We start from the raw sequence: 57,398 nt of genomic DNA, 5'->3' as shown, positions 1-57,398 counted from the left end.
CGAGGCAGTGGACGTACGGACTTTCAGGGCGGCGATCCGCATCGCTCCTGGGACTCCATCGTCAACAAGCTGTTCACGTTGCCGGACGATACGCTCGTCTATCCTGCGCACGACTACAAAGGCATGACCGCGTCCTCGATCGGCGAGGAAAAGCACTGGAATCCGCGTCTGGCCGGTAAAACCGAGGCCGAGTATGTCGCCTTGATGCGCGGCTTGAACCTGCCCAATCCCGCTTTGATGGATATAGCCGTCCCGGCGAATCTCGCCTGCGGGCAAGCGACGCTCACGGCGCGCGATGACGTCGTTCGCCACGGCTGAACCCTGGCCACCATCATGTCGATCCTCCACGCCTTCCTCACGGTGCCCGCGGCAACGCAGGCACTCGCCGCGGCCATCTGCGGCGCTTTCGTCAGCTTCGCTCTCGGCCTGGTCGGCGGTGGCGGATCGATTCTGGCCGTACCGTTGATGCTGTATGTCGTCGGATTGCACAATCCGCATATCGCCATCGGCACGGCCGCGCTTGCCGTCGCGATCAACGCTTACCTGAATCTGATACCGCATGCGCGCAGCGGCAGCGTCCGGTGGGGTGCGGCATTTGCTTTCGCCGCGAGCGGCGTGGTGGGCGCGACCTTGGGATCGAGCGTTGGCAAACAGATCGATGGGCAGCGCCTGATCGTCTATTTCGCGATGTTGATGCTGTTCGTCGCCGCGCTGATGTTGCGCGGCCAGTTCCGCCCGGCATGTGCCGCCGATACGTCGCCGATGCGCTATGGCCGCGTATGTTGCACTGGCATCGGCGCAGGCGGCCTGTCCGGCTTTTTCGGGATTGGTGGCGGCTTTCTGGTCGTGCCCGGATTGATGCTGTCGGCGCGACTGCCGATCATCGAAGCGATCGGCACCTCCTTGTTTGCTGTCGGCTCCTTCGGTCTGACCACGGCCGCCAATTATGCGATGTCGGGTCAGGTCGATTGGGCGATTGCATGCGAGTTCGTCGCGGGCGGGGCGATCGGCGGTTGGCTGGGGGCCCGTTCAGCCGCCCGTCTCGCACAACTGCGCGGCGTCTTGAATAGCCTGTTTGCGGCGATGATCGTCGCGGCGGCAGCGTATATATTGTATCGCTCGCGGCAGGGCTGATATCCCGCAGCGGCATGGTGTCGTAGCATTCGTCAGCGCCGGCGCGCCGTCCTGCCCCGCCGCGGATTTAGGAGATTGCCGAAATGCCGATCCATGCCTGATAGCTGACGTATAAGCCTATCAGCACCATTACCGTGCTCGACAGGTAGGGCGCGCGCCGGGCCAGGGACGCCAGCCAAGGCCAGCGCATCGACGCTTTACGTAAGCTCACCGCCGCCGCAACGCCGACCGTCACCAGCGTCAGCGCCAAGCCCACGCTGAAGCACAGCACGAGCCCCGCACCCAGCGCCAACTGCTGCATTTGCAAGCAGAGCAACAAGACGGTGATGGCCGCAGGACAGGGCACCAATCCGCCCGTCAGACCGAACAAGACGATTTGCCCGGTGCCGACCGTCCGGTTGGCAAAGCGTGTTTCGATGTCGCGTGCGTGGGCGCGTTCGTGCGCATCCTGATATACCGACGGCGTGACCTCGGGCAACGCGTCGCCGGTCGTGCCGGATCCGGGGGGCGTACCGAAGGCGAGATCGTAGTCGTGGGTATGTCCGGTATGACCGAGGCTCAGGCGTACTTCGAAGCGGTACGGCTCCGGAACCGGCTCGATCGATTCGAGATAGTCCCCTTTGTCGAAAAAGCCGAAACGCTGCTTGCGGCCATCGGCGCGCGTCGTCACGATCGAGACCGAGCGCGCACGCCATGCCTGTCCCCCGATCGTCCGCACACGCCAGCGCCGCGTCGCGCCATCACCTTGCAAGAATAGGGAGACACTGCCGTGGCCCGTATCGATCGTGCGCGGCGCGTCGGTGTCGACCGTCGCCCGATCGTCGACACCTCGCCGCCATGTGCGCTCGTCGCGCCAGGTGCGCCACAACATCCAGAGTGCGATCAGCATCACGAGCAGCGCCGAGGCAAGCTGAAAATACGGCTCCGTCTTCGATGCATCAAGATGACGACCCAGCGCCATGCCGCCGATCGCGACGATCCACACGATCAATGTGTGCGAAAGGGTGGCCGACAGCCCCAGCAAGATCGACTGCTTAACCGTGCCCCTCACGGCGACGATAAACGCCGCCATCATCGTCTTGGAGTGCCCGGGCTCCAGGCCGTGCAAGGCACCCAGCACGATCGCTGCTGGAAAATAAAGCCAGGGATGCCCATTGCCGTGGACAAGTACATCGGACAGATTCATGACTTGCCTTTTTTTACAGGTACTTCGTGATCTGTTTGAACGTTTCCAAAGCGTCGCGCTGGCCGCTCGCGATCGCCTGCACGCTGTCTTCCAGGCAGTGATCGATATGGTCCTGGATCAAGATGCGCTTTGCCTGACAGACGGCCTTTTCCACGGCAAACAGTTGCTGCGCGATATCGACGCAAGGGCGCCCCGCTTCCAGCATTGCCGTGATGCTGCGCAGATGCCCTTCGGCACGCAGGCCTTTCGGGCGGTAATGCCCGCGACCCGACGCGCACTGGCGCGCATTTACCCGCAGAAAACAGGACGTTTTTCATGGATCGGTTGCAAGCGATGCAGGTGTTCGTGCATGTGGTGGAGCTCGGCACCTTCGCTGCCGCCGCAAACGCGACTGCCCCCGCAAACGGCGGCCTTCACTGCTTGGCTCGACGACCTGCTGGCAGGGCGACACGCGCCTGTCTGATCAGCCCTTATCCGACGCGATCGACGAAAAGGCGGTCGACGGCGCGCCTTCCACGTTCGACTGCGGGCGTGACGCGCCCGCTTCCCGGCGCCGCAACATCGACTGCACACGCGTGATGACCGATTCGAGCGAGAACGGCTTCGTCAGCATTTCCATGCCGTCCGCCAGGAAGCCATTCGCCGCGGCGACCTCGGCATACCCTGTGACGAAGAGAATCGGCAAGTCCGGGCGCACCACCCGGGCGATGTCGATCATCTGCCGACCGTTCATGCCCGGCAGACCCACGTCGGTCATGACGAGATCGATTGTCTCGTTCGACTCGAGAATCGCCAGGCCGGATGGACCATCGTGCGCCGACACGGTCCGATATCCGGACTGCTCGAATAGAACGCCCAGCAATTCGCGAATCGTCGCGTCGTCGTCGACAAGCAAAATGGTCTCGCCCGATCCGAGATTGTGATGCGCGCGTGCCTGCACCGGCGCCTGATCCAGCGCAGCGTCCGCCAGGACTTCCGGCAGCAACAGTTCCACTGTCGTGCCGTTGCCCACGCGGCTCTGGATTCGCATGAAGCCACCAGACTGTCCGACGAAGCCATGGACCATCGATAAACCGAGACCGGTTCCCCTGCCAAGCGGCTTGGTGGTGAAGAACGGCTCGAAGGCCTGATCGACGATATGAGGCGGCATGCCGGTGCCATTATCGGTAACCGCGATACAGATATAGCGTCCCGGTAATGCATCCCGATATTGCTCCGCCACCGCTTCACTAATCGTCTCGATCCGCGATTCGAGCGTCAGGACGCCGCCATCCGGCATGGCGTTGCAGGCATTGATCGAAAGATTCAGCAAGGCGCTTTCAAGCTGATGCGGATCACAGCGCACGGCGCCGGGCTGGCTATCGGGCCGCAGACGAATCTCGATTTTTTCGGCGGCGTACTGTCGCAAGAGATCGGTGAGTGTCGGAATCAATTGCGAGACATCGACCGCGCGCGGCGCCAGCGGTTGCCGGCGGGCGAACGCCAGCAAGCGATGCGTGAGGGCCGCCGCTTTATGCGCCGAACCCATAGCCATCTCGATAAAACGCTCGAGCTCCGTAAACCGTCCGCGCGCCAGCAACTGGCGAATCAATTCGAGCGGGCCCAGCACGCCTTGCAGCATATTGTTGAAATCGTGCGCCAGGCCGCCTGTGAGGTGGCCCACCGCCTCCATTTTCTGGCTCTGCCGCAACTGCTGCTCGAGCAGACGCTGGGAGGTCATATCCAGCCCGACACCGGTGCGCCGAACCGGGACCCCTTCTTCGTTGAAATACGTATGGCCGCGAGACAGCACCCAGCGCGTCGAGCCATCCGGATGGACAATACGATATTCAAGCTCTAGGTCACCGCTGCGTATCAAGCCGCCCGTCATCGTCTTGCGCAACGCAATCAGATCGTCAGGATGGACGTTCGCCAGGAAACGCGCACGCTTGATGCCGCTGGCCGCCTCCTCTGCATCGATCCCATAAAGGGCGGAAATGGCGGCGTCGCAAAAAAAGCAATCGCTGGCCACTTCGTATGTCCAAACGCCCACGCCATTCACCGCGGACAGCGCGAGACGCGCAAAATCGCGCGAATCTTCCAGCGCGATTTCTCGACGGCGCTGCTCGGTGATGTCGCGAATCGCGCAGTAGATTCGGCCACCCTCGCGCGTCGCGGACCAGGAGGCAAACCGGTATTCACCGCCCGCCGTTACGAGGCGGCCCTCGAAATCGTGCGTCGAACCCGATACGTCGAGCGGCAGCAAACCTTCGCTCAACGTATCGAGATCGTCAGGGTGTACCAAGGACAGCAACGGACGACCGACGATGTCCTCGACGGGCCAACCCAATGCAAGGCACCACGTCCGATTGGCATCCAGCACGACGCCATCGCGATCGATAATCGCGAGCATCTCGTGACTGACCCGCGAAAAGATATCGCTTTCCTTTCCTTCCGCCGCTAAAAGTGGCCGAAAGGAGGCGCCGTCGCCCGAGCGCTGCGTGCAGATTCCGCCGACGACGTCGCGATCGCGCGCCCGCGAACGCGTCGCGGATTGGTCTGCCTCGCTGCCTGCGGGATTGTCGATCGTCATGCCCAGTGAATAGCCAAAAAAAGCCGGTGAGTATCCGGCCAGGGCGATAGTGTACGACGGGGCGGCCGATTTGGCCGACTACCACCCTTTTTCCGTCTCATTTATACGGCAGTCGCCGCAGAAGGCGGTCCCGCGTCCCGCCGACGTGACCGACCCTTAATTTAACATAACAACCCGGCCTTCCGCGGCAGCGTCTCGCGCTTTTCCATGCGCGCCGATACCCCTTCGCCGATTCGTTTCTGCTTAGGGCCGACATCGATCGGCAAGCACCGTGCGTTTTCTCACGCACACCATCTATAAGCGTTCGCTATTTCGGCAGACGAAAACGGTCTTGGTCGTCATTTTATGGTCAACGTAATTTACAGCGGTCCGACTCGTTCAACCTCCTAAAAATGAGAAAACCGATGAAGCCGTCTGTTCGCACCGCGCTATCCGGCACCGTAATAGCCGCTACCGTCCTTCCTGCACTAGCGCATGCGCAATCCAGCGTGACCCTGTATGGGATCATCGATGAAGCGGTACGCTTCGATACCCATCAAACCACCACTGGCGGCAAGCTTTATACGATGGGCAGCGGCGGCCAACTATCGGGCAGCCGGTGGGGTCTGCAGGGCACGGAAGACCTCGGCAGCGGCATGAAGGCGTTCTTCCAATTGGAAGCGGGCTTCACGCCGAACACCGGCGTGCCGCAACAAGCCACCGCGTCGGGCGCGCAACGCTTGTTCGGTCGAACCGCGATCGTCGGACTTTCCAGCGATACGTATGGCTCGATCATCCTGGGGCGGCAGTACACGTTGGTGCATGAAATGGCCTACACGCATGATCTCTATGCGCTGTCCAACTACACCGGAACGTTGGGCTTCCAAGGTGCCGGAGAGACCGGCGGCGGTCGCCTGGACAATACGGTCCGCTACACGTCGCCCACGCTGTATGGCTTTACGCTGCGCGGCGCCTACACGTTCGGCAACACCGCCGGCGATACGCACCGAGCATCGTCCCCCGCCGTCAGCCTCTCTTATGACCACGGCCCGCTGAGCGTGGGCGCCGCGTATCAGGTGATCAACGACATCGGCGGCTTAACCCCGGCGACGAGCCCCTACGGCAGCACGTATTTCGGCATCACGATTCCGGACAGCCAGCAGAAGGTCTTCACCGTCGGCGCAACGTATAAATTCGCGCAAGCCACCGTCTACGCATCCTATATCTATAGCCACGTGTATCCGGCGGACTATCGCAACGATTCGTTCTCCGCAGGGGTCAATTATGCATTCACGCCGACGATTCACTTGCTGGCAGCGGCCTATGTCGACAGCGTCAAACATGCCAGCACGCAGGGCACCCGGATCACGGCGGGGCCGACGCTCGACTACGCGCTGAGCAAGCGAACCGATATCTACGCTGGCGTCGACTATAGCCACCTGACCGGCGCCTGGACGACACTAGCCGCCACGACGGGATCGAATCAACCGTTCTTCGGCTTCAACTCGCTATTCGAAGCGACGATCGGCCTGCGTCACAAGTTCTGACGCACGCCTTGGTCGCCGCTGGCAGGGTGCCCTTTCGCGGCGCCCTGCCAGCGTTTCTGCAGCACTTTGGTGTACCGGCATAAGATGAGCACGACGCATTCTCCCCATCCCTCCCCTTCCCCGCAGCCCGTATCGGCGCCGACGCTGAACTTCAAGGACGCCCTTTGCGCGATGCTCGGTATCGCGACCGTGCTGATGATGTCGGCGCTGGACCAGACCGTCATCGGCAATGCGTTACCGAGTATCGCGGCGGACCTGCACGGTTTCTCGCTCTATGCATGGGTCGCGACAAGCTATCTGCTCGCCTCCATCGTCACTATCCCGATATTCGGCAAGCTTGGAGACGCGTATGGCCGAAAGTCTTTTGTCCTCTCCGCTGCGATCCTATTCACCGTGGCATCGCTGCTGTGTGCCTTGGCGCCCAGCATGTCGATGCTGGTGCTGGCGCGCTTCCTTCAAGGCATAGGCGGCGGCATGATGATCGGCACCGCCTTCGCCTGTATCCCGGAATTGTTCCCGGATACCGCCCGTCGTCTCCGCTGGCAGATGCTGCTCAGTGCGCTGTTCAGCGTCGTCAATGCCTTCGGGCCGACCTTGGGCGGCGTGCTGACGCAGCACTATAGCTGGCGATCGGTGTTTTACTTGAATCTTCCGTTCGGCGTCATCGCCACCTTCTTGGTCTGGCGCTTTCTGCCTTCCGTGCCGCCCGCCGCGGGTGCGCCCAAGCGCATCGATTGGCTGGGTGCCGCGCTGTTGACCGTTCTGTTGAGCGCACTGCAGATTGCCGTGCAATGGCTGCCGACGGAGGGTTTCGATGGCAGAACCATCGGCTTGCTCCTCTTGACGCTTGTCGCGTTAATCGCGCTGATTGCATGGGAACGGCGTGCGTCGGATCCGCTGCTGCCAGCGGTCCTTTTCTCGGATCGGCAATTAAGAACGATCTTTCTGCTCGCGGCTTTGGCCGGCGGCATCATGTTCGTGATGTTGTTCTATATGCCGATGCTGCTGCAAGGCGTACTGTCCTACACCCCTCAAGATGCCGGTCTGTTGATCACGCCCCTGGTCCTGTGCATTACGCTGGGCGCCATCGTCAATGGTCGGATCGTGACGAAACTGCATAATCCGAACCGTCTGGTCGTGTTCGGCTTCACGATGTTATTGCTCGCCAGCGTCGGCCTGTTGACGTCGACGCGCCATGCGACCTTCTTGACGCTGCTGGTGCTGATGTTTGCCGCCGGCATCGGTTTCGGCTTCATCTATCTGAACCTGACCGTCTTCACGCAGACGCTCGCCCCACGCGTGCATCTCGGCATCGCAACGGCCATGACACAGTCGATCCGCCTCGTGGGCGGCATGCTCGGCACCGCACTGGTAGGCTCGATCGTCGACGCGTGCTATCGCAAGGGGGTGGTGGACGGCTTTGCGGCACACCACTGGTTGGCGCGAATCGCCCCCTATACCGACCCAAAGATACTTTTTCCGGGCGCCGATCGCTCCATGCTCACCGGGCAAAGCGCCGAGCTTTCAGCGATGGGGCAGATTGCACGTGAAGCACTGGCACACGCACTGTTGATCGGCTTTTCGCTGTCGAGCGTCCTGGCGCTTGCCGGCTTGATGCTGGTCATAAAGCTGAACCCCGTCGTCCTGCCTGGCAAGAAGTCGACGTCCTGATCGATACGAGGCCGGATCGCGCCGCCCGCGAGGGCAGCGCATCCCGGCATCCGCTTATCGAACGTCCCGGAAAGCCTCGGCCATCAGCGCGATCCCTTCCTCGATGACATCGAGCGAGGTCGCGATCGACATTCTGAAATAACCCGGCGTGCCATACGCGGTGCCGGCGATGACGGCCACCCCCTTTTCTTCGAGCAGGTACATGACGACCTCGTTGTCGTCGCCGAGTGTTCTGCCGCCTGCCGTCGTCTTGCCGATCAGCCCCTGGCAGTTCACGTAGAGATAGAAGGCCCCGCCCGGCGCGCGGCAACTCAGACCCGGTGTGGCGTTGATCAGCGCCGCGGCACGATCGCGACGTTGGCGATAGACCGCGACGGATTCCTTGACGAAGGACTGGTCGCCTTGCAAGGCCGCCAGTGCGGCCGCCTGACTCACCGAGCAGGCATTGCTGGTCGATTGCGACTGCAAGGTCTCCATCGCCGCGATGATATCGGCCGGACCGGCGGCATAGCCGATACGCCAGCCAGTCATCGCATAGGTTTTCGATACGCCGTTGACAATGACGATACGCGATAGCAAAGCCGGTTCGACCTTGCCCAGATGGACCAAGGGCGCATCGTTATAGGCAATGTGCTCGTAGATGTCGTCGGTCAATATCAAGACATCGGGATAGTCGAGCAACACGTCGGCAAGCGACCGCAAGTCCGCGGCGTTATAGGTTGCGCCGGTCGGATTGGTTGGTGAGTTCAACAACAACCAACGCGTGCGCGGCGTCAAAGCCGCACGCAAGGTAGTGGCATCCAGCTTGAAATCATTCTGCTCCAGGCACGGCAGCACCACAGGCACCCCTTCGCAGGCAAGCGCCATATCGGGATAGGATACCCAGTACGGCGCCGGAATCAATACTTCGTCACCCGGCTCGATCGTCACCGACAGTGCATTGAAAATGGCATGTTTCGCGCCGCACGTGACCAGTACATTTTTGGGATCGACCGTCAGACCGTTTTCGCTTTCCAGCTTGGTGGCAATGGCCGCGCGCAAGGCCGGCGTACCGGCGTTCTGCGTATAGCGCGTCTCGCCCCGCGCGATGGCATCGCAAGCGGCCTGCCGAATATGCGCGGGGGTATCGAAGTCCGGCTCTCCCACCACCAGGTTCACGATCTTTTTGCCGGCACGACGGAGCGCCGCTGCCCGGTCGGCGGCGGCGCTGCTCGGGGATGGCTTGACTCGGGAAATTCGAGCCGCGATGCGGTTTGGACCACGCGATGCAATCACTTCCAGCTCCTAAATCGGAATAAACGTCATTGCACGTTACAAAAACCGAAATAGTGCTGCAAAGACCGATTTCATCTGGCAAGAGAAGCTTTGCTTATGTCTGAGATAGATAGCAGCCACGGACGTGGCGCCATGCGGCGTACGCATCGCCATCAAGACCGACAAATACGGGCCGTTACTTGCTCGCGACAATTGTTTCGGCCTAGTATTAGCTACTCCCTCATCAACCACATACGGCTTTGAACCTCCGGCGCCTTAAATATTTCGTGAAGATCGTTGACGCCGGCAGTCTGACGCAGGCTGCCGAGATGCTTCATATCGCCCAGCCGGCACTGAGCCAGCAGTTGATCACGCTCGAGGAAGAATTCCAGCAGCAACTGCTCGTAAGAACCAAACGTGGTGTGATGGCAACGGATGCAGGACTGGCGCTGTATCGGCACGCCCAGGCCATTCTGAGACAGTTGGAGATGGCGCAGGCCGACGTCAAAAGCGCGGGCAAGAGCTTGACCGGACAGGTCTCCGTCGGTCTGGCGCCCGGCACCGGGGCGTCCGCATTGTCGCTGCCCTTGCTACGGGCGGTGCGCTCGCGTCATCCCGATATCCTGCTCTACATCAACGAGAATTTCGGCACGACGCTCAGCGAATTGATCATGAACGGCCGCATGGACATGGCCGTGTTGTATGGCGACAAGCCGGCCAATGGCCTGACGTTCCAATTGCTCGCCAATGAAGACCTGTACTTGCTGGCGCCGCGCAACATCCCGATCGAGGGACCGACCGTCGAAGTGGATGCACTCCGCGATGTGCCGCTGTTGCTGCCCCGCCCGTACAACTACTTGCGCAAATACGTCGATGAGGGATTCGCACGCATGCAGCAAGTGCCCAAAGTGATCGCCGAAATCGAATCGGCGGCGACATTGGCGGCCGCGGTGGGCGCAGGTCTCGGCGCGACGATCCTGCCGGACTCCACGGCGAAAGTGGTTGCCGCCAGTTGCGACGCCACCGTGCATCGCATCGTCTCGCCCGCCATCAACATTCCACTGTCGCTGTGTCTGTCCGACAGGTTACCGCTTTCCGAACCGGCCAACGCCGTCAAGGATATCCTGCTTGAAATTGCGGCTGCCCAGCCGCATGACACGCTTGGCGCCGCGACGGACGCTTGATCCCGATCGCTTCTGCCGCTGTCCTTTCCGTCGCGCATCATCATGGCCTCGACGCGCCTTAATCTAAGGCGCGACCGGCTGGCGGCCGTCCCCGCTTCAGGACATAAGCGGGGCTTATCTACCCACAGGTATTCCGTCTTGGTCTAATTTTTTTCAAGGGATACAGTCTGGTCAGTGTTTGCCAAATCTGACGGTCTGAGATGCATCTAGAGAAGATTGAAGCGTTGATCACCTTGCTGCATGCTTCCAGCGTGAGCGAGCTGTCATTACGTGAGGGCGATAGCACGCTCCGCCTTACGCGCAGCATGCCCCCCACCGGACAGGCGCGGTCGTCCGCCGCGCCTCTGCTTGACGACATGCAATGCGACAAGCAAGAGGATGTCGCGGCCGAGCCTGCGCCTGACGAGGCTGTCAGTAGCCCGCCGTCTCATAAATCGCCGATGCAAGCGGCCGACATTGCGATTCCCTCGCCGATGTTCGGGGTCGTCCATCTGACCCCATCGCCGAACGATCCCGCCTTCGTCACGCTCGGCGATACGGTCACTGTCGGCACGACGCTCTGCACCGTCGAAGCGATGAAGACCTTCAACGCGGTGGAAGCCGAAACTGCCGGCGTCGTCACGGCCATCCTGGTGAAAGCCGGGGATGAAGTCAAACCCGGCCAGATCCTGTTCCGTATCGCACCATGAGCTTTTCCAAGATACTGATCGCGAATCGCGGGGAGATTGCGCTGCGTATCATGCGTGCCTGCCGCGAATGCGATATCGCGACCGTCGCCGTGTATTCGGAAGCCGACGCGCACGCCGCCCATGTGCGATTTGCCGATGAGGCATGGTGTATCGGGCCGGCGGCAGCCTCGGCCAGCTATCTGAATCAAGCGGCGATCCTGTTCGCCGCCACCGTCAGCGGCGCGGAAGCGATCCATCCAGGATATGGCTTCCTTTCCGAAAACGCCACGTTCGCAGCACGTGTGGAAGCACAAGGCATGACATTCGTCGGCCCGACGCCTGATGCGATCCGGACGATGGGCGACAAGGTGGCGGCAAAGCGGGCGATGCGCGCGGCGGGCGTGCCCTGCGTGCCGGGCCCCGATACGTCGCTGCCCGATACGCCCGACGCGATCCTGGCAGTCGCACGGGAGATCGGCTTTCCGGTGATCGTGAAAGCCGCCGGTGGCGGTGGCGGCCGAGGCATGCGTGTCGTGGAAAGCGAGGCGTCCTTGCTGTCGGCGGTGGCGACCACGCGCGAGGAAGCGCGGCGCGCGTTCGGCCGGCCCGAACTGTATATCGAGAAATTTCTCGAATACCCGCGCCATGTCGAGATTCAAGTGTTATGCGACAGCCACGGCGGTGCCGTGTGGCTGGGATCCCGAGACTGTTCGATCCAGCGTCGTCACCAGAAGGTGCTCGAGGAGGCACCGGCACCCGGCATTCCGGCCGCGTCTTTGCAAGCGGTGGGCGAACGCTGCGTGGCGGCATGCCGTCAGATCGGGTACCGCGGCGTCGGTACCTTCGAATTCCTGTTCGAGAATGGCGAATTCTACTTTATCGAGATGAACACGCGGCTCCAGGTCGAGCATCCCGTCACCGAGGAAATCACCGGCATCGATCTGGTCAAGGAGCAGATTCGTGTTGCCCAGGGTCTGCCGCTGACGATCCGCCAAGAGGACATCCAGAGCGCCGGACACGCCTTCGAATGCCGAATCAATGCCGAGGATCCGTTCAGCTTTGCGCCCTGTCCCGGTGTGGTATCGGCATGGACCGTTCCGGGCGGCCATGGCGTGCGCGTCGACTCTCATATGTCCGCCGGCGCCGAGATTCCGCCCTACTACGATTCGATGATCGGCAAGCTGATCGTGCGCGGCAAGACGCGTGAGGAAGCGATATCGCGGATGCGCGTGGCACTCGACGGCATCGTCGCCGAGGGCGTGAAAACCAATATTCCCTTGCATCGCGCACTATTTCGAGATGCAGGACTGATCGCCGGCGGCGCGGATATTCACTATCTCGAACGCTGGCTGACGCAAAGGGCTGTGCCATGACGGTAATCGAGCAGCAAACGGCGACGCTTACACGCGCCGCAGAGCAGACGTCCGGTCAGAACGACCATCCGCTGCAGATCAGCTTGCTGGGAACGCGCGCCGTGCTGTTCGAAGCGCCAGGCGCGTTGGACCTCTCGACGCAGCGTCGCATCTGGTCGCTGGCACGGATGACGCAAGCCTGGGAGGACGTCGACGAGGCCGTCCCCGGCATGGCCAATTTGATGGTGACCTTCGTTCGGCCGCCGCGCGACATCGATGGCCTGTTTCATGCGCTGCGCGATGCGTGGGAGTCGTCGGACGCGCTGACGCTCGAAGGCAAGACGATGGTTCTGCCTGTGGTGTATGGCGGCGATGGCGGCCCGCATCTGGCCGATGTCGTGGCCCACACGGGACTGAGCATCGACGATATCGTGCAACGCCACGCCGCGCCACGCTACACGGTGTATGCATTGGGCAGCCATCCCGGCTATTGCTATCTGGGCGGCATGGATCCGACCATCGCCGCACCCCGGCGGAAAGTGCCGGTCGTACGCTTGCCGGGCGGATCGGTGTCGATCGGCGGCGTGCAAACCGGGGTTTCGGCCTCGGCCGGCCCTAGCGGCTGGAATACGATCGGCTCGACCACGGCGGCATTTTTCGATGTGGATCGGCAACCGGCGGCATTGCTCGCCCCGGGCGACATTGTTATTTTCGAGATCGCCCAGGTGATCCGTCCAAAAGGCACAGGCGCACCATCATGATCGAAATCCTGTCGAATGTCGCATTGGCGACAGTGCAAGATCTCGGGCGCTCCGGCTATCTGGCGGTGGGCGTGGGACATTCCGGCGCGATGGATCGCATCGCCCTGCGCGTGGCCAACATCATGCTCGGCAATGACGAGGATGCGGCGGCCATCGAGATTCCGCTCTTTCCCTTCCGCGTCCGATTCGACGCCGATATCGACTTTGTCGTCAGCGGCGCCGCCGGGCCGACGCAATTGGATGGCGCGCGCGTGCTTCCCACCTGGGTCACGCACGCACGCGCCGGCCAGACGTTGACGATCGGACATCCGCTGCACGGTGCGCGCAGCTATCTGCAAGTCACCGGCGGCATCGACGTTCCCGTCGTCCTGGGTTCCCGAAGCACCCAGATGCGCGGGGCGTTCGGCGGCTTCGAAGGTCGGGCGCTGCGAAAAGGCGATGTGCTGCCTTTTGCTCCGGCGACAACGCTCCGCGCGCAGGGCGAGCGCACGCCGTCTCCGGTCCCTTTCGGCATTCTCGATCCATCGCTTGCCATTACCGCGGCAATGCCGCCGGCGTCCGGCACCGCGGCGGGCGCGCCGATCATCCCCTTGCGGGTGCTGCCGGGCGCGGAGTACGACCTGTACACATCCGCGTCGCTCGCCGATTTTTGGGATAAAGGCTGGCGCGTGACACCGCAAAGCGATCGATACGGCTATCGACTCGATGGCCCGGGTCTGGTCGCGCGCGCGACGCTCGAAAAGCGCTCGCACGGCATTGTTCCCGGCGTGATTCAAGTGCCCCACAGCGGCCAGCCGATCATTCAGTTAAGCGATGCGCAGCCCTCGGGGGGGTATCCCAAGATCGGTACGGTCATCGAGGCCGATTTATGGCGACTCGCGCAAGCCCCTATCGGTTCGACCTTGCGTTTCGTGAAAACCGATTACGCCGAAGCGGTGGCCGCGGAAGCGGGCGTCGATGCCTACCTGGCGCAGGTTCGTCACGCCGCCAGCCTGATGCGCGGCGCCGTGTAGCACGTCTGTCGTAGGGCAAGCATCGGCCAGGGATTCGGACTCGTCCGCCCCCGCCGTTCATCTTGAAATCGTACTCAACGGCACTTTGCATGGAAGTCAAACAACTGGCGCGTTTGCTGGCAGCGCTCGAAAAAACCGATATTGCCGAGCTCCGATGGGAGGAACCCGATTGGGCCGTGTCGTTGACGCGCTTCCCTTTTTATCCCTCTCGCCCCGATCTCGGGCTGCCGATTCCCCCCGACAATGGGATATCGGCGCCGTCATCGTCGACCGCACTTGTCAAACAAGACAGGCGTGATCGAGCAAGCCTCGTAAAAGCCGAGATGCCTGGCCGCTTTATCGAATCGCATCCCGCTACGGCGGACATGATCGACGCGGCCGCGCTGCGCGCCGGCGGGATCGCCGTGCAAAAGGAAGCGTTGCTGGGGCTGTTGCAGATCGGCGTGTTAATGCTACCGGTAAGCGCACCGGAGGAAGGGGTCATCGATGCATGCCTCGTGACCCACGGTGACGCAGTGGAATATGGCACGTCGCTTTTCGCCATGACAGGCGCGCCGGATGGCGGTGTGTGAAACCAGGCCGAAGCGGCAAGGACAAGACAGATGAAAATTGACTTGAATGCAGACTTGGGCGAGGGTTTCGGCCCTTGGAAAATGGGCGATGACGAAGCATTGCTCGATGTCATCACGTCGGCGAATATCGCCTGCGGCTATCATGCGGGCGACCCGGTCATCATGGATCGGACGGTACGATCGGCGGCGCGACGTGGCATCGATATCGGCGCGCACGTCGGTTTCCCGGATTTGATGGGCTTTGGACGACGCCAGATTCACGCCGACCCGGAAGAGCTGTCACGGTATGTCCTGTATCAATTGGGCGCCTTGAGCGCGATTGCCAAGGTCGCCGGCGCCCGCGTCGCGCATCTCAGTTTTCATGGCGCACTTGGCAATATGTCCGCGGTGGATTACGCCTTGGCAGCCCCGATGGTCCAGGCCGTGGCCGCATTCGACCCCGACATCGTCATTTGTGCGACAACCGACACGCAAATCGAAGTCGCGGCAAAAGAGTGCGGTTTGCGGGTGGCCAACGCCTTTCTCGCGGACCGTGCTTATGAAGACGATGGCACGCTGGTATCGCGCAAAAAGCCGGGCGCCGTGATCAAGTCCGCCGAGGCCGTACTGGCACGCGTCGAACAGCTGATCATCGACGGCTCCGTCACGTCGATCGACGGAAAGCGTCTGACGATCGACGTGCAACAGATCCTGGTGCATGGCGACACCCCCGGTGCGGTCGATCTTGCAAAAGCCGTGCGCCAGACGATCGAAACGCATCGCGGCCAGGTCGCTCGCCTGTCATCGATCCTGACCAACTGAACGCGCTTATTGGTCTTTTCATTACCCTATCTCGGAGTTAGCATGCCTTTTTCAGATTACAAGACCGCGCTGGTCACCGGCGCGTCCACCGGCATCGGCGCCGCGATCGTTACGCGCCTGTGCCAAGAAGGGATCGAAGTGCACGCGGTTGCGCGGAACGCGGAACGGCTGCAGGCCCTTGCCGAACGCACCGGTTGCATCCCGCACGCGATCGATGTCGGCGATCTGCCGGCAATCACGGCGCTGACGGAGCAATTCGCGTTCGACATCGTCGTGAACAATGCCGGCGTGTCGACAAAGGGGTCGATTCTGGATGCGACCGCCGCCGACATCGACACGCAAGTCGAAGTAAATCTGCAAGCGGTCTTGCACATTGTCCGACTGACGATGCCCGGCATGGTCGCACGCGATTGCGGCCACATCGTCAATATCTCGTCGATCGCGGCCATCTACAATTTCGGCGGCAATTCCATCTATCACGCGACCAAAGCCGGCATTCACGCATTGTCGCGGCAATTACGCGTCGACGCGCTGGGCAAACGCGTACGCGTCACCGAAATCTGCCCAGGTCGCGTTGCCACCGACATCTTCGGTCATGTGAACGGTAACATCGAAGCGGCACGCAAAGAATTCATCGACGGCTTCGAACTGCCTCAGCCGGAGGACATCGCCAACGCCATCGCCTTCGCGATCGCCGCGCCGCTCGCGGTGAACATCAGCAATATGGAGATATTGCCGACGCTGCAAGTGCCCGGCGGTCTAACGACGATCAAGCGCGAAGACTAAGCGCGCGGGTCAAGACAAAACCGCATGAAAACCGCCTTCCGCGCGGTTTTTTTTCGTCTTTCGGCAGCGCATCGCGCCGTTTCCCGCTGGTCATTATTGAAACTTATTGCACCAGACGAAAGCCCTCTGCTTGGTCTTTTTTTCGCGGGCTAGCATTGACCTCATCGCTGCCACGTACCGAGCAGACCCGGCCCGATGGCAGCCGCCTTACAGGATTCGACTTATGACACTTCACTTCGATTTGGGCGCTGTGCTGCAAGGCAGTTATGGGGCGATGTTTGCCCATGGCCTGGTATTGACGCTGGAGATCGCCGTTGTGGCATGGTTGCTGGCCATGGTGCTGGGCATCGCATTGGCCACGCTGCGCATGACCAACCAACGCGTGGCGTTGATCGTCGTCGGCGTATTTGTCGCGTATCACCGGAACGTACCGATGCTGGTGCAGATCCTGTTCTGGTATTTCGGTATCTCGGCGATCCTGCCGATGGGGTTGCAGAACGTCCTGAACAACACCAATGGCCAAGCCATTTTCGCCGTGATCGCCATCGCTTGCTGTAGCGGCGCGTATCTGTGCGAAGACATTCGGAGCGGTCTGCGATCCATTCCCACCGGCCAATTCGAAGCAAGCCGTGCATTGGGCCTGGGCTTCGTTCGTGCCATGCGCTTCATCATTCTGCCGCAGGCGATGCGCAACGCCACGCCATCGATGGTCAACCATGCGGTCCTGTTGTTCAAGAACACCAGCCTGGCGATGGCCATCGGCGCGGCCGAGTTGACCTATGCCACGCGTGAAGTCGAAAACCAGACCTTCCTCTCTTTCGAAGCCTATTTCGTCGCAACGATCCTGTATCTCGCGATCTCTCTCGTCATCATGGGCGTGGGCGCGATGATCGAGCAACGCTTCCAATTGGCAGGTGCGCGATGACGATACTGCAAATCCTGCACGACAACTGGCCCTTGCTGTTGATCGGTCAGTACCCGCACGGGCCCATCGGCGGCATCGTCCTGACCATCCTGTTGGCATCGGCTGCGCTCGTCATCGCCTTTCCGTTCGGCATCCTCGTCGCAATGGCCCGCGTCAGTCCAATTCCGATGGTGCGAGCCGTCGTTACCGGCTATGTGTACACGGTACGCGGCATCCCTTTGCTGATGATCGTCTTCTGGGTCTACTTCCTGATGCCGGTCCTGACCGGTGTACCGGTATCGGGCTTTACAACGATGCTATGCGCGCTCGTCGTCTACGACGCCGCTTACTTGGGCGAGATCATTCGCTCCGGCATGAACGCATTGCCGAAAGGGCAAACCGAGGGTGCACGTGCGCTCGGGCTCAGCTATTTCAAGACGATGCGCTTGGTGATCCTGCCGCAATCGCTTTACAACGTGATTCCGAGCATGGTGACGCAATGGGTCTCCACGATCAAGGAGACCTCCCTGGGGTACATCATCAACGTCCAGGAAATCTCGTTCGCCGCCGACCAGATCAATAACCGACTGATGACGCAGCCCTTCCCGGTCTATCTGATTCTGGCACTCAGCTACTTCGCACTCTGCTATTTCTTGACGGAAGCGGCGCGTTTTATCGAGAAACGCATTGCGCGGAAACGGCAGGGGCGGCGCCTGGCGCCGGACACGACGACATCGCAACGCGTGCCGATGGACGCGACCGACATTGCCCAAGCGGCAAAACACTGAATACGCAGCGGTATCGCCCTGCTCTGTTTCGAGGAAAAGCGTGATTACATTCACCAGCGTCAACAAGTGGTACGGCGACTACCATGCCTTGGTCGACATCAACGCGACCGTGGCGAAGGGCGAGGTCGTCGTCGTATGCGGACCGTCCGGCTCGGGCAAATCGACGTTGATCCGCACCGTCAACCGCCTGGAAGAAATCAACCGCGGCAAGATCCAGTTCAATGGCCGGGACATTCACGACGCCAAGATCGAAATCAACGCCTATCGCAGCGAGGTGGGCTTTGTTTTCCAACAGTTCAATCTGTTTCCGCACTTGTCCGTCATGGAAAACATCACGCTGTCGCCCATGCAGGTGAAACGGCAAAAACGCGCCGCCGCGCGCGACAACGCGATGCGACTGCTCGAACGCGTGGGGCTCGGCAATAAGGCCGATGCGTTCCCGCTGCAACTGTCCGGCGGTCAGCAACAGCGCGTCGCCATTGCACGCGCATTGGCGATGGACCCGCCGGCGATGCTGTTCGACGAGCCCACCAGCGCGCTCGATCCCGAAATGGTCGGCGAAGTGCTGAGCGTGATGAAAGGTTTGGCGCATGAAGGCATGACGATGATGTGCGTCACGCACGAAATGCATTTCGCCCGCGAAGTGGCCGATCGCGTCTGGTTCATGGACGCCGGAAAGCTGCTGGAGAGCGCCTCGCCGGAAGCGTTCTTCTCGAATCCGCAGCACCCCCGCGCACAACGTTTCCTATCCGACCTCCGCAATCATTAACCTCGAAACCGTCACCTGGAGTGTATTGAATGAAGTCCGTAAAGTCGAAGTACACCGCCGTTATCGGGACGGTGCTGGCCCTCTCCGCGTCGATAACGGCCGAACTCGCGCACGCCGACCAGTTAGCCGACGTGAAGCAGCACGGTGCGGTCAGCTGTGGCGTGTATTCGAACGTGGAACCGTTCTCCTACCCCGATCCGCAGTCCCGTGAATTGGTCGGAATGGACGTGGATCTATGCAGGGCTGTCGCCAAACGCCTTGGCGTGAAGGCAACGCTCGAACCGTTGGCGGTGGAGGCACGTGTGCCGCAACTAAAGCTCGGCCGCGTCGATATGGTCATTGCAAATCTGGCGTACACGAAGGCTCGCGCAACGCAAATCGCATTCAGCGACGCCTATTACTCGACGAAGGAAGTGCTGCTCGTCAAAGAAGCCAATGCAAAGAAGACGCTGGCCGACCTCGGCGGGCAACGCTTCAGCGCGACCGACGGCTCGACGTCGGCCCAATCCATCCCCTTGTCGATCAAGGGCGGCCAGGCCGTGACCTTCCACGACACCAGCTCGGCATTCATGGCGCTGGAGCAGAACAAGGTGCAGGGCTTTGTCACGAATCAGATGACGGCGCGGCAGATCCAGAGCCAGGTCGCCAACACGGCCGGCGCGGTTGCGATCCTCCCGGAGCCGATGCTGATCGAACCAATTGCCATCGGTATGCAACAGGATCAAGCGGCCATGAAGGACGCCGTCAACAAAGCCTTGGTCGAAATGGATCAGGACGGTGAAATGCAGCAGATTTTCGACAAGTGGTTGGGACCGAAGACGAAGTACGGCCTCAGCCGTACCGACAAGGTCACACCGATCGAAAAGCTGAAGTTCACGCCGGTCTGACGGTCTGTCGAACCGGCGCGCATGAAAGGGCGAAGCAGCCCTTACACGGCGATCATCTCGCGCACGCCGTGTTCACCCATCTGCGCACCGGTGCCGCCGGCAACGATCTCGCCACGGCGCATAACCCAGTACTGGTCGGCCAGCGCTTGGGCAAACTCGTAATACTGCTCGACCAACAGCACCGTCATCCCGAATTCATCGACGAGGCGCCGCAAGGTGCGGCCGATATCGCTGATGATGGACGGTTGAATCCCCTCGGTGGGCTCATCGAGGATCAACAGCTCCGGTTCGCCCATCAACGCCCGACCGATGGCCAGTTGCTGTTGCTGACCGCCGGACAAATCGCCGCCGCGTCGATGCCGCATATCGTGCAGCACTGGAAACAAGGCATGAATCCGCTCCGGCACGTTTTTTGGGATCGTATGTGACGCGGCGCCGATCAGCAGATTCTCCTCCACCGTCAGGCGCGGGAAAATATCGCGCCCTTGCGGCACATAGCCTAAGCCACGTCCCACCCGCGCAGGCGTTCCCAGGCGCTCCAGCGCCTGTCCCTTCCAGTGGATGCTGCCGGTCTTCACCGGCGTCACGCCCATCAAGCAACGCAGCAGCGTGGACTTTCCCACGCCATTGCGCCCCAACAAGACTGTCAGCTTGCCCGTCGGCACTTGCAGCGCCACATCGCGCAGAATATGACTGCCGCCGTAGTATTGATTCAATCCCGCCACTTCCAGCATTGCCGCTCCTCGACGCCGCTACCGGCCCAGATAGGATTCGATCACGCGCTCGTCGCGCTTCACCTGATCCAAGGTTCCCTCGGCCAATACCGAGCCTTCGGCCATCACGGTCACCTTGCCGTGTTCGCCGGCCAATGCCGCGACGAAATCCATATCGTGTTCCACCACCATCATCGAGCACTGACCGCGCAGCGTTTCGAGCAACGCCGCCAGCGCCATCGTCTCGTCGTCGGTGATCCCGGCCGCCGGCTCGTCGAGCAACAGCAACTGAGGCTCCTGCATCAACAGCATGCCGATTTCGAGACGCTGCTTTTGTCCGTGCGACAGCAACCCGGCGAGCGTATAGGCCTGCGCCTCCAACTGAATCGTCGCCAGAACCCGTTCGATCCGCGCCTGTGCGGCCCGATCGAGCTTGGCGCGCAGTGCCGCCAACCAGCCTTTGTCGGACTTCATCGCCAGCTCGAGATTCTCCCAGACCGGATGCTGTTCGAACACGGTGGGCTTCTGGAACTTGCGGCCGATACCGGCCTGCGCGATGCTCGGCTCGTCCATCCGACGCAAATCGAGCGTCTGTCCTAGAAACACCTTGCCGGTCTGCGCGCGCGTTTTCCCGGTGATCACATCCATCATCGTCGTCTTGCCCGCGCCGTTCGGCCCGATGATACAGCGCAGCTCTCCGGCATCGATCGACAGCGAGAGATTCTTCAGCGCCTTGAAACCGTCGAAGCTGACGCACACATCTTCCAGGTACAAAATCGGACCGTGCGAGACATCGACGGCGCCCGGCTGAACCCGATGGCCCAGACCCGACGTCATGTTCGCGCCCGCACCGGAGACCTTTTCTTCCACGATATCGGTACTCATAGCTTGCCTCCTTGTGTCGAGCGCCCGGCATCCGCACCAGCGGGCGCTTGAACGCGCGGCTCGTCACGCGGCGTGCCGTCAGTGTGACGCGTTTTGCGAAGCATGCCGGCCAGACCGACGATGCCCTTCGGCAGCAGCAAAGGCACCAGCACGAAAATCGCACCAAGGAAAAACAGCCAATATTCCGGGAACGAATTGGTGAAGAAGGTCTTCGCCAGATTCACGGCGATCGCGCCGATGATCGGTCCGATCAACGTGCCCCGTCCGCCTACCGCCACCCAGATCGCCATCTCGATCGAATTACCGGGCGACATCTCGCTCGGATTGATGATGCCAACCTGCGGCACGTATAGTGCACCGGCAATGCCGCACAACACGGCGGACAAGGTCCAGATGAACAGCTTGTACGCAAGCGGGCTGTAGCCGAGGAACATCAGCCGCGATTCGCCGTCGCGGATCGCGGTCACGACGCGTCCCAATCTCGAATTGACGATCCAACGCAGCGCGAGAAACGCAAGGACGAGCACGGCAAAGGTGATGACGAACAGGCTGACGCGCGTGTGATCGTCGGTGATCGGGAATCCCGCAATGCGCTTGAAATCGGTAAAGCCGTTGTTCCCGCCGAAGCCGGTTTCATTGCGGAAGAACAGCAACATCGCCGCATACGTCAGCGCTTGCGTGATGATCGAGAGATACACGCCCTTCACGCGTGAGCGAAACGCGAAGAAGCCGAAGATCCAGGCGATCACCGCCGGCGCCAGCATGACGAGCAGCAATGCATATATCAGATGCTGCGTGCCCTGCCAGTACCAAGGGAGCGCATGCCAGTCGAGGAACACCATGAAGTCGGGCAGATCGCTGCCGTACTTGCCCTCATGGCCGATCGCCCGCATCAGGTACATGCCCATCGCATAGCCGCCCAAGGCGAAGAACAAGCCATGCCCGAGGCTCAGGATGCCGCAATAGCCCCATACCAGATCCAGCGCCAAGGCCGCGATCGCGTAACACATCAACTTGCCGCCGAGCGTGATCGCATACATCGACAGATGCCAGACGCTACCGTCCGGCACGGCCAATGCAGCCAAGGGCGCAGCAATGCCGACCAATAGAATCGCGATCATCATGCCGATCCAACCGGCACGCGACAACAGACGCGGACGCTCGGGCAGGCCCAGCACAAATCCACTTGCCGACGGTGCGGGCGGTGGAGAAACGGAGACAGGCACCATGGTCAGACCTCCGCGCTACGCCCTTTCAGGGCGAACAAGCCCTGCGGGCGTTTTTGAATGAACAGGACCACCAGCATCAGCACGCAGATCTTGGCCAGCACCGCACCCCAGAACGGCTCGATCGCCTTGCTGACCACGCCGAGCCCGAAGGCACCGATCACCGTGCCGGCCAATTGCCCCACGCCCCCCAGCACCACCGACATGAAGGAATCGATGATATAGGTCTGCCCGAGGTCCGGGCCGACATTGCCAATTTGGGATAGTGCGCATCCGCCCAAGCCGGCGATGCCAGCACCGAAGGCGAAGGCATAACAGTCCACCCGCGCGGTTCGAACGCCGACGCAGGCAGCCATCCGACGATTCTGCGTAACGGCGCGAATATACAAACCGAGGCGCGTGCGATTGAGCACGGTCCACGCCAGCACGATGACGGCCACGGAGAACGCCAGAATAACGAGACGGTTATACGGCAGCGTCAGGCCCGGCAGAATCGCGATGCCGCCACTCATCCAGCCGGGATTTGCCACCTGCACGTTCTGCGCGCCAAACAGCATCCGCGTGCCTTGCATCAACAGCAGACTCATGCCGAATGTCGTCAGCAAGGTCTCCAATGGGCGACCGTACAGATGACGAATAACCAATCTTTCGATGACCACGCCGACGATCGCCGCCGCCAGAAAGGACGCCGGCACGGCGAGCACCGGATACCAGCCGACCGCATTCGGCAAATACTTGATGAACAGGTTCTGCACGACATAGGTCGCATAGGCCCCGATCATCAGGAACTCGCCGTGTGCCATATTGATGACGCCGATCAGGCCATAGGTGATCGCCAGGCCCAAGGCCGCCAATAACAAGACGCTGCCGAGACTCAATCCGGCAAAGACGACGCCGGCGATATCGGCACGCTTCTGCATCGACGCCAAGCGATCGATGCCGTCCTGCGCCGCGGCACGAACACGGGTATCGCTTTCCGCATACACGCCCGCCGCAGACTTCACCGTCAACGGACGCAACATTTCGAGACCGCCGATTCGACCGTTCGCGACGATCAGCTGGACCGCCTTCAAACGACGATCCGCGCTCGGGTCGTGCAGCGCCGTCATGGCCCACAACGTTTCGAGCTTGGCATGCAGCGCCGGATCCTTTTCGGCCGCAAGCGCCGTATCCACCTGTGCCGCGGCAGCGGGGTCCGGGTTGCGCAACATCGCGTCGATGGCGGCATTGCGCAGAACAGGATCGGGCGACGTCAGACGGCTCGCGGAGGCCATGCCGTCGACGCGCGCCCGCAGCACGTTCGGCAGCGCGATCTGCTGCGCATTGCCGGCGTCGTCTGCGCTGACGGTGGCATCGGTCAGCGCGTCGCGATAGTTATCGCCATCGCCGATCAGAATGCGATTGCTGTCATTGGCAAAGACGTTGTCCTTCGCCAATGCTTGCAACAGTCGGCTTGCATGGCTGTCCTGAGCCGCGCGGCCAGCCAACGCCGACAAGGCCGCTGCCTTGGCGTCGAAGTCGTCGCCCGCCAGCGGCGCGATGTCGGCAGCGCTCAGACCGGCCTGGGCGTCGGCCTGCCCGGCCGGCGCGACAGGCGTCGTGGATGCCGCGGCCATCGCCGCGCCCTGCGATGCAGCCGATGCCGCCGATCCCTCCGAGGCGGCGTCGGCCGCGTGCACCAGCGGGCTCGCCACGGCGAGCGTCGCCGCAAGCAGGGCAACGGCGCGGGCAGCCCGGGCGAGACGAACGAGGGGGGAAGGCGTCAGCGCGGCGCGCGGACGCACGGCAGACATCCGATGGGATGCCTGCGGGTATAGGAATTCGAGCATGGGTTGAGCCAACGTCCACTGCTGGGATAAAGCGACCGGCAGCGCGCGTATCGCACGCTGCCGGTCTCGTACAACCAAGTGCTCAGCGGCAGCGATCAAGCAAAACGGCGCAGCAGATCGGCGATCGGCGTTGCCTGCGCGACCACATCCGGCTTCTTGTCGTTACCCGGGATATACGGGCTCCACGGTTGCGCGCGGATCGTTCCCTTCGTATGCCAGACCACATTGAACTGCCCGTCGGCCCGTACTTCGCCGATCATGACCGGCTTGTGCAAATGGTGATTGCCATCCATCTCCAGCGTATAGCCCGACGGCGCCGCAAACTTCTGGCCGATCATCGCCGTGCGTACCTTGTCGACATCGGTGCTCTTCGCCTTCTCGACTGCCTGGCGCCACATATGCATGCCGACGTAGGTCGCTTCCATCGGATCGTTCGTCACGCGCTTGGCGCCGCCCGGCAAGTTGTTCTTCGCGACCCAGTCGGCGAACTGCTTCTTGAATTTGGTATTGACCGGATTGCGCAGCGACATGAAGTAGTTCCATGCGGCGAGGTTGCCGACCAACGGCTTCGTATCGATACCGCGCAACTCTTCCTCACCAACGGAGAACGCCACCACCGGCACATCGGTCGCCTTCAGGCCCTGATTGCCGAGTTCCTTATAGAAGGGGACGTTCGAATCGCCGTTGATCGTCGAGATCACGCAGGTCTTGCCGCCCTGCGCAAAGGTCTTGATGTTCGCGACGATGGTCTGGTAATCGCTGTGGCCGAACGGCGTGTAGACCTCCTGGATGTCGCTGTCCTGAACGCCCTTCGAATGCAGGAACGCGCGCAGGATCTTGTTCGTCGTGCGCGGATAGACGTAGTCCGTGCCCAGCAGGAAGAAGCGCTTGGCGCTGCCGCCTTCCGCACTCATCAGATACTCGGTGGCGGGCAACGCCTGTTGATTCGGCGCCGCGCCGGTGTAGAACACATTGCGCGACATTTCCTCGCCTTCGTACTGCACCGGATAGAACAGCAGGCCGTTCAATTCCTCGAAGACCGGCAGTACCGACTTGCGCGACACCGACGTCCAGCAACCAAAGACCACCGCGCACTTGTCCTGCGTGATCAACTGGCGTGCCTTCTCCGCGAACAACGGCCAATTCGATGCCGGATCGACCACCACCGGTTCGATCTTGCGTCCCATCACACCGCCGCTCGCATTGATCTCGGCGATCGTCATCAAGGCCACGTCCTTCAGCGACGTCTCAGAAATCGCCATCGTGCCCGACAACGAATGCAGAATGCCAACCTTGATCGGCCCGCTGCCGCTCTGCGCGAACGCACTCGGCATCTGCGCGGCAACGCCCGTCATGCCTGCTGCAGAAGCCATCTTCAAAAACGCACGCTTGTCCATTGCTTTCCTTCGGTCAGGTGAATGCACGACGATCGTCGTGAGAGTAGTAAAGGCGGTGAAACGGGTGCGACCCATGCGCCACATCAGCGTGATTCGCCCGATTACGACCAGGCGCCCGCGGAGCATAACCGCTCGCGTGGATGCGTCACATATCCAGTTTTATATATTGCATAGTCATACTAACCAATAATGGACTTATGCAATCTCGACGCTTTCGACTTTGCCGACGCCTTGTCGTGATCCGCCATCGGTGTGCGGCGATATCGCCGTTGGCAAAGGGAATTCGCGCGTAACGTCGCAATGCATGTCCCCTCATGGTGCGTTATCGGCAATGCTGCGCATCGCCTTGTCTTTGCCTTATGCAATACAAGATATGTGCCAGCAAAATTGCACCACGACGGGGCGAAATCAGCGACTTTGTCGTCGCGAGGTCGGCGCGACCGTTGCTTTCAGCGAATCGCGAAATAGACGACGCAGGAAAGTGGGATGAAATGCACCAAAAAAGCGCATTTGTCGCTAGGCGGGATGGCCCGTCATCTGCTGCTTGGCAAATCGCATCGGCGGCAATCCGACAAATCGCGTGAATGCCACGCTGAAGGTACTGGCCGAGCTATAGCCCACGTGCTCGGCGACCTCGGCCACGCCGACACCTGCCTTACTCAGCATGTGCTTCGCCAATGCCATGCGCCAGGCAAGCAGATACTCCATGGGCGCCACCCCCATCGAGCGGCTGAAGCGCTCGAAAAACGCCGAGCGCGACAGCGCGGCCTCTTTCGCCAGCTCGGCGACCGTCCAGTTGCGCTTCGGGCTCGCGTGCATGTGCCGAATCGCCAGGGACAGGCGCGTGTCGGCAAGGCCACGCAATAGTCCTTGCGCGGTCTCGGCACCTGCCGTCGCGCGCAACGCCTCGATCAACAGCACTTCCAATAAGCGCGCCAGCACGACGTCACGCGCGGGCCGCTGTCCCTGTAATTCCTCGCGCATCAATTCCACCAGCGTCGTCAGCCGCCGCTCGCCCCGCACATGCAAGACCTTCGGCAATAAGGAGACCAGCAATGTCGCGTCGGGCGAACCAAATTCGACATGTCCTACCAGAAGGCGGGTATCCACCGCCATATCCTGCGGCCCCACGCGAAACATGCTTTCGCCGATGCGCTCCGGCGGTGTCTCGAAATCATCAGCGCGGGCCGGTTCGGCGCTCGACATCGCAAACGCATGCACCGACGGTATCAGGATGAAATCGCCCTGTTGCAGGCGCAACGGCGGCTGGTCGTCGATCGTCAGGCGCGTCTCGCCATCGAGCAATACGCAATAAAAGGGCGCATTGCTGTCCGCGCCACGGACACCCCATCTCCCGGAACCGAGCACCAATTTCGAGAAACGGGTGTTGGGTTGCAATAGCGTAACGACCTCGGCGAGCGGATCGGCCATGATTGGACTCTCGCAAACAATATCTGGACGGTGGATTGTAGCGAGTCCTGGGCCGCCCCGCTATGCTGTTCATTCATCAACAGGAGCCCGCAACCATGAAAACCGTACTGATCACTGGCTGTTCCTCCGGCTTCGGCCTCGAGACGGCCCGATATTTCCTGGAACGTGACTGGCGTGTGGTCGCCACGATGCGTACCCCGAATGCGGATGCGCTGCCGACATCGCCCAATTTGCGGGTGCTCGCGCTGGATGTCATGGATCCGGCGAGCATCCGGCAATGCCTGGAAGCGGCCGGTCCGATCGATGTCCTCGTGAACAATGCCGGAATAGGCATGCTGGGTGCGCTGGAAGGCACGCCGATCGAAACGGCACGCACTGTTTTTGAGACAAACACGCTCGGAACGATCGCGCTGACGCAGGCCGTGCTGCCGCAATTCCGCGAGCGCCGCGCCGGCATCGTCATCAATGTGACGTCCACCGTCACGCTGCGTCCGCTGCCGCTGTTATCGGTCTACACCGCCAGCAAGGCGGCCGTGAATGCCTTTACCGAATCGCTGGCGCTGGAACTCGAACCCTTTGGCGTGCAGGTGAAATTGGTGTTGCCGGGACGCGCACCGACCACGCGCTTCGGGCAAAATGCGCAGCCGCGGATGCAGGGCGCGATTCCCGAAGCGTACGCGGATCTCGCGAAGAAGGTCTTTGCGGGATGGGGAGAACCCGGGCCGGTCACCGACTCGGTCGATGTCGCCGAAGCCGTCTGGCGCGCTGCGACGGATCCCAGCTGCGCGATGCGGACACCGGCTGGCGAAGACGCCATCGCGTGGTTTAACGCTTAAGGTGGAAACGCGCGTCGGAACGCCCTCGCCTCCCGACGCGCGCCTGCGATGCCTTTTCGGGTCATGCCTTTACACGCGCGTTGGCGCCCTGCGTCGCCAACGGTTCCACGACGGTACACAGAATAATGAGACAGACCAAAGCCGTTCCGACCATATACAGAAAGACGCTGGTCCAACTATAGCTGTCGAGCAGGAAGCCAACCGCCAGCGGCGCACAGGCGCCGAAAATCTGGCCGACGCAGTTGACAATGCCAAACGCCGTCGGATAGGTCGCCTTGTTCGCCAAACCCATCGGATAGGCGGAATAGCCCGCGAAGCCAATACCCAACATCAGGCCCGACAGGATCAAGATCGCACCAAGATAGAACACATCGCTCGGCGCATCGATCAAGAGCAACAGCATCAATGCCGTTCCCAAGGCACCGAGCAACATCATCGGCTTGCGACGGCCATGCAACACCCTGTCGGAGATCACACCACCCAACAGATTCCCCGCGACCGCGCCAATAAAAGGCGCCGAGGCCAGGAAGCCCATCTTGACCGACGTGAATCCTTTCACCGTGATCAGATAGGTGGGAATCCAGGACATGAAGATATTGCTGATACCGATCATGCAGCCATAACCGATCGCCACGCCGACGATATTCCAGGAGCAAAAAACTTGGGGGACCGTCGTCAACTCCGACACGGAGCGGGTACGATTGATCGTGTCCAGGAGGGGGATCCGAGGAACCGACAACACAACGGGACCGGCACGGCTCGTCGTCGTTTCGATCCCCTCCGCGATGTAGCGACGCTCGGCCGGCGAACAAAATCGGTTTTCGCTCGGTGAATTGGTCACGAGAAAAAACCACAGCGCGGCAAACACCAGCCCCGGCACGGCAAATACGTAGAAGATCTCACGCCAGCCCCAGATTTGCAGGACGGCGACACAGACTGGAGGCACGATCAAGGGGCCGAGCTTGGATGCGGCAATCCACAGTCCGGTGGCGGTGCCTTTTTCCTTGGTCGGAAACCAGCGATTGATGACGTTCGTGCAGCCAATCCCGAGGGGCCCTTCCGACAAACCCAATCCGACTCGGTAAAATTGCAGCAAGAACACCGATGACGTGGTCCCCATCAGTCCCGTAAATACCGATACGAACACCATGAACACCGAAAACAGGATACCTGCGGTTTTCTCGCTGAGCTTTTTATAGACAAGGCCCACGGGAATCTGCACGAAGCCATACGCAAACGAGAATAAGCTGACGAGGACGCCAGCCTGCGCATTGCTGATGGCGTATTCCTTTTTCAGGTACGGCAAGGCGATGCCGAAATTAGCACGGTCGGCACAAGCAATCGCCCAGATGCAAAAGATCAATCCCATGACGATCCACCGATGGCTCGTCCGCCGTTCCGCCAGCGGTGTCGCGTTGACGTTCGCGACTGCACGTTCTGCGTTATGCATGTGAACTCCCGATTGTTTTGACCGGCTTCCGTTTCACGTCGGTGACGGACAAGCCAGTTGTCTCCTTTTTTCGAGAATGCGGCGGGTGAGCGATGCTCCCCGAATACGGCTCCTACCCCGTAAAAGAAATGGTAAATCTCTATTGACTTAAAGAAATAATGCTTAAAAAAGGCAATATTCGAGTGGACTAGACGCAAATCCGTCGATATTCATTCTGGTTAGCGCCCAGGCAAGCGTCCAATGTTTTCTTGCTATTACCTGATACCCAGATTGAATCAGTGGCAACGGCGATAACGCGGAGGGGAAGGGAAAGCGTGACGTGTTTGCCCCTATAATGCATCGCACCTGGTTTCGTGCCGATATCCAATGCTCGATCTTGCACAACTGCGTTGCTTCGTCGCGGCGGCGACCGAATTGAATTTTCGTCGGGCCGCGGCGTTATTGAATATGACGCAACCGCCGCTAAGCAGACAGATTCAATTGTTGGAAGACAATTTGGATGTGAAGCTTTTCGAGAGAATCGGCCGCACCGTCAAGCTGACGGCGGCAGGGAGTGCCTTTCTCGCGGATGCCCATCGCCTGCTCGATCTGGCGGAGCAGGCAGAAGACAATGTGAAGCGAGCCAATAAAGGGAAGACGGGCCGCGTGCGGATCGGGTTCACCGGCGCGGCAGGCTATGAGCTGGTGCCCGATCTGCTTGCCAGCGCGGCACGATCGCTTCCCGAGATCGACGTCATCTTGTTCGAGTTGGTATCTGCCGCGCAGATCGACGCGTTCGCGGCAAACACGATCGATATCGGATTCATGCGTCCGCTGCCATCCCGACTACGCTTGTCCGCGTTGCGAGTGGAAGAAGAGCCGATGATCGTGGCCTTGCCCTGGGGTCACGCGCTCTGTCGCCATCGGCAAATCGCGCTACACCAACTGAATCGACAAGCGTTTGTCATGCCCTCGCCAACGCATGGCAAATACTTTTACGATCGCATTTCCGAGATGTTTGCGCCACAGCGCATCACGCCCGAAATCGTGCAGTATATCGATCAGACGCCGACGATCATGTCCTTCGTGCGTGCGGGCCTGGGCGTAAGCATCGTACCGGCGTCGGCGCGCCGGTTTCAGTTCGACAAAGTGACATTTCGCGCCATCGCGGAGCCGACGCCCGCCGCGGAAATGAATATGGTGTGGCGCGAGGATCAGGAGCACCCCGCCGTGGCAGCATTTCGGGAGATGGCCAGCCGACATTTCGGGATAGATCCCGCTTAGCGCCACGCGGCAACGCGCAGACAGCGCTTTTTACAGCTCATAGCCCGGTTTGCGCACCAGCGTGTCCATCACCGCCTTGATACGCGGATCATAGACTTTTTCCTTCCACTCCTCGCGCGGCACCATATCGATCGCTACCGAGATCGCCGTGTCGGTCGATCCCAGATGCTTTTTCAAGACATCGGCCAGCGCTTCGGCGATTTCGTGTTTGGCTTCGGCGCTCAATTCGCGGGGATAGAGTTCGAGCGTGATATGCGGCATGGTGTACTCCAAAGAAGGCGATAATCGAAAGGATCTTGATGCGCGGGCAGGAAAGCGGCGTGCCTTACCGTATCCCGCGCGTCCATCGCCCGCCATTCTGGCACGACTGGCGAAACGCCGCGCTGCTCGCTTCCCGCCACCGCGCACGGTCGGGACGCGTGCAGGCGCAGACACCCACTGGCTTACTCGGCCTGTGGCCGTTCCGCGATTCGCAGCGAGCCCGCCATTTCCTCAATGATCGGCGCCCAGCTTGCCTGCTCCGATGCCGGGTAGGTGAACTCGACCGCGGCAATCGTATCGTCGCGGATGATCATCTTCTCGTAGACGATGTCCTTCTCCGATGTCTCGCAGGAAAACGCCACCAAGTCCTTTCGGCTCACCTCATAGCTGGGCGGCGTACCGGTGCACGTCCCGTCTTCCTCTTCATGCAACATGGCGGCCGGCGAGTCGTCGCCGGCGTTGAATCGACCCCATACGGCGACTTGCGCGGTGCCGGTCTTGGCCGTGAAAACTCTGCCATCGCCATCGTCGGCTTCCGCGCCGGGCGTCAACAGCGTTTCGGGATACGCGATCGTGTAGCCATAACGTGCGTTGGCATACGTTGCGGTGGTCGATGCGGCCGACGGAGTACTCGCACCGTCGGCCGCCAGATCGGCGGCGTGCCCCGCCTCGCTGAATAGAAAAAGGCACGTCGCGAGCACACACGTCGTCAATGCATTCCAGGTCGGCATAGGCCACAGGGAGGGAAAGCGTCTATCGAAGCGATCGATGATCGCACATGCCAAAAAGGAAGGGCCCACGCCGGCCCCGTGACGCGGCTGCACGGGGCCTATCTTGAAATGGATCCCGCGCCCTTTCAATCGGTCCAGGCATGGACATCCAGCACCGCACTAACGAATTCGACGGGGGCTTCCTGCGGCAGATTGTGACCGGCGCCCTTGACCACGTGGTGGACGTGGCGTCCCGAAAAGCCGCGCAAGCGAGACGTCGGATTCACGCCATCGTCACTGCCCTGTAAGGTGACTGTCGGCACCGTGATATCCGGCAGCCGGGACAGCGCCGCCTCGATCCGATCATAGCGCGGATCACCCTCGACGGTCCCGTAACGGTGCCGATAGGAATGAATGACGACATCGACAAAATCGGGGTTATCGAACGAAGCCGCCGTTTGCGCATAGCGCGCATCGTCGAAACGCCAGGTGGGCGACCATTGCGACCAGAGCAGACGACAGAAAGCCGCTCGATTCGCCGCAAGCCCCGCACGTCCGCGCTCGCTGTTGAAATAATACTGATACCAGAGACGATATTCCTTTTCCGGATCCGCCGGATGCGCCGCCGTGGCAATGTCCTGAATGTTATAGCCATTCACCGACACCAATCCACGAACGCGCTCCGGATGCAAGGCGGCCAGCACACACGCCGCACGACCGCCCCAGTCGTAGCCGCCGAGCACGGCCTTTTCGATACCCAGCGCATCGAGAAGATCGCGCAGATCGGCCCCCAGCGCACCCTGTTGTCCGGATCGCGGCGTTTGCGCGGAAAGGAAGCGGGTCGGACCATAGCCGCGCAGATAAGGCACGATCACCCGCGCGCCCTGATCGATCAGACTGGCAGCAACGCCATCGTAGGCATGCACGTCGTACGGGAAGCCGTGCAGCAGCACAACGGGCCAACCGCGTGGGTTGCCATAGTCGTGATACGCGATGTCGAGTACCGGCGTGGCGATGTGTCGGATCATGGGCGTGTTGGTCGGGGGTGTCGCTGCAAGGTGAGCCGATTCGTATTTATACTCATACAGACGCCTAAAAATAAGATACGGAAGCGAGGCCGCGCATGCGATTACCCTATAAAGACAACCTGCACGGCCATGGGCGTCCGCGGTCACGCATGCGATTATTTTATTATGCACTCGGCGTGGTCTGCGCGGCGTACGTCGCGACGGCGCTGACGCTGTTCTTTACCCAGGACCGCCTGCTCCTGCCGGCCACGCCCGCTGCGCCCGATCTTCGAACGGTGCCCCATCCCGGAGAATCCATCGACGAGTGGCAAGTCGGCGGGCAATATGCCGGCTATGTCGTCACGCCCTTGAACACGACGCCACGCGGGACGGTCATCGTATTTCACGGTAACGAAGAGTCGGCCGAAAACAAGCTGCCGCTCGCCGACACGTTCACGCATACCGGCTATCGCGTCGTCATCGTGGAATATCCGGGGCACGGCCGGCGGACAGGCGCGCGCAAGATGCAGGCGGCGCTTGCAACCTCCCGGGAAGCACTCACGGATACGCTCGCGCGCTGGCCGGGACCGGTGTATTTGGTAGGAGAATCACTCGGTGCGGGCATGGCCGCCCAGGTGGTCAGGGGACACGAGGCGGCGATTTCCGGAGTATTGCTGCTGACACCGTGGGACAGACTGGTCGATGTCGCCGAAGAACATTACCCTTTGTTTCCCGCACGCTGGATACTGCGCGCGCCGTACGATTCCGTTGCTGCCGTCGCGCACTATACGGGGCCGCTCGTTATCGTCGGCGCGCAGCAAGACGAGATGATTCCCGTCGGCCACGCCCGTTTGTTCGCGCGGGAACATCCCTCCGCGAGCCTGGTGATCTTGCCCGGCGCGAATCATGACAACTGGTTCGATGTGATGACCCAACAGCAATGGCAACGCGTACGCGATTTGCTATTCCAGCCGTCGAGCCGCGTTCAATAAGCGCCGCACGAAGCGGTGTCGGCGGCAGCTTGTGGCTGCAGATGCTGCGCGGTAACCCGACGCTGCGCCGCACGGAGTTCGTCCGGGTAATTCATCTCGTTATCGGCCGGGTTCCAACCGGCGGCTTCCAATGCGACGATTTCAGCGCGCACGTCCGCGCGCGTTTTTCCGCACGGTGCGGCATGGGCATTGGCCGATAGCAACGCGACGATCACAGGCAGCAAAAGACTCAGCGATTTTTTCATTTTAGGTCCCTCGTTCGTCGGTTCATATCGCGGCGTCACGCGCATCGATACCGTGAATCGCAGTGTATTCCCGCGCTTGACGCACGGTAAGCTTGCGCGCCGCATCGGTTTTTTGTCTGAAATATCGCTAATCGATCGACGCGCGGCACGCGCATCGCTGCCTGTCATCGTCGATAACGCGCGGCCACGCCGAACGGCGCCGTGCTCACGCCCCTCCCCTGAAACTGCGTCTTCCCTTCCCCCGGACGGTCTCGCCTTGCAGCCGCCTGGCAACGCGCTTTCAATGACTTTCCTACAAATAACAAAAATCTGTTGCAGGAAATTGCAACATCTTGGAACCGATTCCATTTAGAATCCGCCGTGTCAGATTGTCACAGGAAGAACAATAATCATGTCCGCACGTCATCGATCGGTTTCGGGGGAAGCCGGCGCCGACAGTCCATCCCGTCGACAGGCGCTCAAAACGATGGCCAGCGCTTTTGCGCAGATCGGCCTGTATTCGGTCGGTGCGGAATCGGCGCTCGCCTATGCGACACCGGCTCCGGGCGCGGGCGCGGCCATGGTGGCCGACACGCCAGAGGCAGGCAGCATCGGCGCTATCGATGCGACGCGCTTCCTCGCGCTGTCAGCGATATTGACCAATCGCGAGACCCTGAACGCGCGTGCGGCGGCCCGCATGCTGGACGCATTCAACGAGCAGGATGCCGCTTTTTCGGGACGGGCCGGCGCGCTTTTCCGCCTCGCACGATCGCAACGCAGCGCGGCGCCGGCGAACAGCGACACGGCGCAATGGCTGCTCGGCGTGGCCACGCCGGCCGGGCTGCACGACACCGCGTTACAGATCGTGCCCGCCTCTACCCGGCCATGCCTTATACGTCATACACGCAGATGACGGATGCAGACGTGCATGCGTTGTACACGTATTTCATGAAAGGCGTGGCCCCGGTGGATACGCCGGCACCCGTCACGGCGCTGCCCTTCCCGTTCAGCCTGCGCATATCGATGGCGTTCTGGAATGCGCTCTATCTGCATGACGTGCGTTTCAAGGATGATCCGAGTAAAAGCGCTGAATGGAATCGCGGCGCCTATCTGACCACGGTGCTGGGTCACTGCGATGCCTGCCATACGCCGCGCAATACCTTGATGGCCGAGGACAACGATCGCGCCTTCGGCGGCGCGCAGTTAGGTGCATGGTACGCGCCGAATATTTCGTCGGATCCGGTCAGCGGCATCGGCGGGTGGTCGGATACGGAGATCGTCCAATATTTAAAGACCGGGCATGTAGACGGCAAGAATCAGGCCGCTGGCGGCATGGCCGAAGCCGTTCAGAACAGCCTGCAATTCCTCTCGATCGACGATCTGCACGCCATCGCCACCTATCTCAAATCGACGCACCCGATACGGAGTGCCGGGGAAACCGTCGCGACGTTTAGCATGGGCTCCGTGGGCAGCAGTGCGGATGCCGAGTCCGGTTGGCGCGGCCTGCGGGGATCCGAGTCGAATCAACCGTTGCCAAGTGGCGCTGCACTATACAGTGGCAATTGCGCGAGTTGTCACGGTATTCACGGCGAGGGCAGCAAGGCGTTGCCGGGCATCAATGCAGGCGTGCAGGCTTATCCTTCGCTGATTCACAACACGGCCACCGGTGCCGGCAATCCGTCGAACCTGATCGCGACGATCCTGTACGGCGTGGATCGCAAGGTAGGCGACAACGCTGTGTTGATGCCGGCCTTCGGACGCGGCTCCTATGTGTCGCAGTTGAACGACCAGGAGGTTGCCGATGTCTCGAATTACGTCTTGACGACCTTCGGCAACGCCGCGGTGCATGTGAGCGCCCACGACGTCGCCGTGGCACGGGGCGGCGGCCCGCGCCCGCTGCTGGCGATCGTGCAGCCGTATATCCTGCCGCTGATCGGCGCGGCGGTGGCGCTGATCGTATTGCTGGCCGTTGCGTTCGGCATCGCGCGCCGACGCAAGGCGCGTTAAATACGCCCCGAGCGTGCGCGATCGCATCGCACACCGGGGTGGCAGCGCGTGATCAACGCACGCGCTTGCGACGCACCCCTATCGCGATCCCGAGCGCGAGCACGATCAACGCGCCCACCGCCATGCCGATACGGGAAAGCAGCAACAGCGGTGATGTCGGACCACCGGCGCGCAATGCCGCTACATGCGCTGCGGTCGTTTGCACATCGCTTGCACCGAATTGTCGGAACAGAAAGTTCGTCAAATCGGCAATTTGCGCGTCATTTAACTTGTCCGCGAACCCCGGCATGTCCTGCCCGTGTTCCGGCGTCAGGCCATGCAAAATCGCCATGATCGCGTTGTCCGGCACCGGACGGGAGAACGCGGCATTGCCGACCAAGGGCGGCAGATGGCGTACGCCTTTGCCGCTCGCTTGGTGACACGATGCGCAACTATCCGAATAAATCAATGCGCCTTTGTCGGCCGAACCATCGATCTCACGTAAGTCATTCGCGATCGGCGCAGGCGTCAGCGTAGTCTTGTCGATCGACCCTGACTTGATCGGCGGCACCGTGGTCACCCAGGCGGCGATGGCGTGCAGATCGCTATCGTCGAGCTTCGAAAAACTCTTGTCGATCGCTTCCAGCATCGGACCGCCTGCTTGCGAGATCCGACTCGAGTGACCTGTCTTCAAATACGTGAAGACATCGTCTTCGGTCCAGCTACCGATACCGGTCGCCTTGTCCGACGTGATATTCGGCGCGAACCAGGCTCCAAGGGACGCACCGGACAGCGCCTGGCTGTCGCGTTCGGCCATCAGGAAATTCCGCGGCGTATGGCACGTCTGGCAATGACCCAGCGCTTGTGCGAGATAGGCGCCGCGATTCCATTCGACGCTCTTGCCCGCAACCGGACGATACGATGTGCTGTCCAGAAATAACAGATTCCACGCCGCCATCGATCGACGAATGTCGAACGGGAACGGTAAGGCAGTCTGCCGCGCCGGTGCCGCGTCGACTGCCTCGACGCCCTTGCTGAAGTAGGCGTACAAGGCGGCGACGTCGTCGTCCGTCAGCTTCGCATAGGCGGTGTACGGCATCGCCGGATACAAATTGGCGCCATCGGCGCGGATGCCGCGTCGGATTGCCGCCGAGAACTGCGCCAAGGTGTACGCGCCGATGCCCGCGCTGCGGGACGGCGTGATGTTGGTCGAGACGATATGACCGATGGGCGTTTCGATATCGAGTCCGCCGGCAAACGGTCGGCCGCCGCCTGCCGTGTGGCACGCCGCGCAATCCGCGGCAACCGCGAGATATTTGCCGCGTGAAATCAGTGCATCGCCATCGATGGCCGCGGCGGACGACGCGGCGTCGGAAGCGGCCGCAAGCGGTGCATCGGCCGCGCGTGCCGGCAAGGCGAACAGCGATGTCGTGGCGAGTGCCAGTGGCAACACCGCGCTTGCCACGCTAAGAAGAACGTTTTGAATACGCATCGCGATCTCCTCAGGCGGCTTTGTGAATGGCATCCGCCGTACGCAGCGACAGCGCGATGGCCGTCAGCGTGGCGTTACAGGTGGCGACGGTCGGCATGACGCCGGTCGACACCATATACAGATTCTCGTGATCGTGTGCCCGCCCGAACGCATCGGTGACGCTGCTGGCCGGATCGGCGCCCATCGCCAAGGTCCCGGTGATATGTTGCCGATTTGAAAACGCGCCTTCCTTCGAATGCACGACATTCGTGCCGCCCATCTTGCTGGCGATCCGATCGTACATCTCGCGTGTTTTTTGCGTACCGCGTTTCACGTAGTCGTCGATATTCCAGAACAGGCGCGGCGTCGGCAGGCCGAGCGCATCTTTCTTATCGCTGAGCGTGACGCGATTGTTCGCATCGGGTAGCTGTTCGAGACAGTTTTTCAGCGACACCTGACGCGCGGCACGCTTGCGAATCGCTTGATCGAGCGCGGCACCGTAGACGCCTTTCTTGATCAGCGCGGCAGTCACGCCTGCAACCGCCGACGCATTCGACAAGTCGAGGCGGAAGCCACCATGCTCCCGACGAAAATCGCCGTCTCGGAAATCACCGATCGAGCACGGACTGACGGGGCCACGGCCCGGCCACACGTCTTCGTCGACTTCGAACGTGACGCCGACCGCGGGATGGTCCATCAGATTGCGCCCCATCGTGCCGGAACGATTCGCGAGACCATCCGGAAACTTATCCGATGCGGACATGAACAGCAGCTTTGGAATTTCGATCGCATTGGCGGCCAGGATGAACGTCTTGGCGACGACGCGATGCGAGCCTTTATCCCAGTCGTAGAAATGTGCGGCCACGATCCGGCCCTTCTCATCGTGTTCGAGACGGTAGACGACGGACTTCGTCATCAGCGTGACGCCGGCTTTGACGGCCGCGTCGGCTGACAGCCCACCGTGGTACTGCGCGTCGATGGGACATAACGGCATGCAATTGTTATTGCCGCAGCACGCCGGCCGCCCGTCGAACGGCCGGCTGTTACGCGCGGTCGAGTCGCTGACCAGCTTGAAGTCGGGCGCCAGGCGATCGCGGAAACGTTGCTGGAGCCAGGGCTCGGCCACGCGTTGCATCGGCCAGTCGTGCGCGCGCGGCGCCAGCGTTTCCTCGCCACCAACGCCCATGATGGTCTCGGCCTCGTAATACCAGGGTTCGAGATCGTCATAGGAGATCGGCCAGTCGCGACCCACGCCGTACGCACTTTGGATACGGAAGTCGTTCGGCAGGAAGCGCCATGTTTGCGCCGCCCAGTGCCAACTGGTGCCCCCGACCAGCTTCAGATATTGCGCGTCGAAGTGATGCGGCCCGACCTGTTCGAGATATCCGTTATTCGCGGGCGAATAGATCGGCTGCGGCGCCTGAGGCCAAAAGGGGTAAGGCGCGACAAAGTCGGCTTTATTGGTCCCCGTACGGTAATTGCGGACCAGTTCGGCCGTCGACAATTGCGGGCCGGCTTCGAGCATCAGCACCGAAGCACCGGCCTCGGCCAGCTTGCGCGCGGCCATGGCGCCGCAAATGCCTGCGCCGATCACCACCACATCCGCGGAGAGCGTGTTGTTCATTGTATTTTGAATAGGAGTAGGTGCTGCGATCAGCATCCCGAAAATCGACGCGCGCGATCGGTCGATTGGCGCGATCGACTGCGTGCAATCGATCAGCGCAAACCGACATGCCGTCGTACGTCGATCAAACCGGCTTTTGTGCCCAGCTATTGCAGGGTCCGTAGGCATAACTCGGCGGCGACAACACGTCCGCAACGGCGGCATTTGCCAGATCGTTTGCATACGTCACACATATCGCGTGCTTGCCAGAGCCGGCCACGCCCAGATACCAGCCGGCAAGAATCTCCTGCGGCAGCTTCACCAGATCCGGATTGCTCGTGCCGAGCGATTCGTGCAGATTGTCGGCAGTCACCGACCCGCTCCCGATCACGGCGCGCAATTTTGCGAGCTTGGCGGTGAACGATGGATCGAGTGCCGAAAACGCCTTGAGCAGGCTGGCTTGCACGGTGCCGTCGAGCGTGCCCTTTCCGGTCAGAAATTGCGATACGACGGCGAAGTCTTCGGCTGCCGTACCGGCGACCGAAGCGGGTGCCCCGGTGGCGGCGAACGGTACGCTCGACACCGCGACCGACGCGGCGGCCAATTTCAAGACACCACGGCGAGCCGGGGATGCTTGCGTACGGATCGACTGGGGAACGTCCGCATTCTTATTTGACACAGTCACGATGGACTCCTTTCTACGCTTCAAACCAGGGTCTATACGCCGTGCCGCCCGCAAAAACTGCTTGTTATCGTAGGCAGATCGTTCGCGAATCGATCACGACTCACCGTAGAAACGTTTGTCTCGTGCCCTGATCTGGCAGGGGTGCAGAACGGTCAGGTGCAGCCCTGAAAGGCCGCGATTCTACGTCAATTCGCGACAGATTGTCCCAGAGACCTTGTGTCCCATCGCCCTGTCGTCGGCGCGATGGCTTCGTTGTCGGCGCGACGCCACAGAAACGGCAGGAATGACCGCAAAAACGGTGAAAACGACCGCGTCGCGTGGACCACGCCCACAGCGTTCCCTTACCCGCGCTTCGTCAATTTCCGCGCTTCCGCCACCGTCTCCGCCAGCACCGTGCGGAGGATGCCGACAAATGCCAGCGTCAAGCGATCTTTCGGCAGCTTGGACGGATACAGCAGATAGAGCGGAAAGCGCACCTCCGGCTTGAAAGGCCGGATCACGACGCCGCGCCCGGCGAAATCCCGCGCCACGATCAGATGGGCGAGCGTGACGCCCATGCCCATGCGGACCATCTCACAACAAATGGCCGCGTACTGCGCCTCGGCGCCGAGGATGCGCGTCACCCCCTCTCGCGCGAAGAGGTCATCCATCAAGGTACGCGTGCCGTCACCGTTGCACAGCGAGACGAAGTGCTCCCCTTCGAAATCCTGCGCCGTGAGGGAGGCCTTGCGCGCCAGGCGATGCCCCTCCGGAAGCACCGCATAGGCGGCGTGGCTCGCGAGAAACTCCGTCTCGCACGTGGACGCCTCACTGGAATACACGGCGACGCCGACATCGCAGAATTGCGACGCGGTCCAATGGTTCACCGTCCCCGACGTGTTGACGTGCAAGCTGACCGTCACACCGGGATGGGCTTCCTGGAAGCGTTGGATCGCACGCGGCATCAACGTCATCCCTACCGAGGGGACCGCCGCGATGCGCAGTCGCCCGCTGCCGAGCGTCCGAATCTGCGCCGCGGAATGCGACAAACCCTCCAACCCCACATAGGCGCGTTCGACCTCACGGTAGAACGCATTGCCCTCGGTCGTCGGACTCAAGCGCACGCCGGCGCGTTCGAACAAGGTCAACCCGATATCGCCTTCCAATTGCGAGATAAGGCGGCTGATGTTCGGCTGCGACGTATGCAGATCCTTCGCGGCGGACGTCATCGATCCCGCCACCATGACCGCCCGGAACGCCTCGATTTGTTTCAAATTCATCGTCGCACACTCATATCATTTTGGTATAGGTCGGCAATTTATTGTTATTGGACGCTATGTATTGGTCACCCGACACTGTACCTCTATCTCGCGGTCCCGGCCTCTTCGAACCCATCAGGAGTTTCTCCATGCAGCAATCGCAGCACACCCGTCGCGCAGCATTGTCGAAGCCGGGCCTCACGTCCTTGATTTCCGCGCTGGTCTGCGCCGGCGCCCTCGGCTGCGCCCCGGCCCACGCGGAGACGACACTCTATCTGGCCAATGTCGGCGGCTCGAGCCAGGACCTGTTTCAGAAACAGATCATCCCGCCATTCGAGAAGGCGCATGACGTCAAGATCGTCTATGTCGCCGGCAACAGCAGCGACACGCTCGCGAAACTGCAGGCGCAGAAAGGCCATGAGCAGATCAACGTCGCCATCATGGACGACGGGCCGATGTACCAAGCGATGCAAATGGGCTTGTGCGGCCCATTGCAAGACGCGCCGGTGATGAAGGACCTGTATCCGATCGCCAAGCTCGGACCGCAAGCCGTGGGTATCGGCATGGTCGCCACCGGGATCGGTTATAACGCCGACGCCTTCAAGAAGGCCGGGCTGCCGGCGCCGGATTCCTGGGCATCGTTGGAAGATGCGCGTTACAAGGGCAAGCTCGGCGTTCCGCCGATCACGAATACCTACGGCCTGCATGCGCTCGTCATGCTGGCACGCATGAATGGCGGCGGCGAAAAGAACATCGACCCCGGCTTCAAGGCCATGACGACGAAGGTCGCGCCCAATGTCTTGTCCTGGGCGCCGACGCCGGGCGAGATGGACAGCCTGATGCAAAGCGGCGACGTCATCATCGCCCCTTACGGCAGCGGCCGTGCCGTGGCCTTGCAAAACACCGGCTTCCCGTTGAAGTTCTTCTATCCGAAGGAAGGCGGCGTTGCATTGCAGGTGGGCGCCTGTGCCGTCGCCGGTAGCGGTCAGGACGCCGTGGCGCAGCAATTCATTCAGTACCTGTTGAGCGCCGATGTTCAGGCTTTGCAAGCGAAAGCCGTTGGCTTCGGTCCGACCAACAAAACCGTCAAACTGACGCCGGATGTCGCGGCGAAGGTGCCTTACGGTCCGGAGCAGGTCTCGAAACTGGTGGCGATGGATTGGACGACGATCAACCAACATCGTACCGAATGGACGGCACGCTGGAATCGCAACGTCGAACGCTGATCATCGCATACGCGCCGCGGACGTCGCCTTGCGCGGCGTCGGGCGCGGCACATTGTCCCGACTCGGAAACGACATCGCACCCATGACCTTCCTGACCCTCAAGGGCATCTCGAAACGCTATGGCGACTATACCGCCATAGAACAGATAGATCTCAGCGTGGAGCGCGGGGAATTCCTGTCGCTGCTGGGCCCCTCCGGTTGCGGGAAGACCACGACGCTGCAAATGATCGCCGGCTTCGTCACGCCGACGACGGGCACCGTGCACCTCGATGGACGCGATATCACGCAGTTGCCGCCGGAGAAGCGCGGCATGGGCATCGTGTTCCAAAGCTATGCGCTGTTTCCGCACATGACGGTGGCCGGCAATGTCGGCTTCGGTCTCGAAATGCAGAAGGTCCCTAAGTCCGAGCGCGTCACGCGCATCGACGAGGCGCTCGAGCTGGTCCGCCTGACCGGGCTGAACGCGCGCTATCCGAAGGAACTGTCGGGCGGCCAGCGGCAGCGCGTCGCCATTGCTCGCGCGCTCGCGATGCGGCCGGCGCTGCTGCTGCTCGACGAACCGATGTCCAACCTCGACGCCAAACTGCGCGAGGAAATGCATATCGAGCTGCGCAGCATTCAACGTCGCCTCGGCATCACGACGATTCTGGTCACGCACGATCAGGTGGAAGCGATGACGATGAGCGACCGCATCGCCGTCATGCATCGCGGCGGCATCGCGCAGATCAGCACGCCATTCGAGGCGTATGAGCGGCCGAAGACACCGTTCGCCTCGTCCTTCCTCGGCAAGACCAATACCTTCTCCGGCGCCGTCCAGGCGCGCAATCCGCGCTGCGCCGAAGTCGACGTGGCCGGCACGCTGATGACGGTCCCGCATGAAGGGCGTCACGTGCAGGGCGCCGTCCATGTGTATCTCAGGCCGGAGAAAGTCCGCTTGCTTGACGTCGCATCCGCGCGCCTGCGCGGCGTCATCGTTACCCGCGTGTTCGTCGGCAACCAATGGCTGCTGCAGGTGGATACGCCACTCGGCCGGATCAGCGTCAGCCGCCCGAATAACGGGATGATGCCGCCGGACGAAGGCGACGCCGTCGGCCTGGATTGGACCGACGACGATTTACGGGTATTGGATCAGGATCGCGCCCATGTCTGACCGCGAGCAAATGCACGCCGGCAGCGCGCCGTGGTTACTGTCGTCGCCCTCGCTGCTGCTGTTCTGCGGCCTATTGCTGGTGCCGTTGTTGCTGATCGTGATTCTCTCGTTTCACGCGTTCAGCGATACGCAAGGCACATTGCACAGCTATACGATCAAGAACTACATCGAAGTCGTCACCGACCCGTATTACGGCGAAATCTTCCTGCGCACCGCCCTTCTTTCCGTCGGCGTCACGGTCCTGTCCGTGTTGCTCGGCGTGCCCGAGACGATCGTACTGGCGCGGATGCGCAAGCCCTGGCAATCGCTTTGCCTGCTGGTCGTGCTCGGACCGCTGCTGATCTCGGTGGTCGTGCGCACCCTGGGCTGGCAGATCCTGCTGGGCAATAACGGCGTGGTCAACGATGTATTGCAAGCGCTGCATATCACCTCGGCACCGGTACGCATGGTCTTCACGATGTTCGGGGTGACGATCGCGCTGACACACGTCCTGGTCCCCTTCATGGTGATGTCGGTCTGGGCCAATCTGCAGAAGCTGGACGGGCAGGTGGAATGGGCGGGAATGTCGATGGGCGCAAAACCGTTCACGGTGCTGCGACGCGTCGTCCTGCCGCAATTGATGCCCGGCATCCTGTCCGGCTCGATCATCGTGTTCGCGCTGTCGGCATCGGCTTTTGCGACACCCGCGCTGATTGGTGGGCGCCGCCTGAAGGTGGTGGCCACCGCCGCATACGACGAATTCCTCGGCACCTTGAACTGGCCGCTGGGCGCGAGTATCGCGGTGCTGCTGCTGATCGCCAATGTCGCGATCGTGATGGGGTGCAGCCGCTTGGCGGAACGCCGCTACAAGCATATTTTCGAGTAAGGCATCGGGACGCTATCGGATACGCCATGAAACGCAACGGATTCCTCGGACTGGCCTTCAATGCGCTGTTTCTCCTGTTCATCGCCGCGCCCTTGCTCGCCGTCATCGCCGTCTCGTTCACTGCAAAGGGCTATATCTCGATGCCTTTCGACGGCGCATCGCTTCGATGGTTCAGGGCGATCGCGCAGAACCAGGACATCATCGATGCGTTCTGGCTGTCGATCCGACTCGCCCTGGGCTCGGCGACGCTGGGCGTGATTCTGGCGACGCCGGCCGCCTTGGCCATCGCGCGCTATCGCTTTCCCGGCCGCGGCGCGCTCACCGGTTTCCTGCTGTCGCCGATGATGATTCCGGCGGTCGTGCTGGGCATCGCCTTTCTGCGCTTTCTGTCATTGCTTGGACTAAACGGTTCGATGTGGTCGCTGACGGCAGCGCACGTGATCGTCGTGTTCCCGTATGCGCTGCGATTGATCTTGTCGTCGGCCATCGGCATCGACCGCGATGCGCAGAACGCCGCGTTGTCCTGCGGCGCCAGTCGCTTTACCGTCTTCCGCCGCATCGTATTGCCGATGATCCGGACCGGTATCGCCGGGGGCTGGCTGCTGGCCTTCATCCAAAGCTTCGATGAATTGACGATGACGATCTTCGTCGCGACGCCGGGGACCACGACACTGCCGGTGGCGATGTACAACCAAATCGCCCAGACAATCGATCCGCTCGTCGCATCGGTGTCCACCGTCATCATTTTCGGCACGCTGATCCTGATGGTGGCGATGGACCGCCTGGTCGGCCTCGATCGGATCCTGATCGGAGAATCGCGATAATGCGCGACCCGCAACGGAAGCGCCACGATGGCGCGGTCGAAGACAAAGGATGTGCCGATGGGCGCGTCATGAAGGGATCCAGAACATGAATGCATCGCCGCTTTTCAAGATACTTCCGTCGGCGACGCCATCGGCGGCAGCGGAACCGATCACGATCTGGTTCAACGACGCGCCGCTATCGGTCGCGCCCGGAAGGTCGATCGCCGCGGCGCTCCTCGCGGCCGGGATCCGACGCTTTCGCGCGACGCCTGTGTCGGGGGCCGCGCGCGCACCGTTTTGCATGATGGGCACGTGCTTCGAATGCCTCGTCGAAGTGAATGGCGTGCCGAGCCGGCAAAGTTGTCTCATCGATGTAGAGGACGGCATGCGTATCCGATCGCAGGAAGGCGCGCGTGACCTGTCGCCCGATGCGTTCCACCAGGAAGCTCAGTCATGAAGCATGAGGATGTCGATGTCGCGGTGATCGGCGCAGGCCCGGCAGGCTTGGCCTGCGCGACGCGCGCGGCGATTGCCGGCTTGCGGGTGGTCGTGCTGGACGAGCAGAACGCGGTGGGCGGCCAGATCTATCGCGCGATCGAACAAAACGACGCGGAACACCGGGAGATACTCGGTCCCGATTATGCGGTGGGTGCGCTGCTGGCAGACGCGTTCGTCAAATCCGGCGCGCGGCACGAGCCTTATGCATCGGTGTGGCAGGTGACGCGCGAAAGGACGGTCCATTACCTCAAAGCCGGGAAAGTGGCGAGTTTTTCGGCCAAACGCGTGGTCTTGGCGACAGGCGCGATGGAGCGACCCTTTCCTATTCCAGGATGGACGCTGCCCGGCGTCATGACCGCCGGTGCCGCGCAAATCCTGCTTAAAGGTGCTGCCAGCGTGCCAACCGAGCCTCCCGTATTGATCGGCTGTGGGCCGCTGCTCTATCTTTTGGGATGGCAATACGTCCGCGCCGGTGTGCCGATCCGCGCCCTGGTCGATACGACCCGGCATGAAGACCGATGGCGCGCGAAGCGGCATATGCTTGCGGCATTACGCTCCTGGCCGGCACTGAGCAAGGGCTTGCAGATGATGCGGTCGCTGCGTCAAGCAGGCGTCCCGATATACGAAGCAGCCGACGATCTCCGCATCGAAGGGCGTCGTGACGCGGCGGGGGACCAACAGGCCGCGGCGGTACATTTCACCGTCGACGGCGCATCCCAGCGGATCGAAGCCGATCTCTTCCTGCTGCATCAAGGCGTCGTGCCGAATACGCAATTCACCCAGGCATTGCGGGTCAAACATCGGTGGGACGATGCGCAACTCTGCTTCACGCCGGACAGCAACGAATGGGGTGAAACCGACGTCGCCGGAATATTCGTCGCAGGGGATGGCGCCGGCATCGGCGGCGCGCAGGCAGCCATGCTGCGCGGCGAATTGGCGGCGTGGGAGATCGCGTCGCAATTGGGCGTCGCGCCCTCGTCCGCGCGTGATGCGCGCATCGCGGAAATCCGTCGCTTGTTGGCAGACGCAATGCGTATTCGCCCTTTCCTGGACAGCTTGTATCGGCCGCGCAAGGCGAACCGCATCCCGGCCGACGATGTCATCGTGTGCCGCTGCGAAGAAGTCAGCGCGGGTCAATTGCGCGCCTTCGTCGCCCTCGGCTGCCTCGGACCGAATCAGGCAAAGTCCTACGGACGGTGCGGAATGGGGCCGTGCCAGGGACGTCAATGCGGCCTCACCGTCACGGAACTCATCGCCGATGCGCGCCAAGTGTCGCCGGAATCGGTTGGCTATTATCGCCTTCGTCCGCCTATCAAGCCCCTGACCTTAGGGGAATTGGCAAGTGAATAAACGCCTTTCGACCGCTCCAATGCCCGATACCGCCCCGCTCGCGCCCCACGATACGCGCGCATCCCGGCATGCCGATGTGTTGATCATCGGCGGCGGCATCCATGGTGCCAGCAGCGCTTTTCATCTCGCGCGGCAAGGGGTGCGGGTGACGGTACTGGAGGCGGACTATGTCGGCCGGCATTCCTCCGGCGTCAATGCGGGCGGTGTGCGATCGCTGGGGCGCCTGCTTCCCGAGATACCGCTATCGCTGATGTCGCGCGAGATCTGGCATCGCTTGCCGGAGCTGGTCGACGACGATGCCGGTTTCGTGCCTTCGGGTCAGATGAAGATCGCGGAAACCGAAGCCGAACTGGCGGAATGCCGTGAACGGGTTCGCCTGTTGGAATCACACGGCTTCACGCACGAAACTATCATCGATCGCGACACCGTATTACGCCTCGAACCGCATCTTGCGCCGCACGTCACCGGCGGCATCTGGGTGGCCGACGATGGCTATGCGCTGCCCTTTCGCGCCACCACGGCGTTTCGACTCGCGGCGCAAAAACGGGGGGCCGTCTTTCACGAAGGGACTGCCGTCACGCGCGTTACGCAACAGGGCGCGGGGTGGACGGTGCAAACCGCCCAAGGGGCCTTCGCCGCCGACCATCTGGTCGTCACGGCCGGCGCCTGGGCAGGCGCGCTGGCCGAGCAAGTGGGTGAGCCGGTTCCGGTCCATGCGGAAGGGTTGATGCTGATGGTCACGCATCGCGTCGCCCCGTTTTGCCGCGCCACATTGGGCGCGACGGGTCGGCCGCTTTCATTCAAGCAATATGACAATGGCACCGTCGTCATCGGCGGCAAGTTGATCGGCATTGCCGACCTGCCCGGCCGGCATGGCGAGGTCGACTTCGCGCGGCTGGTGAAGAGCGCGCAAACCGTCGTCGATCTGTTTCCGCATCTCCGCGATCTCGGCATCAATCGGGCCTGGGCCGGCGTCGAAGCGTTCACGGAAGATTCGCTTCCGGTGCTGTCGAACAGCAAGCAAGCGTCGAATCTAACCTATTCCTTTGGTTATTGCGGGAGTGGCTTTCAAATGGGGCCCGGCTGCGGAAAGCTTGTCTCGGAGCTGGTGCTGAATGGCAGCGCCTCGCTGAATCTGGACGCCTTTGCAATCGACCGCTTTACCTGAATCGTCGGAGCCTCGCCGCATGATGGTCGGCGAGGACGCACGTATCGAAAGACCGGTAAGCCGGTCACCTATCACGGAGGAGTAAGGCTATGTCACAGGACAGGAAAATGAGGCTCGGCCTCTCGATGCGCTATTTGGGATATCACATTGCCGCGTGGCGGCACCCCGACGTGCCGTCGGGTGGCGCGATCGATTTTAACTATTTTCTAAGTAGTGCGAAAAAAGCGGAAGCGGCTAAACTGGATATGATCTTCTTTGCCGATGGCATCGGCATTCGCGCCGATGACAATCCAAAGGGGTCGTTGGCGCGCGATATGAAGAATGCGGAATTGGAACCGCTGACGCTGCTGGCCGCGCTCGGCGCCTGCACCTCGCACATCGGCCTGGTCGCCACGGCATCGACGACGTATAACGAGCCCTTTCACATCGCCCGGAAGTTTTCGTCGATCGACCATATCAGCGGCGGTCGCGCGGGCTGGAATGTCGTCACGTCCTGGTCGCAGCAGGAGGCGTGGAATTTCTCGCGCGACGAACACCTCGGCTATGACGAACGTTACGAGCGCGCCGACGAGTTCGTCGATGTCGTGAAGGCCTTATGGAGCAGTTGGGAGGAAGACGCTTTCGTCCGCGACAAGGAGAGCGGGATTTTCTACGACGAAGCAAAGCTCCATACCCCGCATCACAAGGGCAAGCACTTCCGCGTGCGCGGTCCGCTGAATTCGGCGCGGACGCCGCAGGGACGACCGTTGATCGTGCAGGCCGGCGCATCGGAGCCCGGACGGGAAATCGCCGCCAAGAGCGCGGACGTGGTCTATAGCAGCACGCTGGATCTCCAATCGGCGCAGAAATATTATGCCGACGTTAAAAGTCGTCTGGCGAAATACGGTCGCGCGCCGCACGAACTGTTGATCATGCCGGGCCTGACGCCATATATCGGCAAGTCGCGGCAGGAAGCGCAGGAAAAATTCGAGCAATTGCAGGAGCTGATCCATCCGTTGACGGGCCTGGCCATTCTGTATAACGTGCTCGGCGACTTGTCGTCTTATGATCTGGATGCGCCGGTACCCGATGTCGCGGGCAGCGAAGTACACAGCATCGCGCGCAATCTGATGGACGTCGCCAAGCGCGATAATCTGACACTGCGCCAGTTGTACCAGCACGTTGCGGCGGCGAACGCGGGTCGTGCGCTGGTCGGCACGGCCGAGGACGTTGCCGACGACATGGAGTCCTGGTTCCGCAACGGCGCCGCCGATGGCTTCAATATCTGTCCCGCCACCTTGCCGCAAGGCATCGACGACATGACCGATCTGCTGTTGCCGGAGTTGCGGCGCCGCGGGCTGTTCCGTACCGAGTACGAAGGCACGACGCTGCGCGCCAATTTGGGATTGGCACCGGCGGCATTCGGCAAATAAGCGCGCAGCGGCGGCGGTATCTAGGATGCGCCGGCCGCCGCGTGGCACGCCACGGGCTTATTGCGTCCGCATCTCGTCGCGAATCCAATCGACGACCGATGTTCTTTGCGGCTGCCAGCCCAGTCGCCTATGCGTGAATCGGCTGCGAACGCGGCTGTTCGAGCCAAGCGCATAGGAGGCCATCTCATAACCCCACTCCGCCTTCGCCTCGTCGAGCGGCCAGTCCTGGGCCGGTCCCAGATGCAGGGCCTGTGCGATCGCGGCGGTCATGTCGCGGAAAGCGGCCTCGCCGCTCTCGACAAAAAAGAAACTGCCGCCCGGTGCCAGGTCGGCGTTTTCCAACACCAATGCATAGAGCGCGGCGACGTCGTCGATATGCACGTTCGACCAGCGATTCAATCCCGGGCCCACGTGGCGCACGATGCCGCTCTTCTCCGCTTGTGCGATCAGCCTCGGCAGTTGAACGCTTTTCGCGCCCGGCACGGCGCCATGGCCATAGATCAGCGTGTTGCATAGCACGACGGCGCGCACGCCTTGTCTCGCGGCATCTTGTACCTTCGTGTCGATGGCGACACGGGCCGCCTTGTCGGGCGTGGGCGCGGGCATCGATGTTTCGTCATAGACGATATCGGACGCCAAACCGCCCGATGCATCGCCGACGATGCTCGACCCGCTGGTATGCAAAAACGCCTTGCCGCTTCCCGACAGTGCATGCAACAAGGCATCGATCGCGCCCTGATGGTCGCTGTCGGCGGCGTTGACGACGGCATCCGCTGCCCGCGCCTCGGCAGCCAACACCGCCGTATCGTCGAGGCTGCCGATCACCGGCGTGATGCCGAGCGCCTGAAGGTCTTTGGCCTGTTCTGCCCGGCGGATCAGGCCCGTGACCTGATGCCCGCGTTTAACGAGATGCGCCGCGATGCTGCCGCCGATGAAGCCACCGGCTCCCGTCACAAAAATCTGCATGATTCGATCCTCCTCTGTTAATTCGATGCCTTGGCCTTTTCAGCGTTTGCATCCGATAACGTCACTATCCGCTCAATCGACTTTGGCATAAATAGGAGCATTGGGAAATCACTATTGATTTTCAGTCAAATATTCGGCTGATCCACTTAATAGACGCTGCCGTGGGCATTGCCTTATCGCGGATCGGATCAAGCACCGCGCTTCAAGCGATAATGAGTTCGTATCCAAGGACCGCCATACTCGGAGCAAGCCGATGAAGTTCGACCTGATCGTACGCAACGCCACCCTTCCCGATGGTCGTAGCGGCATCGATATCGCCGTGCAAGACGGTAAGATCGCGGATATCGCCGCGTCGATCGCCGCGCTTGGCGTCGAAGAAATCGACGCCACGGACCGCCTGGTATCGCCGCCATTTGTCGACCCGCACTTTCATATGGACGCGACGCTGTCGATGGGCCTGCCCCGTATGAACCTCTCGGGCACGCTGCTCGAAGGCATCGCGCTCTGGGGCGAGCTTCGCGCCACCGTGACGCGCGAAGCGATCGTCGAACGCGCGCTGCGATACTGCGACCTCGCCATTTCGCAGGGCTTGCTGCATATTCGCAGCCACGTGGATGTCAGCGATCCCCGGCTGATCACCGTCGAAGGCTTGCTCGAAGTACGCGAAAAAGTCGCGCCGTATATCGACCTCCAGCTCGTCGCCTTCCCGCAGGACGGCTATTACCGCGCGCCCGGCGCGGTGGACGCGCTGAATCGCGCACTGGACATGGGCGTCGATATCGTCGGCGGTATCCCGCATTTCGAGAGAACGATGGCACAGGGCGCGGCGTCGGTCGAGGCATTGTGCCGCATCGCTGCGGACCGTGGCCTGCAGGTCGATATGCATTGCGACGAAACCGACGACCCGTTGTCACGCCACATTGAAACGCTGTCGAGCGAAACCATTCGATTCGGTCTTCAAGGACGCGTGGCCGGCTCGCATCTGACCTCGATGCATTCGATGGACAACTACTACGTTTCCAAACTCATCCCCTTAATGGCGGAAGCCAATATTCAAGTCATCTCGAATCCCTTGATCAACATCATGTTGCAGGGACGGCACGACAGCTATCCGAAGCGTCGCGGCCTGACGCGAGTACGGGAGTTGATGGATGCGGGCTTGAACGTTTCGTTCGGCCATGATTGCGTGATGGACCCGTGGTATTCGATGGGTTCCGCCGATATGCTGGAAGTGGGCCATATGGCCGTCCATGTGGCGCAGATGGCCGGCGTCGAGGATAAGAAGCGAGTATTCGATGCCCTTACCGTCAATTCCGCAAAGGCCATGGGATTGCAAGGTTACGGCCTCGAAAAAGGCAAGCATGCGGACTTCGTCGTACTGCAAGCCAAGGATCCACTGGAGGCGTTACGTCTCAAGCCGACACGTCTCTACGTCGTGCGTCGCGGCAAGATCATCGCGCGTACAGCGCCACGCATAAGCGAACTGACAACGCATGGGACCACGCGCACGTTCGACTTTGCAAGCTGAGTGCAAGCTCCACGGCACCCGTTTTGCATGAAACGGGGTCACGCTAAAGATTTCTCTACAGTGGCATTGGTTTTCTTGACTTACCCCATGAAATACAGCGCCATAGTATTTCCTCTCTGAGCACGCACGCGTCATGACGACGCGCTCATCACGAGGAATACGATGCGCTATACGAAGAGAAATACCTCACACTTTTCAAGCCTGAAGCACTACTGTCTATTTGCAGGCGGACTCGTCGTCAGCCTGACGGCATCCGCGCAGTCGAGTGTCACCTTGTATGGCCGAATCGACACCTCGGTCGAATACGCGAACTTCGGCCCAAGCCACACTTTGCATATGGGGTCGAGCGATATCGGCGCCACGAACTGGGGCATCAAGGGCGTTGAGGACCTGGGCGGAAATCTAAAGGCCATCTTCAAGTTGGAGAGCGGCTTCAACTCGGCCGATGGCACGATGGCCCAAAGCGGCAAGATGTTCGGGCGCGAGGCATGGGTTGGTTTGAGCGGTAATTTCGGGACGTTTCAGCTGGGTGAAAACTACACGCCGATTCATACGATCCTGGTGACCTACTCGTTACCGGCCAAGGGCGCCGGCCTGGGATGGGGCAATGCAACCGATAACTTCCTGTACGGCCCCCTGGTACGCACCAGCAATTCGGTGCGATACGTCTCTCCCCGTGTCGCCGGCTTTCTCGTGCGCGGCCTCGTCGCGCGCGGCAATAATGGCGCGTCCAGCAGCGCACCGGCGTCGCTGGGCGACACGTACGCGCTCGGCATCAACTACGCGCAAGGGCCCTTGCAAGTCGACGTCGGCTACGAGGTGCAACGCTTCAGCCCGGTGACCACGCTGACCAGCACGAGTCCCGTCGATGCCGGCAATTACGCCGCCGCCGGTGTGTCATACGACTTCGGCTTCATCAAGCCGGCCTTCCTATATTTGAGACATCGCGGTGGTCAGAATGTCGCGGCGCAGGGCGCGACGAATTATGCGAATCCGCAGTCCGACATTTATGAGTTAAGTGCTCAGATCCCGATCGGCAATGGCGCGTTGTTAGTCGATTACGGTCATTACCGTCTGGTTGCCAACAGCAATGGCGATGCCAACTCCGCCGCGCTCCGCTACGACTACCCGCTGTCGAAGCGCACGATCGTCTATACCGGCGTGCAGCAGGTATGGAACGGATCGGCCGCCGCGTTTACGATGAATACGGCGGGCGGTGTCTCGACGTTGACGGCACCGGCCAAGGGACAGAATTCCAATGCGGTGATTGTCGGCATCACTCACTCGTTTTAATTTGCAACACCCCCAAATACACATGACCGTCACCGCAAATCAGCGGATGACGGTCAGAATGCGACGGAAATCATGTCGGGCGTGCGCTGACGCCGCTTGCTAACGTTTCGCCGCGTTCAATACCGGTGCATGGCCCAGGTGATCCAACATCGCGGAAAAGGCGCCCATGCGTTGATCGACATAGGCCTGCACATCACGGTTCGCGTAGTCGAAGAAACCCTGGCCCGTGCGCAGGCCATCCTGGCCATCGCGCATATGCGCCTGCACGATATCGGCGGCGGTGAAGCGCTCGCCCAGCTGCTCGGACAGATACTTCGACGCATAAAACAGGATATCGCAGCCTCCCCAGTCGATAAATTCGAGCAAGCCTAGCACTGAAAAGCGCAGGCCGAATCCCGTGCGAATCGCCAGATCGATATCCTCGGCACTGGCCACGCCTTCCTCGACCATGCGCGCCGCTTCGTTCATTGCCTGCGCCTGAATGCGGGGAACGATAAAGCCGGGAGATGGCGCGCAGACAACGGGCACCTTGCCGATCGCGCGCAGTAGCGACAATACGCGCTCGACATGGGAGGGCGCGTTTCGCGCGCTACGGCTGACCTCGATCAGCGGCATCAGGTGCGCCGGGTTCAGCCAATGCGTGTTGATAACACGCGCGGCATCGGCGTCGGACGGCATCAAGTCCTGCAGCGCGGTCACCAGAAACGTCGAGGTCGTCGACGCCAGAATCGTCGATGCATGACAATGCGCGACCACCCATTTCAGTGCGGCTTCCTTTGCGTCGATACGCTCCGGCACGGCCTCGAAAACGATCGCGCTGCTGCCCAAATTCGATACGGCCGTGTGACGGTTATGGACCGCGACGCGTGCGAGCACCGTCTGCGCATCCGCGGCACTGATACGTTGCAATCGTTCGAGTGTGGCGAGCTGGCCTGCTATGGCTGCCAGCGCCTGCGACGCGCTTCTGTCGTAGTCGGCGGCCTCACGCTCCTTGAAGTCGATGAGCGTCACGCCCAGCCCGGCGAACGCAAACGCCAGCGCAATCCCTTGCCCCATCCGGCCCAGGCCCAGAACGTGGACATGCTCGATGGCGGACTGCGGGTCCGACGTTGCATCGATGACGTCGGCGCCGTTCATGCCGACAGTCCGGCATGAAGCAGCGTGTGCATGGCATCACGCGACAGCGAGGCAATGCCGAGCGACTCGAGGGTTCGGCCTTCCGCGTAGAGGTCACGACCGCAAATCGCGCTGGCGATGCTTAATAAACCTTCCGCCACCGGCGTGCGGACGCCCGCCCAGCGGCCCACGGACACGATCAAGGACAGCGCGAGGCGTGTGTCTTCCACCATGTACCGATGCGTGTGCAAATCGATCTTTTCGCGCCAGTCGCCGCTGTCGGTCAATTTACCGTGCGCGCCTCGGCCATACATCCACTCGTCGCCGTCCAATGCATAGTGATCGGCGAGCGGAAAATGCGGTGCCGCATAGCCGATTGCCTCGCGCACGGCAATCCGCTCCGCATCAAGCGCATTGGTGACGCTACGCACCGACGGCTGCGTCCCCTCGTTATGGATGTCCCACGCCTCGAAATGTTCCAACGGCGCCGCGTTCATCATGATCAGCGGCGGGTGAATCACCGGCCCGGCATTCATCAGGGCGCCACTCAAGGCATCTTCGATCGGTTCGACCGACGGATAGGCGCGTTGCAGTATCGGGAACGCCTTACTCGACAAGGCTGCCGGGAAAACCCCCGTCGGCAGCCGCGTGGCATAGACGCTGACCGTTACCCGCGCCGCGCCGTGTTTGCGCGCCAGGTACGGCAGCGTCCCCGTCTCGGCGAATGCCACTTGCGTCTTGTTGCCGACCTCACGCATCGCCGTTGCAAAGAGAAAGCTGCCGAACGTGCCCGGCGGAAGGAACACCACCTGATCATCTCGTAATAATACCGCCAGTTGCTGCGCCAACGCCGCGTGGGACGTCGAAGGCAGCGGTATGACGATCAGTTGCGCATCCTCGATGGCTTGGGCGAGATCGGAAACCATCACGACCCGCCGCTCGTCGGTCGTGCCGAGCGGGCCCTTCGCGGCATCGGATTGGCCCGCGGCGACAAGCGGAATGTGCCGCTCGCCCTGAAAATCCCGAACGGTGAGCTGCCCCTGTTCCGCCAAGGCATCGAGGGCATCGCGATCGCGGCGCCACCACCGTACCTCGAGCCCTTTCTCGAAAAGATCCGCCACCGCGGCAAAACAGCCGTGACCGCCACCCAATACCGTTACCTTCATTGCATCCTCCACTAGATTGCCATTTCGCGTCTAGCGTAGCGGGACCGTCCTTTTGCCACACGTCAAAGCGCGCAAACAGCGTTCCGTTCCGGCAACGACTTGCATTGGCAATTTCGGCGGGCAATGATGATTCGGCTTGGTTCCCTGGGGCCCGAAATGGATAGCCAAAATCTGGAAGTCTCGCTCTCGCAACGTCTGCCGAATTGCTTGGGGACGTTTCACGCACGATCGGACGTCGAACGAGAGGTATCCCGGTTCCTGCGTCCCCATCGCATGGACATCGATGCGACGCGACCGATGCGCGCCGAACTCTATAACGTCGCGCTGCACGATGCGAGTCTGTCGGAGATCTATTACGGCACCGAAACACGAATCGACGCCGGACACATCGACGATCATTATCTGTTTCGCGTAACGCTGTCCGGCCATGCCGAGCTGGACACGGAAAGGCAGCGCGTCGACCTGACGACCGGCAGCATCAGTGTGTCGTCGCCGGAGCACCGCATTCGCCTGGCGAGCAGCAGCGACTGTCGTAGCCTGTTGTTGCGGCTCAACCGGCAACTGCTCGAAACGCGACTGAGCGATATGCTCGGCGATCGCGTGGTGCGACCATTGGCGTTCGACGTGTCCTTCGACGCCGGCTCCCCGCCGGCGCAGATGATTCGGGAAACGATCGTCTATCTGCGTCAGCTGTGCAGCGTCGCGCCCGCGGCGCCGTCGCGCGCGCTCGGCAAGGATCTCACCCAATGGCTGGCCACGATGATGCTGGACCAGGTGCCGCATAACTACAGCGCCGCGCTCGCGACCGAATCCACCGGCCCGCTACCGCATCATGTGCGCCGCGCGCGTGATTACATCGACGCGCATCTCGGCGAAGCGTTGAACGTCGACGTTCTCGCGCGCGTGACAGGCGTGTCGCCCCGCACGCTGCAAAACGGCTTCAACCACTTTCTGGGGACGTCACCGGGCAACTATGTGCGCGACCGCCGCATGGCGGCCGTCCATCAAGCATTGACTGCCATGCCCGAGCGCTCGGTCACGGACATCCTGATCGAACACGGCGTGCACAGCTTCGGCCACTTCGCGAAAGCCTACCGCGAACGGTATGGCGAGTTGCCGTCGGCGACGAGTCGCGGGACTGCCCGGCACTGAGTCCGCCGCACAGGCACATCGACGCAACCGCGCCGTCGTCGCATCGCGGCTCGCCGTGCGACGCTTGTGTGCGCCGCAGCCGGCGTTTACTTGCGCGATTTGGCTATTGCACTGCCGAAAACGACGAGGCGTGCCGATTTTCTCCTCCTATCCTGCTGGCACGGGGTGCGGTTTCGCGCGCCCCCTCCGTCAGGCATTCGATCAGGAGAGTCACGATGGCCGTCTCCACGCACCGCGAGATGACACGAAGCAAACGCTATATCTATGAATGGTATGTGGTTGGCGTCAGCATGCTGGCCTACATCTTTTCCTTCGTGGATCGCCAGATGCTTGCGTTGATGATCGAACCGATCAAACGGGATCTGCATCTCAGCGACACGCAGTTCAGCCTGCTTCAAGGATTTGCCTTCTCCCTTTTTTATGCGGTCATGGGGCTGCCGCTGGCTTATCTCGCCGATCGCTTCGCACGTCCCAGAATCATTGCGGTCGGCATTGCGTTGTGGAGCATTGCCACTGCCGTATGCGGCTTGAGCCAGCACTACGTGTCTTTGTTTCTGGCGCGAATGGGCGTCGGCGTCGGCGAAGCGGCACTGTCGCCGGGCGCCTATTCGATGCTGAGCGACCTGTTTCCGCGCGACAAACTGGGTCGCGCGGTAGGCGTCTACTCGAT

Annotated in this window: 54 protein-coding genes and 1 pseudogene (2 of these 55 only partly in view); 33 read left to right on the top strand and 22 right to left on the bottom strand. The window is 61.4% G+C overall.

Annotated features, from left to right (window positions below; all coding sequences use genetic code 11):
* Positions 1-318: the final stretch of an MBL fold metallo-hydrolase gene (locus ABEG21_RS18675; RefSeq protein WP_347556919.1), read on the top strand. Its footprint begins 414 nt before the window's first position; only the last 318 of its 732 coding nucleotides appear in the window; the start codon falls outside the window, past its left edge; its stop codon occupies positions 316-318.
* A gap of 15 nt (positions 319-333) precedes the next feature.
* Positions 334-1,134: a sulfite exporter TauE/SafE family protein gene (locus ABEG21_RS18670; RefSeq protein ID WP_347556918.1), complete on the top strand. Its 801-nt coding sequence runs from the start codon at positions 334-336 to the stop codon at positions 1,132-1,134.
* Between the two features lie 67 nt (positions 1,135-1,201).
* Here ABEG21_RS18670 and ABEG21_RS18665 read toward each other — a convergent pair whose 3' ends face one another.
* The 3 genes from ABEG21_RS18665 to ABEG21_RS18655 form a co-directional block, all read right to left on the bottom strand.
* Positions 1,202-2,320: a nickel/cobalt efflux transporter gene (locus ABEG21_RS18665; protein WP_347556917.1), complete on the bottom strand. Its 1,119-nt coding sequence runs from the start codon at positions 2,318-2,320 to the stop codon at positions 1,202-1,204.
* Positions 2,321-2,333: 13 nt separating this feature from the next.
* Positions 2,334-2,618 (bottom strand): metal-sensing transcriptional repressor, encoded by a 285-nt coding sequence (locus tag ABEG21_RS18660; protein WP_347558084.1) that lies wholly within the window; start codon positions 2,616-2,618, stop codon positions 2,334-2,336.
* Positions 2,619-2,783: 165 nt separating this feature from the next.
* Positions 2,784-4,892 carry a PAS domain-containing protein gene (locus ABEG21_RS18655; protein ID WP_347556916.1) on the bottom strand — a complete coding sequence of 703 codons (2,109 nt, stop codon included), beginning with the start codon at positions 4,890-4,892 and terminating at the stop codon, positions 2,784-2,786.
* 404 nt (positions 4,893-5,296) lie between these two features.
* Here ABEG21_RS18655 and ABEG21_RS18650 point away from each other — a divergent pair, with 404 nt between their 5' ends.
* Together ABEG21_RS18650 and ABEG21_RS18645 are read left to right on the top strand one after the other, a co-directional pair.
* On the top strand, positions 5,297-6,418 hold the full coding sequence (locus ABEG21_RS18650) for a porin (RefSeq protein ID WP_347556915.1): 1,122 nt from the start codon (positions 5,297-5,299) through the stop codon (positions 6,416-6,418).
* A gap of 84 nt (positions 6,419-6,502) precedes the next feature.
* On the top strand, positions 6,503-8,089 hold the full coding sequence (locus ABEG21_RS18645; protein WP_347556914.1) for a DHA2 family efflux MFS transporter permease subunit: 1,587 nt from the start codon (positions 6,503-6,505) through the stop codon (positions 8,087-8,089).
* Positions 8,090-8,143: 54 nt separating this feature from the next.
* Here the strand turns inward: ABEG21_RS18645 and ABEG21_RS18640 are convergent, their stop codons facing one another.
* The gene (locus tag ABEG21_RS18640; RefSeq protein ID WP_347558083.1) at positions 8,144-9,361 is read right to left on the bottom strand and encodes an aspartate transaminase; all 1,218 of its coding nucleotides are present in this window, start codon (positions 9,359-9,361) and stop codon (positions 8,144-8,146) included.
* Between the two features lie 242 nt (positions 9,362-9,603).
* Between ABEG21_RS18640 and nac the strand changes: the two genes are divergently transcribed.
* The 12 genes from nac (at position 9,604) to ABEG21_RS18580 (ending at position 19,828) form a co-directional block, all read left to right on the top strand.
* On the top strand, positions 9,604-10,527 hold the full coding sequence (gene nac, locus ABEG21_RS18635) for a nitrogen assimilation transcriptional regulator NAC (RefSeq protein ID WP_347556913.1): 924 nt from the start codon (positions 9,604-9,606) through the stop codon (positions 10,525-10,527).
* A gap of 200 nt (positions 10,528-10,727) precedes the next feature.
* On the top strand, positions 10,728-11,216 hold the full coding sequence (locus ABEG21_RS18630) for a biotin/lipoyl-containing protein (RefSeq protein WP_347556912.1): 489 nt from the start codon (positions 10,728-10,730) through the stop codon (positions 11,214-11,216).
* Positions 11,213-12,568 (top strand): acetyl-CoA carboxylase biotin carboxylase subunit, encoded by a 1,356-nt coding sequence (gene accC, locus ABEG21_RS18625; RefSeq protein ID WP_347556911.1) that lies wholly within the window; start codon positions 11,213-11,215, stop codon positions 12,566-12,568. Before ABEG21_RS18630 ends, accC begins: the two co-directional genes overlap by 4 nt.
* On the top strand, positions 12,565-13,308 hold the full coding sequence (gene pxpB, locus ABEG21_RS18620) for a 5-oxoprolinase subunit PxpB (protein WP_347556910.1): 744 nt from the start codon (positions 12,565-12,567) through the stop codon (positions 13,306-13,308). The genes accC and pxpB overlap by 4 nt, the downstream gene beginning before the upstream one ends.
* Positions 13,305-14,321, top strand: coding sequence for a biotin-dependent carboxyltransferase family protein (locus ABEG21_RS18615; RefSeq protein ID WP_347556909.1), 1,017 nt, complete (start codon positions 13,305-13,307; stop codon positions 14,319-14,321). Before pxpB ends, ABEG21_RS18615 begins: the two co-directional genes overlap by 4 nt.
* An 89-nt stretch (positions 14,322-14,410) precedes the next feature.
* Entirely contained in the window at positions 14,411-14,893 is a 483-nt protein-coding gene (locus ABEG21_RS18610) for a hypothetical protein (RefSeq protein WP_347556908.1), read from the top strand.
* Between the two features lie 30 nt (positions 14,894-14,923).
* A complete protein-coding gene (locus tag ABEG21_RS18605; protein ID WP_347556907.1) occupies positions 14,924-15,694 on the top strand; it encodes a 5-oxoprolinase subunit PxpA in 771 nt (256 codons plus the stop codon).
* A gap of 42 nt (positions 15,695-15,736) precedes the next feature.
* Complete coding sequence (locus ABEG21_RS18600) at positions 15,737-16,480, top strand: SDR family oxidoreductase (protein ID WP_347556906.1); 744 nt, start codon at positions 15,737-15,739, stop codon at positions 16,478-16,480.
* A 223-nt stretch (positions 16,481-16,703) separates the two neighbouring features.
* Positions 16,704-17,405, top strand: coding sequence for an amino acid ABC transporter permease (locus tag ABEG21_RS18595; RefSeq protein ID WP_347556905.1), 702 nt, complete (start codon positions 16,704-16,706; stop codon positions 17,403-17,405).
* Positions 17,402-18,172 carry an amino acid ABC transporter permease gene (locus ABEG21_RS18590; protein WP_347556904.1) on the top strand — a complete coding sequence of 257 codons (771 nt, stop codon included), beginning with the start codon at positions 17,402-17,404 and terminating at the stop codon, positions 18,170-18,172. The genes ABEG21_RS18595 and ABEG21_RS18590 overlap by 4 nt, the downstream gene beginning before the upstream one ends.
* 40 nt (positions 18,173-18,212) lie before the next feature.
* Complete coding sequence (locus ABEG21_RS18585) at positions 18,213-18,941, top strand: amino acid ABC transporter ATP-binding protein (protein WP_347556903.1); 729 nt, start codon at positions 18,213-18,215, stop codon at positions 18,939-18,941.
* 29 nt (positions 18,942-18,970) lie between these two features.
* Positions 18,971-19,828: a transporter substrate-binding domain-containing protein gene (locus tag ABEG21_RS18580; protein WP_347556902.1), complete on the top strand. Its 858-nt coding sequence runs from the start codon at positions 18,971-18,973 to the stop codon at positions 19,826-19,828.
* Between the two features lie 41 nt (positions 19,829-19,869).
* Here ABEG21_RS18580 and urtE read toward each other — a convergent pair whose 3' ends face one another.
* From urtE to ABEG21_RS18550, 6 genes and pseudogenes are all read right to left on the bottom strand, one after another.
* Entirely contained in the window at positions 19,870-20,562 is a 693-nt protein-coding gene (gene urtE / locus ABEG21_RS18575; RefSeq protein WP_347556901.1) for an urea ABC transporter ATP-binding subunit UrtE, read from the bottom strand.
* Positions 20,563-20,580: 18 nt separating this feature from the next.
* A pseudogene (urtD, locus tag ABEG21_RS18570) lies at positions 20,581-21,381 on the bottom strand (urea ABC transporter ATP-binding protein UrtD); the annotation flags it as partial.
* 41 nt (positions 21,382-21,422) lie between these two features.
* Positions 21,423-22,655, bottom strand: a complete 1,233-nt coding sequence (urtC, locus tag ABEG21_RS18565) for an urea ABC transporter permease subunit UrtC (protein ID WP_347556900.1) — start codon at positions 22,653-22,655, stop codon at positions 21,423-21,425.
* A 2-nt stretch (positions 22,656-22,657) separates the two neighbouring features.
* Positions 22,658-24,268: an urea ABC transporter permease subunit UrtB gene (gene urtB, locus ABEG21_RS18560; protein ID WP_347558082.1), complete on the bottom strand. Its 1,611-nt coding sequence runs from the start codon at positions 24,266-24,268 to the stop codon at positions 22,658-22,660.
* 308 nt (positions 24,269-24,576) lie between these two features.
* Positions 24,577-25,878 carry an urea ABC transporter substrate-binding protein gene (gene urtA / locus ABEG21_RS18555; protein WP_347556899.1) on the bottom strand — a complete coding sequence of 434 codons (1,302 nt, stop codon included), beginning with the start codon at positions 25,876-25,878 and terminating at the stop codon, positions 24,577-24,579.
* 516 nt (positions 25,879-26,394) lie between these two features.
* Positions 26,395-27,309, bottom strand: a complete 915-nt coding sequence (locus ABEG21_RS18550; protein ID WP_347556898.1) for an AraC family transcriptional regulator — start codon at positions 27,307-27,309, stop codon at positions 26,395-26,397.
* 95 nt (positions 27,310-27,404) lie between these two features.
* Here ABEG21_RS18550 and ABEG21_RS18545 point away from each other — a divergent pair, with 95 nt between their 5' ends.
* Positions 27,405-28,145, top strand: coding sequence for an SDR family oxidoreductase (locus ABEG21_RS18545; RefSeq protein WP_347556897.1), 741 nt, complete (start codon positions 27,405-27,407; stop codon positions 28,143-28,145).
* Positions 28,146-28,206: 61 nt separating this feature from the next.
* Here ABEG21_RS18545 and ABEG21_RS18540 read toward each other — a convergent pair whose 3' ends face one another.
* Positions 28,207-29,595 carry an MFS transporter gene (locus ABEG21_RS18540; protein ID WP_347556896.1) on the bottom strand — a complete coding sequence of 463 codons (1,389 nt, stop codon included), beginning with the start codon at positions 29,593-29,595 and terminating at the stop codon, positions 28,207-28,209.
* Between the two features lie 366 nt (positions 29,596-29,961).
* Here ABEG21_RS18540 and ABEG21_RS18535 point away from each other — a divergent pair, with 366 nt between their 5' ends.
* Positions 29,962-30,858, top strand: coding sequence for a LysR family transcriptional regulator (locus ABEG21_RS18535; protein ID WP_347556895.1), 897 nt, complete (start codon positions 29,962-29,964; stop codon positions 30,856-30,858).
* Between the two features lie 30 nt (positions 30,859-30,888).
* Here the strand turns inward: ABEG21_RS18535 and pptA are convergent, their stop codons facing one another.
* The 3 genes from pptA to ABEG21_RS18520 form a co-directional block, all read right to left on the bottom strand.
* Positions 30,889-31,119: a tautomerase PptA gene (gene pptA / locus ABEG21_RS18530; protein ID WP_347556894.1), complete on the bottom strand. Its 231-nt coding sequence runs from the start codon at positions 31,117-31,119 to the stop codon at positions 30,889-30,891.
* A gap of 182 nt (positions 31,120-31,301) precedes the next feature.
* Positions 31,302-31,850: a hypothetical protein gene (locus ABEG21_RS18525; protein ID WP_347556893.1), complete on the bottom strand. Its 549-nt coding sequence runs from the start codon at positions 31,848-31,850 to the stop codon at positions 31,302-31,304.
* 125 nt (positions 31,851-31,975) lie between these two features.
* Positions 31,976-32,857 (bottom strand): alpha/beta hydrolase, encoded by an 882-nt coding sequence (locus ABEG21_RS18520; protein WP_347556892.1) that lies wholly within the window; start codon positions 32,855-32,857, stop codon positions 31,976-31,978.
* A gap of 149 nt (positions 32,858-33,006) precedes the next feature.
* On the opposite strand from ABEG21_RS18520, the gene ABEG21_RS18515 reads away from it, so the two are divergent.
* Positions 33,007-33,828 (top strand): alpha/beta fold hydrolase, encoded by an 822-nt coding sequence (locus tag ABEG21_RS18515; protein ID WP_347556891.1) that lies wholly within the window; start codon positions 33,007-33,009, stop codon positions 33,826-33,828.
* Here ABEG21_RS18515 and ABEG21_RS18510 read toward each other — a convergent pair.
* Positions 33,822-34,421: a DUF4148 domain-containing protein gene (locus ABEG21_RS18510; RefSeq protein ID WP_347556890.1), complete on the bottom strand. Its 600-nt coding sequence runs from the start codon at positions 34,419-34,421 to the stop codon at positions 33,822-33,824. The genes ABEG21_RS18515 and ABEG21_RS18510 overlap by 7 nt on opposite strands.
* Before the next feature lie 43 nt (positions 34,422-34,464).
* Between ABEG21_RS18510 and ABEG21_RS18505 the strand changes: the two genes are divergently transcribed.
* Together ABEG21_RS18505 and ABEG21_RS18500 are read left to right on the top strand one after the other, a co-directional pair.
* A complete protein-coding gene (locus tag ABEG21_RS18505) occupies positions 34,465-34,965 on the top strand; it encodes a sugar dehydrogenase complex small subunit (protein WP_347556889.1) in 501 nt (166 codons plus the stop codon).
* Positions 34,962-36,059: a cytochrome c gene (locus ABEG21_RS18500; protein WP_347556888.1), complete on the top strand. Its 1,098-nt coding sequence runs from the start codon at positions 34,962-34,964 to the stop codon at positions 36,057-36,059. Before ABEG21_RS18505 ends, ABEG21_RS18500 begins: the two co-directional genes overlap by 4 nt.
* A 52-nt stretch (positions 36,060-36,111) precedes the next feature.
* Here ABEG21_RS18500 and ABEG21_RS18495 read toward each other — a convergent pair whose 3' ends face one another.
* The 4 genes from ABEG21_RS18495 to ABEG21_RS18480 form a co-directional block, all read right to left on the bottom strand.
* Complete coding sequence (locus ABEG21_RS18495) at positions 36,112-37,530, bottom strand: cytochrome c (RefSeq protein ID WP_347556887.1); 1,419 nt, start codon at positions 37,528-37,530, stop codon at positions 36,112-36,114.
* A gap of 10 nt (positions 37,531-37,540) precedes the next feature.
* On the bottom strand, positions 37,541-39,133 hold the full coding sequence (locus ABEG21_RS18490; protein WP_347556886.1) for a GMC family oxidoreductase: 1,593 nt from the start codon (positions 39,131-39,133) through the stop codon (positions 37,541-37,543).
* Positions 39,134-39,257: 124 nt separating this feature from the next.
* Complete coding sequence (locus tag ABEG21_RS18485; protein ID WP_347556885.1) at positions 39,258-39,797, bottom strand: sugar dehydrogenase complex small subunit; 540 nt, start codon at positions 39,795-39,797, stop codon at positions 39,258-39,260.
* A gap of 341 nt (positions 39,798-40,138) precedes the next feature.
* The gene (locus tag ABEG21_RS18480; protein WP_347556884.1) at positions 40,139-41,056 is read right to left on the bottom strand and encodes a LysR substrate-binding domain-containing protein; all 918 of its coding nucleotides are present in this window, start codon (positions 41,054-41,056) and stop codon (positions 40,139-40,141) included.
* 128 nt (positions 41,057-41,184) lie between these two features.
* On the opposite strand from ABEG21_RS18480, the gene ABEG21_RS18475 reads away from it, so the two are divergent.
* The 8 genes from ABEG21_RS18475 to ABEG21_RS18440 all read left to right on the top strand — a co-directional run bounded on the left by ABEG21_RS18475 (position 41,185) and on the right by ABEG21_RS18440 (position 49,507).
* A complete protein-coding gene (locus tag ABEG21_RS18475; protein WP_347556883.1) occupies positions 41,185-42,261 on the top strand; it encodes an ABC transporter substrate-binding protein in 1,077 nt (358 codons plus the stop codon).
* A gap of 82 nt (positions 42,262-42,343) precedes the next feature.
* Positions 42,344-43,411, top strand: a complete 1,068-nt coding sequence (locus ABEG21_RS18470; protein ID WP_347556882.1) for an ABC transporter ATP-binding protein — start codon at positions 42,344-42,346, stop codon at positions 43,409-43,411.
* Positions 43,404-44,276: an ABC transporter permease gene (locus ABEG21_RS18465; RefSeq protein ID WP_347556881.1), complete on the top strand. Its 873-nt coding sequence runs from the start codon at positions 43,404-43,406 to the stop codon at positions 44,274-44,276. The genes ABEG21_RS18470 and ABEG21_RS18465 overlap by 8 nt, the downstream gene beginning before the upstream one ends.
* A 26-nt stretch (positions 44,277-44,302) precedes the next feature.
* Positions 44,303-45,100 carry an ABC transporter permease gene (locus ABEG21_RS18460; protein ID WP_347556880.1) on the top strand — a complete coding sequence of 266 codons (798 nt, stop codon included), beginning with the start codon at positions 44,303-44,305 and terminating at the stop codon, positions 45,098-45,100.
* 85 nt (positions 45,101-45,185) lie between these two features.
* Positions 45,186-45,536: a (2Fe-2S)-binding protein gene (locus ABEG21_RS18455; RefSeq protein WP_347556879.1), complete on the top strand. Its 351-nt coding sequence runs from the start codon at positions 45,186-45,188 to the stop codon at positions 45,534-45,536.
* Positions 45,533-46,927 carry an FAD-dependent oxidoreductase gene (locus ABEG21_RS18450; RefSeq protein WP_347556878.1) on the top strand — a complete coding sequence of 465 codons (1,395 nt, stop codon included), beginning with the start codon at positions 45,533-45,535 and terminating at the stop codon, positions 46,925-46,927. Before ABEG21_RS18455 ends, ABEG21_RS18450 begins: the two co-directional genes overlap by 4 nt.
* 19 nt (positions 46,928-46,946) lie before the next feature.
* A complete protein-coding gene (locus tag ABEG21_RS18445; protein ID WP_347556877.1) occupies positions 46,947-48,095 on the top strand; it encodes an FAD-binding oxidoreductase in 1,149 nt (382 codons plus the stop codon).
* Positions 48,096-48,202: 107 nt separating this feature from the next.
* Positions 48,203-49,507: an LLM class flavin-dependent oxidoreductase gene (locus ABEG21_RS18440; protein ID WP_347556876.1), complete on the top strand. Its 1,305-nt coding sequence runs from the start codon at positions 48,203-48,205 to the stop codon at positions 49,505-49,507.
* A 57-nt stretch (positions 49,508-49,564) separates the two neighbouring features.
* Here ABEG21_RS18440 and ABEG21_RS18435 read toward each other — a convergent pair whose 3' ends face one another.
* Complete coding sequence (locus ABEG21_RS18435) at positions 49,565-50,473, bottom strand: NAD-dependent epimerase/dehydratase family protein (protein ID WP_347556875.1); 909 nt, start codon at positions 50,471-50,473, stop codon at positions 49,565-49,567.
* A 253-nt stretch (positions 50,474-50,726) separates the two neighbouring features.
* Between ABEG21_RS18435 and ABEG21_RS18430 the strand changes: the two genes are divergently transcribed.
* Together ABEG21_RS18430 and ABEG21_RS18425 are read left to right on the top strand one after the other, a co-directional pair.
* Positions 50,727-52,001, top strand: a complete 1,275-nt coding sequence (locus ABEG21_RS18430; RefSeq protein ID WP_347556874.1) for an amidohydrolase family protein — start codon at positions 50,727-50,729, stop codon at positions 51,999-52,001.
* 162 nt (positions 52,002-52,163) lie between these two features.
* On the top strand, positions 52,164-53,294 hold the full coding sequence (locus ABEG21_RS18425) for a porin (protein WP_347556873.1): 1,131 nt from the start codon (positions 52,164-52,166) through the stop codon (positions 53,292-53,294).
* A gap of 99 nt (positions 53,295-53,393) precedes the next feature.
* Here ABEG21_RS18425 and ABEG21_RS18420 read toward each other — a convergent pair whose 3' ends face one another.
* Entirely contained in the window at positions 53,394-54,431 is a 1,038-nt protein-coding gene (locus tag ABEG21_RS18420) for a 3-hydroxybutyryl-CoA dehydrogenase (protein WP_347556872.1), read from the bottom strand.
* On the bottom strand, positions 54,428-55,576 hold the full coding sequence (locus ABEG21_RS18415; protein WP_347556871.1) for an NAD/NADP octopine/nopaline dehydrogenase family protein: 1,149 nt from the start codon (positions 55,574-55,576) through the stop codon (positions 54,428-54,430). The genes ABEG21_RS18420 and ABEG21_RS18415 overlap by 4 nt, the downstream gene beginning before the upstream one ends.
* 156 nt (positions 55,577-55,732) lie before the next feature.
* Here ABEG21_RS18415 and ABEG21_RS18410 point away from each other — a divergent pair, with 156 nt between their 5' ends.
* Complete coding sequence (locus tag ABEG21_RS18410) at positions 55,733-56,728, top strand: AraC family transcriptional regulator (RefSeq protein WP_347556870.1); 996 nt, start codon at positions 55,733-55,735, stop codon at positions 56,726-56,728.
* Between the two features lie 215 nt (positions 56,729-56,943).
* Positions 56,944-57,398 carry the beginning of an MFS transporter gene (locus ABEG21_RS18405; RefSeq protein ID WP_347556869.1) on the top strand. 883 nt of this gene lie beyond the right edge of the window, so the window shows 455 of its 1,338 coding nt (coding positions 1-455); its start codon is at positions 56,944-56,946; its stop codon lies off the right edge, out of view.

The sequence above is a fragment of the Robbsia sp. KACC 23696 genome, assembly GCF_039852015.1.
In the GTDB taxonomy this organism is placed as follows: Bacteria; Pseudomonadota; Gammaproteobacteria; order Burkholderiales; family Burkholderiaceae; genus Robbsia.
This window is presented reverse-complemented; position numbering and strand designations above follow the sequence as displayed.

Excerpts from the sequence above, each read along its gene's own strand:
- ABEG21_RS18670 (WP_347556918.1), top strand. The coding sequence starts at position 334 with ATGTCGATCCTCCACGCCTTCCTCACGGTGCCCGCGGCAACGCAGGCA.
- ABEG21_RS18665 (WP_347556917.1), bottom strand. The coding sequence starts at position 2,320 with ATGAATCTGTCCGATGTACTTGTCCACGGCAATGGGCATCCCTGGCTT.
- ABEG21_RS18655 (WP_347556916.1), bottom strand. The coding sequence starts at position 4,892 with ATGACGATCGACAATCCCGCAGGCAGCGAGGCAGACCAATCCGCGACG.
- ABEG21_RS18650 (WP_347556915.1), top strand. The coding sequence starts at position 5,297 with ATGAAGCCGTCTGTTCGCACCGCGCTATCCGGCACCGTAATAGCCGCT.
- ABEG21_RS18645 (WP_347556914.1), top strand. The coding sequence starts at position 6,503 with ATGAGCACGACGCATTCTCCCCATCCCTCCCCTTCCCCGCAGCCCGTA.
- ABEG21_RS18630 (WP_347556912.1), top strand. The coding sequence starts at position 10,728 with ATGCATCTAGAGAAGATTGAAGCGTTGATCACCTTGCTGCATGCTTCC.
- accC (WP_347556911.1), top strand. The coding sequence starts at position 11,213 with ATGAGCTTTTCCAAGATACTGATCGCGAATCGCGGGGAGATTGCGCTG.
- pxpB (WP_347556910.1), top strand. The coding sequence starts at position 12,565 with ATGACGGTAATCGAGCAGCAAACGGCGACGCTTACACGCGCCGCAGAG.
- ABEG21_RS18615 (WP_347556909.1), top strand. The coding sequence starts at position 13,305 with ATGATCGAAATCCTGTCGAATGTCGCATTGGCGACAGTGCAAGATCTC.
- ABEG21_RS18610 (WP_347556908.1), top strand. The coding sequence starts at position 14,411 with ATGGAAGTCAAACAACTGGCGCGTTTGCTGGCAGCGCTCGAAAAAACC.
- ABEG21_RS18605 (WP_347556907.1), top strand. The coding sequence starts at position 14,924 with ATGAAAATTGACTTGAATGCAGACTTGGGCGAGGGTTTCGGCCCTTGG.
- ABEG21_RS18600 (WP_347556906.1), top strand. The coding sequence starts at position 15,737 with ATGCCTTTTTCAGATTACAAGACCGCGCTGGTCACCGGCGCGTCCACC.
- ABEG21_RS18595 (WP_347556905.1), top strand. The coding sequence starts at position 16,704 with ATGACACTTCACTTCGATTTGGGCGCTGTGCTGCAAGGCAGTTATGGG.
- ABEG21_RS18590 (WP_347556904.1), top strand. The coding sequence starts at position 17,402 with ATGACGATACTGCAAATCCTGCACGACAACTGGCCCTTGCTGTTGATC.
- ABEG21_RS18580 (WP_347556902.1), top strand. The coding sequence starts at position 18,971 with ATGAAGTCCGTAAAGTCGAAGTACACCGCCGTTATCGGGACGGTGCTG.
- urtE (WP_347556901.1), bottom strand. The coding sequence starts at position 20,562 with ATGCTGGAAGTGGCGGGATTGAATCAATACTACGGCGGCAGTCATATT.
- urtC (WP_347556900.1), bottom strand. The coding sequence starts at position 22,655 with ATGGTGCCTGTCTCCGTTTCTCCACCGCCCGCACCGTCGGCAAGTGGA.
- urtB (WP_347558082.1), bottom strand. The coding sequence starts at position 24,268 with ATGGCCGCGGCATCCACGACGCCTGTCGCGCCGGCCGGGCAGGCCGAC.
- urtA (WP_347556899.1), bottom strand. The coding sequence starts at position 25,878 with ATGGACAAGCGTGCGTTTTTGAAGATGGCTTCTGCAGCAGGCATGACG.
- ABEG21_RS18550 (WP_347556898.1), bottom strand. The coding sequence starts at position 27,309 with ATGGCCGATCCGCTCGCCGAGGTCGTTACGCTATTGCAACCCAACACC.
- ABEG21_RS18545 (WP_347556897.1), top strand. The coding sequence starts at position 27,405 with ATGAAAACCGTACTGATCACTGGCTGTTCCTCCGGCTTCGGCCTCGAG.
- ABEG21_RS18540 (WP_347556896.1), bottom strand. The coding sequence starts at position 29,595 with ATGCATAACGCAGAACGTGCAGTCGCGAACGTCAACGCGACACCGCTG.
- ABEG21_RS18535 (WP_347556895.1), top strand. The coding sequence starts at position 29,962 with ATGCTCGATCTTGCACAACTGCGTTGCTTCGTCGCGGCGGCGACCGAA.
- pptA (WP_347556894.1), bottom strand. The coding sequence starts at position 31,119 with ATGCCGCATATCACGCTCGAACTCTATCCCCGCGAATTGAGCGCCGAA.
- ABEG21_RS18525 (WP_347556893.1), bottom strand. The coding sequence starts at position 31,850 with ATGCCGACCTGGAATGCATTGACGACGTGTGTGCTCGCGACGTGCCTT.
- ABEG21_RS18520 (WP_347556892.1), bottom strand. The coding sequence starts at position 32,857 with ATGATCCGACACATCGCCACGCCGGTACTCGACATCGCGTATCACGAC.
- ABEG21_RS18515 (WP_347556891.1), top strand. The coding sequence starts at position 33,007 with ATGCGATTATTTTATTATGCACTCGGCGTGGTCTGCGCGGCGTACGTC.
- ABEG21_RS18510 (WP_347556890.1), bottom strand. The coding sequence starts at position 34,421 with ATGGAATCGGTTCCAAGATGTTGCAATTTCCTGCAACAGATTTTTGTT.
- ABEG21_RS18505 (WP_347556889.1), top strand. The coding sequence starts at position 34,465 with ATGTCCGCACGTCATCGATCGGTTTCGGGGGAAGCCGGCGCCGACAGT.
- ABEG21_RS18500 (WP_347556888.1), top strand. The coding sequence starts at position 34,962 with ATGACGGATGCAGACGTGCATGCGTTGTACACGTATTTCATGAAAGGC.
- ABEG21_RS18495 (WP_347556887.1), bottom strand. The coding sequence starts at position 37,530 with ATGCGTATTCAAAACGTTCTTCTTAGCGTGGCAAGCGCGGTGTTGCCA.
- ABEG21_RS18490 (WP_347556886.1), bottom strand. The coding sequence starts at position 39,133 with ATGAACAACACGCTCTCCGCGGATGTGGTGGTGATCGGCGCAGGCATT.
- ABEG21_RS18480 (WP_347556884.1), bottom strand. The coding sequence starts at position 41,056 with ATGAATTTGAAACAAATCGAGGCGTTCCGGGCGGTCATGGTGGCGGGA.
- ABEG21_RS18475 (WP_347556883.1), top strand. The coding sequence starts at position 41,185 with ATGCAGCAATCGCAGCACACCCGTCGCGCAGCATTGTCGAAGCCGGGC.
- ABEG21_RS18470 (WP_347556882.1), top strand. The coding sequence starts at position 42,344 with ATGACCTTCCTGACCCTCAAGGGCATCTCGAAACGCTATGGCGACTAT.
- ABEG21_RS18465 (WP_347556881.1), top strand. The coding sequence starts at position 43,404 with ATGTCTGACCGCGAGCAAATGCACGCCGGCAGCGCGCCGTGGTTACTG.
- ABEG21_RS18460 (WP_347556880.1), top strand. The coding sequence starts at position 44,303 with ATGAAACGCAACGGATTCCTCGGACTGGCCTTCAATGCGCTGTTTCTC.
- ABEG21_RS18455 (WP_347556879.1), top strand. The coding sequence starts at position 45,186 with ATGAATGCATCGCCGCTTTTCAAGATACTTCCGTCGGCGACGCCATCG.
- ABEG21_RS18450 (WP_347556878.1), top strand. The coding sequence starts at position 45,533 with ATGAAGCATGAGGATGTCGATGTCGCGGTGATCGGCGCAGGCCCGGCA.
- ABEG21_RS18445 (WP_347556877.1), top strand. The coding sequence starts at position 46,947 with ATGCCCGATACCGCCCCGCTCGCGCCCCACGATACGCGCGCATCCCGG.
- ABEG21_RS18440 (WP_347556876.1), top strand. The coding sequence starts at position 48,203 with ATGAGGCTCGGCCTCTCGATGCGCTATTTGGGATATCACATTGCCGCG.
- ABEG21_RS18435 (WP_347556875.1), bottom strand. The coding sequence starts at position 50,473 with ATGCAGATTTTTGTGACGGGAGCCGGTGGCTTCATCGGCGGCAGCATC.
- ABEG21_RS18430 (WP_347556874.1), top strand. The coding sequence starts at position 50,727 with ATGAAGTTCGACCTGATCGTACGCAACGCCACCCTTCCCGATGGTCGT.
- ABEG21_RS18425 (WP_347556873.1), top strand. The coding sequence starts at position 52,164 with ATGCGCTATACGAAGAGAAATACCTCACACTTTTCAAGCCTGAAGCAC.
- ABEG21_RS18420 (WP_347556872.1), bottom strand. The coding sequence starts at position 54,431 with ATGAACGGCGCCGACGTCATCGATGCAACGTCGGACCCGCAGTCCGCC.
- ABEG21_RS18415 (WP_347556871.1), bottom strand. The coding sequence starts at position 55,576 with ATGAAGGTAACGGTATTGGGTGGCGGTCACGGCTGTTTTGCCGCGGTG.
- ABEG21_RS18410 (WP_347556870.1), top strand. The coding sequence starts at position 55,733 with ATGGATAGCCAAAATCTGGAAGTCTCGCTCTCGCAACGTCTGCCGAAT.